This is a genomic window from Streptomyces sp. NPDC058880 (genome assembly GCF_042742535.1).
Classification (GTDB): domain Bacteria; phylum Actinomycetota; class Actinomycetes; order Streptomycetales; family Streptomycetaceae; genus Streptomyces.
Genome location: NZ_JBHYMC010000041.1, coordinates 1 through 57671 on the forward strand (window position 1 = coordinate 1; position 57671 = coordinate 57671).

The following is a 57671-nucleotide window of genomic DNA, read 5'->3' on the forward strand; positions in this document are numbered from 1 at the left end:
CGTCCAGGGTGCGGGGCCTTCCGCGTGTCGGCACGGGTGTCGGCGCCCGTACGGCCGTGCCTGCCCGGTGGGCTCCGCGGAATGCGCGTACGGCAAAGGCCCCCGCGTCGTGGACGCGGGGGCCGGCCGGATACGGCTGCCGCCTACCGCAGACGTGCCATGAGGGCGTGCTCGACGAGCGTGATCAGCGCGCTCTTGGCGTCCGCGCGGTGGCGGGCGTCGGTGGTGATGATCGGGGCGTCCGGGCCGATCTGCAGGGCCTCGCGGACTTCCTCCGGCGTGTAGGGCTGGTGTCCGTCGAAGCCGTTGAGGGCGATGACGAAGGGCAGGCCGCTGTTCTCGAAGTAGTCGACCGCGGGGAAGCAGTCGGCGAGGCGGCGCGTGTCGACGAGCACGACGGCCCCGATGGCGCCGCGGACGAGGTCGTCCCACATGAACCAGAAGCGGTCCTGGCCGGGCGTGCCGAACAGGTAGAGGATCAGGTCCTGGTCGAGCGTGATGCGGCCGAAGTCCATGGCGACCGTGGTGGTCGTCTTGTCACCGGTGTGGGTGAGGTCGTCGATGCCCGCGCTCGCGGACGTCATGACGGCTTCGGTGCGCAGCGGGTTGATCTCGGACACGGCTCCGACGAACGTGGTCTTGCCCACGCCGAAGCCGCCCGCCACCACGATCTTCGCGGAGGTGGTGGAGCGGGGAGCCGCTCCGCCGTTAGAGCTTGCGAAGTCCACTGAGCACCCTTTCGAGCAGTGTCACGTCTGGCTGGCCACCGGCAGACTCGTCGCCGCCGGGCTGGTGAATGGCGACTAGGCCCGCCTCCGCCAGGTCGGCTACGAGAATGCGGGCGACACCAAGAGGAATAGAGAGGAGTGCCGAGATCTCCGCGACGGATTTGATCTCCTGGCACAGGCGGCAGATGCGCTGGTGCTCGGGCAACTGCCCTTGCAGACGAGCGGGATCCGCCGTGGTACTAACCAGCGCCTCGATGGCGAGCTGGTAGCGCGGCCGAGTACGGCCGCCGGTCATCGCGTACGGACGCACCAGCGGGTTGTGGGCCTTCGGGGCCGGCTGCCGCGCGGCACGCGGAGGCACCTGACCGGGCATCTGGGGCTGCTGGGGCTGTCCGTACTGCTGGTAGTGGTTCTGCTCCGGCACGGGCCGGCTTGGCGCGGAGGGGAAGTTGAAGCGGTTCTGGTCGTGCCCACCCTGCGGCTGCTGCGAGCCGCCATAAGGATGTCCTCCGGGTGTTGTCACGTCTCCTCCTCCGACTCCAAGAACGCAGTACTCCCTGTGGAGCCGCGCCACCGCACCCTACGGTGCGATGGCGCGAAACGCACTGCTTGTTTGCTAGTTGAGAAGGCTCCCCTGCAGTTCGGCGCGCAGGTCCGGGGTGAGGACACTGCCCGCGCGATCGACCAGAAGGGCCATCTCGTAGCCCACGAGGCCGATGTCGCACTCCGGGTGCGCCAGCACCGCGAGGGACGATCCGTCGGAGACGGACATGAGGAACAGGAATCCCCGGTCCATCTCGACCACGGTCTGGTTGACGGCGCCGCCCTCGAAGATGCGGGAGGCACCGGCGGTCAGCGAGGTCAGACCGGAGGCCACGGCCGCCAGCTGATCGGCGCGATCGCGGGGGAAACCCTCGGACATGGCCAGAAGGAGGCCGTCGGCGGAGACCACCACCGTGTGCGACACCCCGGGGGTGTTGTCCACGAAGTTGGTGATCAACCAGTTCAGGTTCTGTGCCGCCTGGCTCATCGGGCTCACACTAACGCTCCTGGTCATAGCTGTTACTTGACTGCTCAGTACCCGCGCTGCGTCCCTGCTGGACACCCCGCCGCAGGTTGCTCAACCTGCCGCGGACGTCCTCCGGAGCGCGGGAGACCTGGGGGCCGCCCTGCGGGGTCGTCTCCGCTGCACCCTCGACCAGGTTGGCCTTGGGCACTCGCCGAGGGAGGCCGGACGAGGTGACCCCGCCCGCCTTCGGCTCACGGAGTTTGGCGGCCTGCTGCCAGCGCTCGTCGTTACCCGAGCGCCACGGCGTGCCACCGTCCTGGTCCTGCTCCGCCGCCGCGGCCTGGCGCTGACGCGGCGACCGCTGCTCGAAGAGGGACCCGGAGGACTCCGCTTCCTGCTGTGCCGACTGCCACTGCTGCTGGCTGCCGCGTCGCGGCAGGCCCGCCCCGGTCATTTCGTGACCGGTGTCGGCAGCGGCGCCCGGACGGTCGAAGCCTACGCGCTCTGCGGCCGGTTCGGGGACGGCCTGGGATTCCGATTCAGTCCCGTAATCCTGCTGGTAGGCAGCCGGATACGTGTTCTGTTCGGGCCACTCGGCTTGCCCCGACTGGGCTTCGTAGCTTCCGTCGTAGCTCTGCGTGCTCGCCTGCTGGTCCGGGTAGCCGTCTTCCGTATAGGCGTAGTCCTGCTGCGGGTACGCCTCGTACCCAGGCTGCGCACCCTGTCCGTCGTACGCGGGTTCGTATCCCTGCTCGGACTGCTGCTCGTAACCCTGGTACGGCTGGTACCCGTGCTCGGGCTGAGGTTCCGGATAGTCCTGGCCGCCCTGGTCGGCGTAGCCCTGCTGCTCCTGCGGGAAGCCGACCTGGGCCTCCAGCGCGGCCCGCCGCTCCTCGCGGCCGAGCGAACGCCCGACCGGGTCGAGGCCGTGCGGCTCGCCGCCCTGCTCGTAGCGCGAGTCGTCGAAGCCGAGCTCCGCGGCCGTGCGCATCGGAGCGGCCTGCTGGGCCTTCTGCTCCGGAATGATCTGGGAGACCGTGAAGTCGTCGTCCGGGATGCCCTCGCCACCGCCACCGTGCGTGATCGCGTCGGGAAGCATGATCAGCGAAGTGGTGCCCGCGGCCTCGCCCGAGGGACGCAGCTGGACGCGGATGTTGTGGCGGTCCGCCAGCCGGCCGACCACGAACAGACCCATGCGCTGCGAGATGGCGGCGTCCACGGTCGGCGGGTTGGCGAGCTTGTGGTTGATGTCCGCGAAGTCCTCGGCGGTGAGGCCGATGCCCTTGTCGTGGATCTCGACCATCACGCGGCCGTCGGGCAGACGCGTGGCGTTGACGCGGACCTTGGTCTGCGGGGAGGAGAAGGTGGTGGCGTTCTCCAGCAGCTCGGCGAGCAGGTGCACGAGGTCGGTCACGGCCTGGCCGTGGATCTCGGCCTCGGAGACACCGGAGAGCTCGATGCGCTCGTACTGCTCCACCTCGGAGGAGGCGGCGCGGAGCACGTCGACGAGGGGCACCGGCTGGTCCCAGCGGCGGCCCGGCTCCTCGCCCGCGAGGATGAGGAGGTTCTCGCCGTTGCGGCGCATGCGGGTGGCCAGGTGGTCCAGGCGGAAGAGGTTCTCCAGCTGGTCCGGGTCGGCCTCGTTGTTCTCCAGGTCGGTGATCAGGGTCAGCTGGCCCTCGATCAACGACTGGTTGCGGATGGAGAGGTTCGTGAAGATCGCGTTGACGTTGCCCCGCAGCAGCGCCTGCTCCGCGGCGAGCCGCACCGCTTCGCGGTGGACCTGGTCGAAGGCGCGGGCAACCTCACCGATCTCGTCCTGCGAGTCGATCGGGATCGGCAGTACGCGGGTGTCGACCTTGCCCGGATCGGCGCGCGAGAGCTGGTCGACGAGCGACGGCAGGCGCTGCTCGGCGACGTCGAAGGCGGCGGTGCGCAGGGTGCCCATGGCACGGCCCATCTGGCGGGCCATCATGCCGGCCAGGATGAAGGCCGCCAGCAGGGCCACGACGACGATGGCGCCGTTGGTGATGGCGTCGGCGCGGGCGTCGTCGGAGACCGCCACGGCGTCGTTGACGGCCTTCTCGAGGAGTTCCTTCTCGATCTCGTCGTAGCCGTCGAACTTGGAGGTGGCGGCGAACTGCCACGCCGCAGGCGTGGTGCCACCCTCGATGATCTTCTTCTTGGGCTCGCCGCTGGCGATCGCCTCGGTCATGCCGGTCAGGATCGACTTGTTGACCGGCGAGACGGGCGGGGTCTTGAAGGGGGTGCCGGCCTGCTCGGCGGCGGCCTTGGCCTCGGCGAGCTTGGCGGCGCCCTCTTCGGACTTCTTCGCCATAACCGTCTTCAGACGGTTCACGTCCTCCTCGGTACCCGCCGCGACGTACTCGCCGATGGCGATGTCCTCGAGGTAGGCGTACGAGGAGAAGGCTACGAGCTGGGCCTTGCGGGTGTTCTCGTCGGTGCTCGGGCGCACCAGCAGGTGCGTGCCGACGGAGCGCTGGAGCGAGTTCGCCGCCTTGGCCAGCTGGATCGCGTAGACCATGCGGCCGTACGAGGTCACGTTCCCGGTGCCGAGACCGAGCTCGTTGGCGAACTGCATGAGGTAGTGCTGGACGGTGACGTAGCCCTCTTCGGTCGGAATCGGGCCGAACGAAGAAGGCGGGTTCTTCTTGGGGCTCTCGATACCGGCCTGGTAGGCCGTCTGGCGGACGTCTGTCAGCTTGGGCTCCTCCGCGCGGAAGAGCTCCAGGCGCCGCTCCATACCCTGGTTTTCGGGCAGGTTCTTGACGGCCTCGTCGAACTTCTCCTTGGCCGCGCCGGTCGCCGCGTAGGCCTTGCTGACCCTGGCGTCGTTGGTCTGGCCGTTCAGGAGCGGCTCGGCAGTGAGGTCACGCTCGTTGAGCAGTGCCTGGCTGTACTCCGAGGCGGCCTGGACGACCCGGGCTATCTGCTCGGCATCCTTGGCCTCGTTCCAGGTGTCGACGGAGCCCTTCACCTGGAAGCCGCCCATGACCAGGCCCACGAGGGCCGGCACGAGCAGGATGGCGTTCAGGCGGGTCGGCACGCGCCAGTTGCGGGGAGAGAACCTGCTGGTGCTCCCGCTCTTCACCGGCGGTTCCACGGGCACGTCGGCGGGCGACGCGGCCGCTCGCGGCGGCGGGGTGAAGTTGCCGCGCGCGGATTCATCCGCGGGGCTTGCGTTGCTTCGCCTCACTCGACCAACAACCTCTCGGCGGTACTACTAGCTAGTTCGTTGAATTCCAGCACGGTTGACGGCCCTGTTCCAAACAGTTGAAATCTGTGAGTCCTGGAGACCTATGCCTCACATAAACCGGACATAAAGAGCGTCCCGCTGCAAATGTCGGGTGAGTTGTGAGCACAGCGGTACCAGACGAACGCATCCCGTTGCCAACCGGCTTCAATTCTCTGTCGAAACGTTATGAACGACAGGGGCGGGCCGTGTCATAGGACACAGCCCGCCCCTGTCGTACGGCAGTTGGCGCCGCACCGCCGCCCGGGCCCGTTACTTCAGACGCGCCATGAGGGCGTGCTCGACGAGCGTGATCAGCGCGCTCTTGGCGTCCGCGCGGTGGCGGGCGTCGGTGGTGATGATCGGCGCGCCGGGCCCGATCTGCAGGGCCTCGCGGACTTCCTCCGGCGTGTAGGGCTGGTGCCCCTCGAAGCCGTTGAGAGCCACGACGAAGGGCAGGCCGCTGTTCTCGAAGTAGTCGACCGCGGGGAAGCAGTCGGCGAGGCGGCGCGTGTCGACGAGCACGATCGCCCCGATGGCGCCGCGGACGAGGTCGTCCCACATGAACCAGAAGCGGTCCTGGCCGGGCGTGCCGAACAGGTAGAGGATCAGGTCCTGGTCGAGCGTGATGCGGCCGAAGTCCATGGCGACCGTGGTGGTCGTCTTGTCACCGGTGTGGGTGAGGTCGTCGATGCCCGCGCTCGCGGACGTCATGACGGCTTCGGTGCGCAGCGGGTTGATCTCGGACACGGCTCCGACGAACGTGGTCTTGCCCACGCCGAAGCCGCCCGCCACCACGATCTTCGCGGAGGTGGTGGAGCGGGGAGCCGCTCCGCTAGATGTTCCGAAGGCCACTGAGCACCCTTTCGAGCAGCGTTACATCCGGCGTGCCGCCGGCCTCTCCATTGCCTGGCTGGTGGATGGCCACCATGCCGGCCTCGGCCAGGTCGGCCACGAGGATGCGCGCCACACCGAGTGGCATGGACAGCAGCGCGGAGACCTCGGCGACCGACTTGACCTCGCGGCACAGGGTGCAGATGCGCTGGTGCTCGGGGAGCAGGCCGGACAGGTGCATCGGATCGGCGGTGGTGCTGACCAGCGCCTCGATGGCGAGCTGGTAGCGGGGCCGGGTCCGGCCGCCGGTCATCGCGTAGGGACGCACCAACGGCTGATCGCCTTCCGAGTACGAATCTCCGTACGCATCGGGGTAGGCGGGGGGCGGGGTCATGGATCCTCCGGGCTGGACAGCAGTGGTCAGCGTGCCGTCTGACGGGGCGGCCGGTGGGGGGAGCGGTATGACGGCCTGGCGGTGGTACTGGATTCCGGGGCGTGGGCCCCGGTCCCCCGGCCGGTAGTACCGTCCGGCCGGGAGAGGGGAAGTCAGCCGAGCAGGCTTCCCTGCAGTTCGGCGCGCAGGTCCGGGGTGAGGACACTGCCCGCGCGATCCACCAGAAGAGCCATCTCGTAGCCCACGAGGCCGATGTCGCACTCCGGGTGCGCCAGCACGGCCAGCGAGGACCCGTCGGAGACGGACATGAGGAACAGGAATCCCCGGTCCATCTCGACCACGGTCTGGTTGACGGCGCCGCCCTCGAAGATGCGGGAGGCACCGGCGGTCAGCGAGGTCAGACCGGAGGCCACGGCCGCCAGCTGATCGGCGCGATCGCGGGGGAAACCCTCGGACATGGCCAGAAGGAGGCCGTCGGCGGAGACCACCACCGTGTGCGACACCCCGGGGGTGTTGTCCACGAAGTTGGTGATCAACCAGTTCAGGTTCTGTGCCGCCTGGCTCATCGAACTCAACTATCGCTCCTGCTGGTAAGTGGGGTCGATGTGGTAACTGCCGGTCGTCTGGCTGTTGTTGCCAGCCTGACGGCCCTGCTGGATACCGCGTCGGAGGTTGGTCAGACGGCCGCGGACGTCGTCCGGCGCCCGCGAGACCTGCGGACCCGCCTGCGCGTCGGCCTGCTGCTGCGCGGTGCCGGCCACGAGGTTCGCCCGCGGGACCCGGCGGGGCAGCCCCGACGTCGTGATGCCGCCCGCGGCGGGCTGGCGCACGCGCTCGGCCTGCCGCATCAGCTCGTCGTTCGGGGAGGACTTCCAACTTACGGTCGGCATGCTGCCGGTCGTCGTCTGGGCCTGGTCGGCCGCGTGCTCCTGGCCGCGCTGCGGCAGCTGGTGCTGCTGCGGGGCCGTCGGTGCGGACTGCTGCGGCTGGTGGGGTACGGCCGGGACCTGCGCGGGGGGCTGCTGCCCCTCCTCGCGGAACCAGTTCGACTCCAGGGTGTCGAAGATCGGGCTGCGGGCCTCGCCGGAGCTCTGGGCCGGCGGCAGTGCCTCGGGCCGCTGCGGCTGGGGCAGTCGCGGGGCCTCGGGCTGGGCAGGCGCGTACTCGCCACCGGGCCGCTGGGCCTGGGGCTGGCGGGCGAACCCGCCGACACCGGGGCCGCCGGGCCGCTGGGGCTGGTAGCCCGGCCGCTCGAACTGGCCGGTGGTGGACGGGTCGACGGGGCCCCGCACGTCCGGACGCTCGAACTGCCCGGTGGTGCTGCCCGCGCCGTCGCCCTGAGGCATCGGAGCGTTGAAGTCCGGGCGCGCGAACTCCGACGTCGAGCCGGGGCCCGAGAGCTCGTCGTGGCCGCGGGCCTGGTCGGAGCCCCAACTGGTGGCCTGCGGGCCGGGCAGCTCCGGACGGGCGCCGCCGCGCGGCGGCAGTTGACCGCCCGGGGCCTGGGCCGCGGGACCGGTCGGCTGCTGCTGAGCCTGCTGCGGCTGGTGCTGCTGCGGACGCTCGAAGCCGCTGCCCTGCTGGAAGCCGGAGCCGCCGGGGGAGGCCGGACGGCCCTGCGGGCCGCCGCCGTAGCCGACGCTGGGCACCGGGCCGCGCGTCGGCAGCGGGCCGGAACCGAAGGCACCCTGGCCCTGTCCCGCGGTGGTCTGGCCCGGCTGCGGACGGACGCCGGGAGCACCCGGACCGCCCTGCTGCGGGGGCCGGCCCCCCTGGGGACGCTGCGGGCCGGGAGCGCCGTCCCGACCGGGCAGGGCGGCGCGCTGGCCACCTCCGCCGACCTGGCCGCGCTGCGGGCCCGCGCCCACGGTGGGACGTGCGCCCGGACCGGGCACGGAAGCCTGGCCGGCAGAACCGCCCTGGGTACCGGGTCCGCCCTGGGCACCGCCCTGGCCCGGCGTCGGGCCAGGCTTCTTGCCGCCCTGGGCGACGTCGACCGGGAGCATGACGAGGGCCGTCGTACCACCCGAGTCGGAGGGACGCAGCTGGATGCGGATGCCGTGTCGCAGGGACAGGCGGCCGACCACGAACAGACCCATGCGGCGGGAGACGGAGACGTCCACGGTGGGCGGCGACGCGAGCCGCTCGTTGATCGCGGCGAGGTCCTCGGGGGAGAGGCCGATACCGGTGTCGTGGATCTCGACGAGCACGCGGCCGTCGGGCAGCGCGTGGCCGGTGACCTTGACCTTGGTCTGCGGGGAGGAGAACGAGGTGGCGTTCTCCAGCAGCTCTGCGAGCACGTGCACGAGGTCGTTGACGACGCGGCCGGCGACATCGGTGCCGGGCACCGAGGCCAGCTCGACGCGCTCGTACTGCTCCACCTCGGACGCGGCGGCGCGGAGCACGTCGACGAGCGGGACGGGGCGGGTCCACCGGCGGCCCGGCTCCTCGCCCGCGAGGACGAGGAGGTTCTCGCCGTTACGGCGCATGCGGGTCGCGAGGTGGTCGAGCTTGAAGAGGGAGGACAGCTGGTCCGGGTCGGCCTCGCGTGACTCCAGCTCGGAGATGAGCGAGAGCTGACGCTGGATGAGGCCCTGCGAGCGGCGCGAGAGGTTGGTGAACATCGCGTTGACGTTGCCTCGCAGAAGTGCCTGCTCGGCAGCGAGGCGGACGGCCTCGCGGTGCACGTCGTCGAACGCCGCGGCCACCTGGCCGATCTCGTCGCGGGTGTGCACGCCGACCGACTCCACCGAGGTGTCCACGTCCTGCGGGTCGGACTCGGAGAGCTGCTTGACGAGCTCGGGCAGACGGTCCTGGGCGACCCGGGTCGCGGTGTCCTGCAGGCGGCGCAGCGAGCGGATCATCGAGCGGGCCATGACGAAGGCGCCGACGATGGAGACACCGAGGACGAGGAGGATCAGCGCACCGTTGATGATGGCGTCCTGCTGGGCCTCGTTCTTCAGCTCGCGGGCCTTCTGCTCCATCTCCTCCAGGAGGGTCAGCTCGATGACCTTCATCGCCTGGAGCTTGGTGCCGTCGGCGTCGTACCAGTCCAGCCAGGACCGGTTCTTCTCGCGGAGGAAGGCGTCCTGGCTGGCCAGCACGCGGCGGGCGTAGTGGTCCGCGCCGGAGATCTCGGAGTTGCTGTCGCCCAGGCCCGCGAGGAGCTCCTCGGTGCGGCCCTGGTAGACGAGCTCGAAGGTGGTCTTCGCCTGCTGCTCGCCCTTCTGGGCGGAGAGGGCGTAGAGACGGTCGTTCTCCTCGAGCTTGCCCTGCTTGTCCGAGGTCTCGGGCAGCGAGGCGGCGATGATCGCGCGCTGGATGGAGGCGTATTCCTTGGCGGCGGAGAACGCGGCCAGGGCACGGGTACGCTTGATCATCTCCGGGTTGGAGGTGGCCTGCGCCATGTCCTGGGAGAGCGAGAGCAGCGAGACGATCATCGCGTTGTACTCGCTGACGGTCTGCTGGGCGCCGTTGACGTACGCCTTGTCGCGGATCGTCTTGAGGTTGGCGACCTGACGGCCGATCTGCAGCACGTTGTTGCGGATCGACTTGAGGGTGTCGTCCCGCTCCCCCGTGCTGTCGATCCGGTCGGTCGCGGCGGCGAAGGCTTCGACGGCGGTGTCGGTCTGCGTGCGCGCACCGTCGACACTGCTGTTGGTCTTGCCCTGCGACAGCGACAGCGGACCCGCGGAGAGGTCGCGCTCCTCCTGGAGCATGGCGGCCAGGTTGGTGGCCTGACGCGTCATGGTCGTCAGCAGCTGCATGTGCTCCAGCTGCGCGATCTCGTTGAGCGAGTCGTTGATACGGAAGCCACCGAGCGTGGTGGCGGCGACGACCGGCAGGGTCAGCAGCGACACGAGTCGCGTGCTGATGCGCCAGTTCTGCATGGCGAGGCGAGAACCGGGCCCGCTGGGGGCCTTGGGTATCGCCGCGTCATGCTCGGCCGCACCGGCCTTGTCCTTGGCCTTCAAGGCCTTGACGGACTTCACGCGGCCCTTGGCCTTCACCGCAGCGGCAGCGTCGGGGCCTGCGCCTTCGACGGCCGGCCCGCGGTTCTGGGCGTGCTGGGGCGAGGAGCCACGGTCGGTCCCGCCGCGCGGCTCCTGCTCCGCCGCAGCTTCCCCACGGCCCTGGCGGGCCTGGGGAGACCCCTTGCCATCCCTCTTGAATCGTCCCTGCACTAGCGTCGCAACCTCTGGACCAGGCGCCCCGCCGGGTGAACGGCGGAACGGTGTCGAGTCGTGGGGCGCTTTCGGCCCCATGGTGGTCGTCGGTGACCGGCGCGTCTCCCTTTCTTTCCGCCGCTCGGCGCTGAGTCGCGCCACCTGCGCGCCGGACTGAGTCCCGCGGCGGTCCCGCGAATTCCAGCACAGTGGCGGATCTCCAACAAGGTGCGCGTGCTCCCCCGGAGAGTCGGTCACGGCTTGTGACGCTCGCGCTACAGGATGTGTGACCACATTCGGTTGAAAACGGACTTACGTCATCCAAACAACGCGGCTGTCAAGGTGTCCCAGTCGCGATGATCAGGAGCGGAATGACGCATTCAGTGGCGCAATGTCCGTTTCTCCGCCCCTTATTGACTATCCTTTATGGGGGTAATGTCCGGTCGCGGGTGAGCAAACTCACATAGCCGTGGCCATTACTTCCCGGTTCGCCGGGGGATTCAGATGTTTAGCCTTGCCCCTTGAAGGGTTGGCGTCAGGGCCGGTCTCTCGCGCCCGCCGACATCCACAGGACCGAACCGAGGACCCCGAACTCCGATGAAGACCACGACGATGTTCCGCAACATAGCCAACCCCCGCCGCACCACCCTCGCGCACCTCAAGGACGCTGAGGAGCTGCAGGCGGCACCGGCCTCCCCGGAGCACGCCGTCGAGCTGCCGACGCAGACCGCCAACCCCCGGCGCACCGTCCTGATGGACGCGCCGGTCGCCGCCGCGCAGTAAGCCGTCCCGCACGGAACGTGAGGCGCTGCCGCCTGCCGCGTTAGCCTGGGGAACGCAGACTCCAGCCAGCGGAAATACAGAGGGGCAGACGCAACACGTGCGCATCGCCAGGTTCTCGATCGACGGCAATGTCGCGTTCGGCGCGGTCGAGGGCGACGCCGCCCCCGGCAACGAAGCGTCGCTCGTGCTCGACATCATCAAGGGCATCCCGTTCGCGGACTTCGGGCTCTCGGGCACCAAGGTCCCGCTGAGCAAGGTCCGGCTCCTGCCGCCCGTGCTCCCGAACAAGGTCGTGGCCATCGGCCGCAACTACGCGGAGCACGCGGCAGAGCTCGGCAACGAGGTCCCGGACGCCCCCATCACCTTCTTCAAGCCGTCCACCTCGGTGGTCGGCCCGGGTGACCCGATCACCTACCCCTCCTTCTCCCAGGACCTGCACCACGAGGCGGAGCTCGCCGTGGTCATCGGCCGCATGTGCCGAGAGGTCCCCAAGGAGCGCGTCAAGGACGTCATCCTCGGCTACACCTGCGCCAACGACGTCACGGCGCGCGACGTCCAGCAGCGGGAGAAGCAGTGGGCCCGGGCCAAGGGCTTCGACAGCTCCTGCCCCCTCGGCCCGTGGATCGAGACCGACCTCGACCCGAGCGACCTGGCCATCCAGTGCACGGTCAACGGCCGGCAGCGCCAGCTGGGCCGCACCAGTGACATGGTCCGTTCCATCGAGGACCTGGTCGTCCACATCACCGAGGCCATGACGCTGCTCCCCGGCGACGTCATCCTCACGGGGACCCCGGCCGGAGTCGGCCCCCTCAACGTCGGCGACGAGGTCGCCGTCACCATCGAAGGCATCGGCACTCTCACCAACAAGGTGATCAAGCGTGGTTAACGGACCAGTCCGCGTACGTTTCTGTCCCTCCCCGACCGGCAACCCCCATGTGGGCCTGGTCCGCACCGCCCTTTTCAACTGGGCGTTCGCGCGCCACCACGGCGGTACGTTCGTCTTCCGCATCGAGGACACCGACGCGGCCCGCGACTCCGAGGAGTCCTACGACCAGCTGCTCGACTCGCTGCGCTGGCTCGGCTTCACGTGGGACGAGGGCCCCGAGGTCGGCGGCCCGCACGCCCCGTACCGCCAGTCCGAGCGCATGGACATCTACCGGGACGTCGCGCAGAAGCTGCTGGACGGCGGCTATGCCTACCACTGCTACTGCAGCACCGAGGAGCTCGACGCGCGCCGCGCCGCCGCCCGCGCGGCCGGCAGGCCCTCCGGCTACGACGGCCACTGCCGCGAGCTCAGCACCGTCCAGATCGAGGCGTACCAGGGCGAGCACCGCCCCGCGATCGTCCGCTTCCGGATGCCCGACGAGCCCATCACCTTCACCGACCTGGTCCGCGGCGAGCTGACCTTCACCCCGGAGAACGTGCCGGACTTCGGCATCGTCCGGGCCAACGGCGCCCCGCTCTACACCCTGGTCAACCCCGTGGACGACGCGCTGATGGAGATCACGCACGTCCTGCGCGGCGAGGACCTCCTCTCCTCGACCCCGCGCCAGATCGCCCTCTACGCGGCGCTGATCGAGCTGGGCGTCGCCAAGGGCACCCCCGCCTTCGGACACCTGCCGTACGTGATGGGCGAGGGCAACAAGAAGCTGTCCAAGCGCGACCCCGAGGCCTCGCTCAACCTGTACCGCGAGCGCGGCTTCCTCCCCGAGGGCCTGCTGAACTACCTCTCGCTCCTCGGCTGGTCCTTCTCCAAGGACCAGGACGTCTTCTCGATCGAGGAGATGGTCCAGAAGTTCGACATCGACGGCGTGAACGCCAACCCGGCGCGCTTCGACCTCAAGAAGGCCGAGTCGATCAACGGCGACCACATCCGCCTGCTCGACCCGAAGGTGTTCGCGGACCGCTGCGCCCCGTGGCTGCAGGCTCCGCACGCCAACTGGGAGCCCGAGGACTTCGACACGGAGGCCTGGGAGCGCATCGCGCCGTACGCCCAGACGCGGGTGGGCGTGCTGTCGGAGATCACCGCCAACGTCGACTTCCTGTTCCGCAAGGAGCCCGTCGAGGACCAGGCCTCCTGGGACAAGGCGATGAAGGGCGAGCCGGCGGCCCTGCTGACCACCGCCCGCGAGAAGCTGGCCGGCGCCGACTGGTCTGACCCCGAGTCCCTCAAGCAGGCCGTCCTGACCGCCGGTGAGGCCCACGGCCTCAAGCTCGGCAAGGCCCAGGCCCCCGTCCGCGTGGCCGTCACCGGCCGCACGGTCGGCCTGCCGCTCTTCGAGTCCCTGGAGATCCTGGGCAAGGAGCGCTCGCTGGCCCGCATCGACGCGGCCCTGGCCAAGCTGGCCGGCTGAGCCGCGCGCGTCCCCGTACGTCCCGCAGGGGGCGGCGTCCGTACCCCGGCCGCCGCCCCCTGCGGCGTTCCGCCCGCGGTGCGCAGAGCCTGCCCGGCAGCGGACCGGCGGTGCCGCGGAAACGGCCGCCACGCGCCCGCGGGGCCGTGCCGCGCACCCCGTCCCGTGACGGACTTCCCCGTCGCGGCCCCCGCGCGGGTGCCCGCGGCGTAGGCTCGGGCACATGCCGATCCGCGCCGTGCTGTGGGACATCGACGACACCCTCTTCGACTACACGGGGGCCGACGCGACCGGGCTCGCCGCACAGCTGGGGGCCGTCCGACCGGCCGGGTGGCACGGGACGCCCGCACGGGCACTCGCCCGCTGGCGGGAGATCACCGACCGTCACTGGGCGCGCTTCGCGGCGGGGGTGGGCACCTTCCAGGGGCAGCGGCAGGAGCGGGTGCGGGAGTTCCTCGACGAGCCCGGGATGACCGAGGCCGAGGCCGACGCCTGGTTCGACAGTTACGTCGAGCACTACAAGGCCGCCTGGACGGTCTTCCCGGACGTGGTTCCGGCGCTCGACGCCCTCGCGGCCGGGTACCGGCACGGGGTGCTCTCCAACTCCTCCGCCGCCAACCAGGACCCCAAGCTGCGCCACCTGGGGCTGCGCGAGCGCTTCGAGGTGCTGGTCTGCGCCGTCGAACTCGGTGTGAGCAAGCCCGAGGCGGAGGCGTTCCTGGCCGCGTGCGAGGCGCTCGGACTGCCGCCGGGGGAGGTGGCGTACGTGGGGGACCAACCCGAGATCGACGCGCGCGGAGCCCGTGACGCGGGGCTGCTGGCCGTCTGGATCGACCGGGCCGGCGGCCGGGGGCCGGGACCCGAGGGGGCGCACCGCATCGAAGGCCTTGACCGACTGCCGGAGCTGCTGGCACGGGATACCCGTTTTGGAGCACGGTCAGGCATCCGGTAATGTTCTTTCTGCGCCGCCGGAGCGGGCCGAAAGGCCGGACGGAGGCGCCACTCGAAACAAAAGCCCCAAGGGCTTGACTTTCGGTGGGGTATAGTGTAATTGGCAACACGAGGGTTTCTGGTTCCCTTATTCTAGGTTCGAGTCCTGGTACCCCAGCGCAGTGCAGAAGTAACGCAGTGCTTTGCCCCCGTTGTGTAGCGGCCTAGCACGCCGCCCTCTCAAGGCGGTAGCGCCGGTTCGAATCCGGTCGGGGGTACAGATCCTTCCCGCAAGATCTCCTTTGGGTAGCTCCCGGACGTCTTGATGCAGGATCGCTAGGGCCCCCGTTGTGTAGCGGCCTAGCACGCCGCCCTCTCAAGGCGGTAGCGCCGGTTCGAATCCGGTCGGGGGTACTGGTCTGGTATAGACCACATTGGGCTATGGTGTAATTGGCAACACGAAGGTTTCTGGTTCCTTTGTTCTAGGTTCGAGTCCTGGTAGCCCAGCGCAGTACAAGCAAGCCCCCGTTGTGTAGCGGCCTAGCACGCCGCCCTCTCAAGGCGGTAGCGCCGGTTCGAATCCGGTCGGGGGTACGCATGGAAGAGGCCCTCCGCGTTCACCGCGGAGGGCCTCTTCGCTGTGTTCCGTCGGGCCGGCGCGGACGCAAGTGCGGGCCCGGCGGCGCGTGTTCGGACGTGTGCGGCGTCGTACGCGCCCCCGGGCCCGGGGGTGAAGGGATGGGGGACCGGCGTCAGCCGGAGCGGCGCAGCGCCTCCGTCAGCCGTGCAGCCGCGTCGATGACGGCCTGGGCGTGCATGCGGCCCGGGTGGCGGGTCAGCCGCTCGATCGGCCCGGACACCGACACCGAGGCCACCACGCGGTTCGACGGCCCGCGCACCGGCGCCGAGACGGATGCCACACCGGGCTCCCGCTCGCCGATCGACTGCGCCCAGCCGCGGCGCCGTACGCCCGAGAGAGCCGTCGCCGTGAAGCGCGCGCCCTGCAGGCCGCGGTGGAGGCGCTCGGGCTCCTCCCAGGCCATCAGGATCTGGGCGGCCGAGCCGGCCTTCATCGGCAGCGTGGAGCCGACCGGGACGGTGTCCCGAAGGCCCGACAGCCGTTCCGCCGCCGCCACGCAGATACGCATGTCTCCCTGGCGACGGTAGAGCTGTGCGCTCTCGCCCGTCACATCACGGAGGTGGGTGAGTACCGGTCCCGCCGTGGCCAGCAGTCGGTCCTCGCCGGCCGCGGCGGCGAGCTCCGCCAGCCGCGGGCCGAGGATGAACCGGCCTTGCATGTCCCTCGCCACCATCCGGTGGTGTTCCAGTGCCACGGCAAGGCGATGTGCCGTGGGTCGTGCGAGCCCTGTCGCCGCGACCAGCCCGGCGAGGGTGGCCGGACCGGACTCCAGTGCGCTCAATACCAGAGCTGCCTTGTCGAGAACGCCGACGCCGCTAGAGTTGTCCATGAAACGATATTCACGTCTCACACTGTGAAACGCAAGTTCAATTTTTCCAAGAACCAGCGAGTCTGTATGTGCGGGTCCACGAACCACTGGGTCCGAGCCGTCGTCCGGGACGTGGGGTACGGGCGTCTGGCGGCACGAGATCTCTATGAAGCGCCGGCACAACCCGCCGGCCGGAGGGAAAGCGATGGGTAGGACACTCGCGGAGAAGGTCTGGGACGACCATGTCGTCCGGCGCGCCGAGGGCGAGCCCGACCTCCTCTTCATCGATCTGCACCTGCTGCACGAGGTGACCAGCCCGCAGGCCTTCGAGGGGCTGCGCCAGGCCGGCCGCAAGGTCCGGCGCCTCGACCTCACCATCGCGACCGAGGACCACAACACCCCCACCCTCGACATCGACAAGCCGATCGCGGACCCGGTCTCCCGGGCGCAGCTGGAGACGCTGCGCAGGAACTGCGCCGAGTTCGGTGTGCGCCTGCATCCGCTGGGCGACGTCGAGCAGGGCGTGGTCCACGTCGTGGGGCCGCAGCTGGGCTTGACCCAGCCGGGCATGACGGTGGTCTGCGGTGACTCGCACACCTCCACGCACGGTGCCTTCGGTGCGCTGGCCTTCGGTATCGGCACGAGTCAGGTCGAGCACGTGCTGGCCACCCAGACCCTGCCGCTGGCCCGTCCGAAGACCATGGCGATCACGGTCACCGGCGAGCTGGCCGACGGGGTCACCGCGAAGGACCTGATCCTGGCGATCATCGCGAGGATCGGCACCGGCGGTGGCCAGGGCTACATCCTGGAGTACCGCGGCGAGGCCGTCGAGAAGCTCTCGATGGAAGCCCGCATGACCATCTGCAACATGTCGATCGAGGCCGGCGCCCGGGCGGGCATGATCGCCCCCGATCAGACCACCTTCGACTACCTCCGGGGCCGCGACCACGCCCCCGTGGGCGAGGACTGGGACGCGGCCGTCGCGTACTGGAAGACCCTGCGCACCGACGAGGACGCGGTCTTCGACGCCGAGGTCGTCATCGACGGCTCCGCGCTGTCCCCGTTCGTCACCTGGGGCACCAACCCGGGCCAGGGCGCGCCGCTGTCGGCCAGCGTCCCCGACCCGGCTTCGTACGAGGACGCTTCGGAGCGCCTCGCCGCCGAAAAGGCCCTGGAGTACATGGGGTTGACCGCCGGGCAGCCGCTGCGCGACATCACGGTCGACACCGTCTTCGTAGGTTCCTGCACCAACGGCCGCATCGAGGACCTGCGCGCCGTGGCCGGGATCATCGAGGGCCGCAAAGTCGCCGACGGGGTACGGATGCTCGTCGTTCCGGGGTCGGTCCGCGTGGCCCTCCAGGCCGTGGAAGAGGGCCTGGACAAGGTCTTCAAGGAGGCCGGGGCCGAGTGGCGGCACGCGGGCTGTTCGATGTGCCTGGGCATGAACCCCGACCAACTGGCGCCCGGTGAACGCTCCGCGTCCACCTCCAACCGCAACTTCGAGGGCCGGCAGGGCAAGGGCGGGCGTACCCACCTGGTGTCCCCGCAGGTGGCCGCCGCCACAGCGGTGCTGGGCCATCTGGCCTCACCCGCCGACCTGTCCGCCGCCGACGCGACCGCCGGAGTCTGAACCATGGAAGCCTTCACCGTCCACACCGGCCGGGCCGTCCCGCTGCGCCGCAGCAACGTCGACACCGACCAGATCATCCCGGCCCACTGGCTCAAGAAGATCACCCGCGACGGCTTCGAGGACGGGCTCTTCGAGGCCTGGCGCAAGGACCCGGAGTTCGTCACGAACCGTCCGGAGCGCGCCGGTGCGACCGTGCTCGTCGCCGGCCCCGACTTCGGCACCGGATCCTCGCGCGAGCACGCCGTCTGGGCCCTGCAGAACTTCGGCTTCAAGGCGGTCATCTCCTCCCGCTTCGCCGACATCTTCCGCGGGAACTCGCTGAAGAACGGCCTGCTGACCGTGGTCCTGCCGCAGGAGACCGTCGAGCGTCTGTGGAAGCTGACGGAAGCCGACCCCACCGCCGAGATCACCGTCGACCTCGTCGACCGCCAGGTGCGCGCCGAAGGCGTCGTGGCCGAGTTCGAACTCGACGACAACGCCCGCTGGCGCCTCCTCGAAGGCCTGGACGACATCTCGCTCACCCTTCAGAACGAAGCGGACATCGCCACCTACGAAAGCACCCGCCCGGCCTTCAAGCCGCGCACGATTCAGGCCTGATTCCTGCCTGATCAGCGCTTATTCAGCCCCGGCTGATCGCGTCGACAACACCGTGCCCCCCGCCCTCCGGCGGGGGGCACAGTCGTTTGTTGAGGCCCCGTGAGGCGACAACTCGCCCCAGATGGCACAATCTGTGCATGGAACGCGACAGTCAACTCGAGCTCTACGAACTCGTCGCGGACCGGCTGAAAGAAGCACACACACGGGTGCGCTCACTGCAAGTCCCGGAGGGCGTAAGGATGGCGCTGTCCCGGAAGCTGTTGGTCGTCACGGCCGCGGCGAAGCACGATCTCGCCGATGCGGCAAGGCGCCTGGACAGGTTGATGAAGGACCTCGACGAGGGTCGATTCCCTGAAGGCGACTGATGCGAAGGAACTCCGTAACCGCCTCCGGCGTTGCGGCACTAGGGTGATTAGCCCGTTTCGTGTTTGATTTGCGGTATATATCCGCCTAACGTGCGAAATAAGCTTGAACACATTCGTTCTGGCGAAGTCTCCGAAGGGGAAGACGTGAACAAGGCGCAGCTCGTAGAAGCGATTGCCGACAAGCTGGGCGGCCGCCAGCAGGCCGCGGACGCTGTCGACGCGGTACTGGACGCCATCGTCCGCGCTACCGTCGCGGGCGACCGGGTCTCGGTCACGGGCTTCGGCTCGTTCGAGAAGGTCGACCGTCCGGCCCGTTACGCCCGCAACCCGCAGACGGGTGAGCGCGTCCGGGTCAAGAAGACCTCGGTGCCCCGATTCCGAGCCGGCCAGGGCTTCAAGGACCTGGTCAGCGGCACCAAGAAGCTGCCCAAGGGCGGCGAGGTGTCGGTGAAGAAGGCGCCGAAGGGCAGCCTCACCGGCGGTGCCTCCGCGACGGTCAAGAAGGCCGCCGCGAAGAAGGCCACCACCGCCAAGAAGGCGGCGGCAAAGACCACGGTCGCAAAGAAGACCGCGGCGAAGAAGACCGCCGCGACCGCCAAGAAGACGGCGGCGAAGAGCACGGCCGCGGCGAAGAAGGCGACGGCGACCGCCAAGAAGACCACCACCGCCAAGAAGGCCACGGCCGCGGCGAAGAAGACCACCGCCGCCGCGAAGAAGACCGCCCCGGCGGCCAAGAAGGCCACCGCGGCGACGAAGGCGCCGGCCAAGAAGACGGCGACCCGCAAGGCCACCGCGAAGAAGACCACCGCCCGCAAGAAGTAGGGGCACGAGTCACACACGCCGGGCCGGCTTCCCTCCTCGGGGAAGCCGGCCCGCGGTGCGTTCCGGGGTCGCCGGGTGCCCCGCGGACGCCGTGGCGGACCGGTTCAGAAGGTCTGGAGCGTGATCAGCGTGATCCGCAGCTCCGCGCCCGCGCCGTCCGTCTCGATGCGGACCCGCTGTCCGGGACGCAACAGCCGCAGACCGCCCGCGTCGAACGCCGGGGCCTCGAAGGACACCGGGGTGCCGTCGTCCAGCAGCACACTGCCGCTGCGGGTCTGGGAGTCGTACGTGTACGCGGTCGCCTGCATAGCCGCACTGTATCGGGCCGTGTGACGCCCCACGCCCAGGGCGAGCGCCGTCCGCAGGTCCGCCGCGGTGTCCACATCCCTTCGCACGCTGTCGACGCCCGTCAGTGCGATTTCGACGGCCCCCGAGGCGGAATGCCTCGCCCGCGAAGGGCCCCCGAAGGAAGGGGCCAATTCCACGTCCGCCGCTGCGGAAAGCAGAGTCGTCCCGATTCCGGCCGCATCCGCCAGAAATGCGCGTGGAAATACCGAGGCGTTTTCGAGCACGCGTAGCAATTCCGGGGGCCGCAGTGCCGGCAGGTCGGCGTTCATCGCCGCGACCGCGGCGGCGGGCCGCCGTTCCCGCGCCGCCCGTGCACCGTGGGCCAGGGCCGCGTTGAGCCCGGCCGCCGGGACGTCCGGGACGATCCGCGCCCCCAACCTGGCCAGTTCCACCCCGGCCGCGGGATCGTCCGTGACCACCACCACGTCCGCGACCGCGGCGCAGGCCAGCGCCCCCGCGACGGTGTCCTGGGCGAAGGCCAGGGCCAGACCCGGGCGTGAGGCCCCCACCGCTGCCGCCAGACGGCTCTTGGCCACCGACAGGGGCTTCAACGGGACCACCAGACTCCAGACGGCGTTCGTGTCGGACCCCTTTCCTCCGGTGCGCGCCGCGCCCTCCCCGGGCCAAGGACAGGTCATGGCCGGGTCATGTGTCGGCCCATTGTCGCCTTTGCCCGGGCAGCCCGGGAGCCCGGCGGTGTGAGCGGGGCGTACCGTGTTCTCGACAGAGACCGGGCCCGGGGTGACACTTGTCCGGCCGACGACGAGGTGCCCCAGCCGCGCACCGGTCCTAGAGGAAGGTGTCCGAGTGTCCCGCCGCAGAATCGGCTTCTGGTACCGCCTGGCGGCGGTCATCGCAAAACCGCCGCTGGTAGTGCTCTTCAAGCGGGACTGGCGGGGAATGGAGCACATTCCGGCCGAGGGCGGCTTCATCACCGCCGTCAACCACAACTCGTACCTGGACCCGCTCTCCTACGCGCACTTCCAGTACAACACCGGCCGGGTGCCCCGACTGCTCGCCAAGGCCGCCCTCTTCAAGGTCCCCTTCGTCGGGGCGATCCTGCGCGGCAGCGGCCAGATCCCCGTCTACCGGGAGAGCACCAACGCCCTCGACGCGTTCCGGGCCGCCGTGGACGCGATCGAGCGCGGCGAATGCGTGGCCTTCTACCCGGAGGGCACCCTCACCCGCGATCCCGAGATGTGGCCGATGGCCGGCAAGACCGGCGTGGCCCGCGTCGCGCTGATGACCCGGGCCCCCGTCATCCCGGTGGCCCAGTGGGGAGCCAACCTGGTCATGCCTCCCTACGCCAAGGAGAACAAGGTCCGGCTGTTTCCGCGCAAGACCCTCCGGGTGCTCGCCGGACCGCCCGTCGACCTCTCCGCCTACTACGACCGGGAGCCGACTCCGGACGTCCTCAAGGAAGTCACCGAGGTGGTCATGGCGGCCATCACCGGCCTCCTGGAGGAGGTGCGCGGGGAGACCGCGCCCGCGCAGCCGTACGACCATCGCCACGCCAGGGCGGAACAGCGGCGCAAGGCCGCAGGGGAGGGCAAGAAGTGACACGTCCTACGAAGGCGACCGTCTTCGGCACGGGCTCCTGGGGCACGGCCTTCGCCATCGTGCTCGCCGACGCCGGCTGCGAGGTGACCCTGTGGGGCCGCCGCGGCGAGGTCGTCGACGCCATCAACACCGGCCGGACCAACCCGGACTACTTCCCCGACGTCGAACTCCCCGCGAACATCCGGGCCACCGGCGACCCGGCCGAGGCCGCCGCCGGCGCCGACTTCACCGTCCTGGCCGTCCCCTCCCAGACCCTGCGCGACAACCTGGCCGCCTGGGCGCCGCTGCTGGCCCCCGACACGGTCCTCGTTTCCCTCATGAAGGGCATCGAACTCGGCACCGCCAAGCGGATGAGCGAGGTCATCGAGGAGGTGGCCAAGGTCCCCGCCGAGCGCATCGCCGTCGTCACCGGCCCCAACCTGGCCGCCGAGATCGCCGCCCGCCAGCCCGCGGCCTCCGTCGTCGCCTGTGTGGACGAGGCCGTCGCCCAGCGCCTGCAGGCCGCTTGCCACACCGCCTACTTCCGCCCGTACACGAGCACCGACGTCATCGGCTGCGAGCTCGGCGGTGCCGTCAAGAACGTCATCGGCCTCGCCGTCGGCATCGCGGACGGCATGGGCCTCGGCGACAACACCAAGGGCTCGCTCATCACCCGCGGACTGGCCGAAGCGACCCGCCTGGGCGTGGCCATGGGGGCCGACCCGCTCACCTTCTCCGGCCTCGCGGGCCTCGGTGACCTGGTCGCCACCTGTTCCTCGCCCCTCTCCCGGAACCACACCTTCGGCACCAACCTCGGCCGCGGAATGACCCTGGAGGAGACCATCGCGGTCACCAAGCAGACCGCCGAGGGAGTCAAGTCCTGCCAGTCGGTGGCCGATCTGGCGGGCCGCCACGGGGTCGACATGCCGATCACCGAGACGGTCGTGGACATCGTCCATCACGGCAAGCCCACCCTCGTGGCCCTGAAGGAGCTGATGGGCCGCAGCGCCAAACCGGAACGTCGCTGACTCCTTCCCGGACGCATGAGCGGGTACTCTCATGCCGATATGAGCAGCGAGAACCTCCCCCAGACCCCTGAGCAGCAGGGCCGCAAGCCCCGCGTTGCCGTCGTGTTCGGCGGCCGCAGCTCGGAACACGCCATCTCGGTCGTCACGGCGGGCGCCGTGCTGCGCTCCATCGACCGGTCCAGGTATGAGGTGCTGCCCATCGGCATCACCACGGACGGCCGGTGGGCGCTGACCGCGGACGAGCCCGCGCGGATGGCCATCTCAGACCGCAGGCTCCCGAGCGTCGAGGAGCTCGCCGAGTCCGAGGACGGCGCCGTCGTGCTCTCGGTCGACCCGGCCAGCCGCCAGGTCGTCTACACCGAGCCCGGAGCCGTCCCGAAGGCCCTGGGCGAGGTCGACGTCGTCTTCCCCGTGCTGCACGGCCCCTACGGCGAGGACGGCACCCTCCAGGGCCTTCTGGAGCTCTCCGGCATCCCGTACGTCGGCTCGGGCGTCCTCGCGTCCGCCGTCGGGCAGGACAAGGACTACATGAAGCGGGTGTTCACGTCCTTCGGGCTGCGCGTCGGCCCCTACGTGACCATCCGCCCCCGCGAGTGGGAAGCCGACCGGGAGGCCGCCACGGCCAGGATCCTGGACTTCGCCGCCGAGCACGGCTGGCCGCTCTTCGTGAAGCCCGCCCGGGCCGGCTCCTCGATCGGCATCACCAAGGTCGACGACGCCTCCGGTCTGGAGGCCGCGGTCAGGGAGGCCCGCCGCCACGACCCGAAGATCATCGTGGAGGCGCTGCTGCGCGGCCGCGAGATCGAGTGCGGCGTCCTGGAGTTCGAGGACGGGCCGCGCGCGAGCGTGCCCGCCGAGATCCCGCCGGTGTCCAGCCACGACTTCTACGACTTCGAGGCGAAGTACATCGACTCCGCCTCCGGGATCGTGCCCGCCCCGCTCACCCCGGAGCAGACGGCCGAGGTGCAGCGGCTCGCGGTCGAGGCCTTCGAGGCGGCGTCCTGCGAGGGCCTCGTGCGGGCCGACTTCTTCCTCACCGAGGACGGCGAATTCGTCATCAACGAGATCAACACCATGCCCGGTTTCACGCCGATCTCGATGTACCCGCTGATGTGGGAGAAGTCCGGCGTGGCGTACCCCGAGCTGGTGGACCGCCTGATCCAGGCCGCCCTGCGCCGCTCCACGGGGCTGCGCTAGCACCGCGTACCGCCGCCCGCCGGCCGCCTTGCACGAGGGCGGGCGGCGGGCGGCGGCGTGCCGGAGCTCAGTAGGAGGCGATGCCCTCGGGCACGGTCGCGGCGATGGCCGTGGACAGACCGACGAGCATCCCCGCGTCCGTGGCATGCTCCTCGTCGACCCGGACCTCCGTGTAGGCCAGCCGCAGCCCGGTGGTGAAACGGAAACCGCCGTCGCCGAGCTTCTCCAGCAGCCAGGCCACGTCGTTCACATGGACGCCCTCCTGCTTCGGATCCAGCATCTTGGGAGGCTTGGCGATCCCGCACCGCAGTACGATCGCCGAGCCGCCCCACGAGGCGGTCAGGTCGGACTCCGGTTCGGTCCGGGTCCGGGCCAGGCCGGCCACCGTCTCCGGGAGCTCCTTGTGCAGTGCCGCACAGAACCCCGCGACGTCGGCCGGCGGTGCGGGTGGCGGTTCCACCCGGGCCTCGGTGTCGCCCGGGGTACATGCGGCCAGGGCGGACAGGACCAGGGCGACGGGCATGGCCAGGACACGGACGGGCCGGCGGTGGAGGGACATCACCGGCCAAGAGTAGACGGGGGCTACAGATGGACCACCGGACAGGTCAGGGTGCGGGTGATGCCCTCCACCTGCTGGACCTTGGCCACGACCATGCGGCCGAGCTCGTCCACGGTGTCGGCCTGGGCGCGCACGATCACGTCGTACGGACCTGTCACGTCCTCGGCCTGGATCACCCCCGGGATCTGGCCGATGGACTCGGCGACGAACGACGCCTTGCCCACTTCGGTCTGGATGAGGATGTACGCCTGTACCACGGAACCTCCAGGGCGGCCACGAGGATCATTTCCCCTAATCTTCGGGTGGACCCCACACGATGGACAGGGCCGGGGGAAGAAGGGACGCCACGGTACCGCGTCGCCGTGCGCCACGGGGAGACCTGCGGGCCCGGCGCCACGCACAGCGGGGCGTACGGAGAGCACAAGTTGACGTATCTGTTGACGGTACCCAGAGCTGTGACGGCTCGCGACCGCAAGCGGACTGGGCAAGAAGGGGCACAGCGATGAAGGGCACTGTCGGCGAGCTGGGGGAGTTCGGGCTGATCAGGGAGCTCACCTCACGGCTCACCACCACCCCGGCGGTCCGGCTCGGACCGGGCGACGACGCCGCCGTGGTGTCGGCCCCCGACCGGCGCGTCGTGGCGAGCACCGACATCCTGCTGGAGGGCCGGCACTTCCGGCGCGACTGGTCCACGGCCTACGACGTCGGCCGCAAGGCCGCCGCGCAGAACCTGGCGGACATCGCGGCCATGGGCGCGGTGCCGACCGCGCTGCTGCTCGGCCTCGTCGTGCCCGCCGAACTCCCGGTCACCTGGCCCACCGAGCTCATGGACGGCATCCGCGACGAGTGCCAGGTCGCCGGCGCCGCCGTGGTCGGCGGGGACGTGGTCCGCGGGGACACCATCACCGTCTCCATCACCGCTCTCGGCGACCTGCGCAACCACGAGCCGGTCCTGCGCTCCGGCGCCCAGCCCGGCGACGTCGTCGCCGTCACCGGCTGGCTCGGCTGGTCCGCGGCCGGCTTCGCCGTGCTCTCGCGCGGCTTCCGCTCCCCGCGGGCGTTCGTGGAGGCCCACCGGCGTCCCGAACCGCCGTACCACGCCGGTCCCGCAGCCGCCGGGCTCGGCGCCAGTGCCATGACCGACGTCAGCGACGGCCTGATCGCCGACCTCGGGCACATCGCCGAGGCCAGCAAGGTACGCATCGACCTGCGCTCGGCCGCCGTCGACATCCCGACGCAGATGCACGACATCGGCCAGGCCGTCGGCGTGGACCCGCTGCAGTGGGTGCTCACCGGGGGAGAGGACCACGCGATCGTGGCGACCTTCCCGCCCGACGTGAAGCTCCCCGCGCGCTGGAAGGTCATCGGCGAGGTCCTCAACCGCTCGGCCCTGCCCCAGGTGACCGTCGACGGCGCGCCCTGGACCAGCACCGGCGGCTGGGACCACTTCGGAGCCGACCCGGTCGCCCAGGACGGCACGACGTGAACACGGCACCGCCGCTGTGCCTGACCGTCGCCGGATCGGACTCCGGCGGCGGCGCGGGCATCCAGGCCGACCTCAAGACCATGCTGGCGCTCGGCGTGCACGGCATGAGCGTGGTGACCGCCGTGACCGCGCAGAACTCACTCGGGGTACGGGGAGCCTGGGAGCTGCCCGCCGAGGCCGTCACGGCCCAGTACCGGGCCGTCGTGGACGACATCGGCGTGGACGCCGTGAAGACCGGCATGCTCTCCTCCAGCCTGCTCGTCGAGACGGTGGCCGCGTTGTTGGCCGACACCGCGGCCCCGGCCGTCGTCGACCCCGTCGGCGTCTCCAAGCACGGGGACGCCCTGCTCGCCGCCTCAGCGCTGGACGCCGTACGCACGGAGCTGCTGCCGCGGGCCACCGTGGCCACGCCCAACCTGGACGAGGTCGCCCAGCTCACCGGCATCGTGGTGGAGAGCGAGGACGACATGCGCCGTGCCGCCGACGCGATCCTCGGCCACGGACCCCGCTGGGCGCTGATCAAGGGCGGGCACCTCGCGGCGCACGGCGACGAGGCCGTGGACCTGCTCACCGACGGCGCCACGGAACGGTGGCTGCGCGCTCCTCGGCACTCCAACCGGCACACCCACGGGACGGGCTGCACCCTCGCCAGCGCCATCGCGGCCGGCCTGGCCAAGGGCCTGTCGGTCCCGGAAGCCGTCACGGCCGCCAAGGAGTACGTGACGGGCGGCATCGCCGGCGGCTTCGCACTCGGCGGGGGCATCGGCCCGGTGGATCACGCCTGGCGATTGCGGTGATCCTGCCCCGGCCCCCGGGATTGCGGCCTCCGGAACCCCCCGGACAAGGCAAAAGGCCGGCTCACCAGAGGTGAACCGGCCTTCTTGGCAACCGGAAGGGGCTGCGCTACGACGGGCGTCAGCGCGAGACCTTGCCGGCCTTGATGCACGAGGTGCAGGCGTTGAGGCGCTTCGGCGTCCCATTGACCACGGCACGAACGCGCTGGATGTTCGGGTTCCAGCGACGCGAGGTGCGGCGGTGCGAGTGGGAGATGTTGTTGCCGAAGCTCGGCCCCTTGGCGCAAACGTCGCAGTTGGCAGCCACAGGTCACTCCAAAGACTTCAGATGCAATTACAGTGAATCCGGCGCACCGGATCAGAGGTCTGAAGTGGTTTGCCGGGGAAAGACCCGACTCTCATCGGGCAACCGGAGCAGCATACAACGACTGCGCCCGTCCAAGAAAACTACCATGGCGGCCGGCAACCCCGCCCCGCGGTCCCGGCCCCGGGAGCGCGGTCCTTCGTTACCCTGCGGTGAACCCTGGCCCGCACAAGGAGGAACGCCCGGTGCCGCACGAGCCGCAGCCGCAGCCCGCAGACGAGCTCGACGCCGAGGCAGTGCGCAACTGGAGCTCGCTCGCCCTGGCCGCGCTGGGGCGGGCCCGCGAGGACATCGACGCGATCAACGTCTACCCGGTCGCCGACGCGGACACCGGCACCAACCTCTACCTCACCGCCGAGTCCGCCGACCGCGCGCTGGCGGACACCTTCGGGGACGCGGCCGGCCGGACCGTGGCGCCGACCACCCTGTCCGAGGCCGTACGGGCCTGGGCGCACGGCGCGCTCGTCGGTGCCCGGGGGAACTCCGGGACGATCCTCGCGCAGCTGCTGCGCGGAGTGGCCGACGTGCTCGGCGCCGAGCCCGAGGCCGAGCCCGGAGACGGGCGGACCGGCCCCGGCGGGCTGCTCGCCCGCGCACTCAGCCGGGCCGCGGAAGAGGCGTACGCGGCCGTCGCCCATCCGGTGGAGGGCACCATGCTCACCGTCGCGGGCGCCGCCGCCCGGGCCGGCGAAGCGGCCTCGGAGGCCGCCGGTACCGCGGCCGACGTGGCCCGCGCCGCCTATGACGGCGCCCGCGCCGCACTCGCCGAGACCCCCGGGCAGCTCGCCGCGCTGGGCCGGGCCGGGGTGGTCGACGCCGGAGGCTGCGGACTGGTCGCCGTGCTCGGCGCCCTCTGGCAGGCCCTGTCCGGCCAGGAGCCGGCCGCCGAACCGGCGGCCGGCCGGCCCGCGGTGTCCGGCCCGCGGCCGACCGACCCCTGCGAACAGCACGAGGACGGGCCCGCGTACGAGGTGATCTACCTGCTGGAGGCCTCGGACGCGGCGGTCGCGGAACTGCGCGCACAGCTCGACGGCCTCGGCGACTCTCTGGTCGTCGTCGGCGGCGACGGGCTGTGGAACGTCCACGTCCACGTCGACGACCCCGGTGCGGCCGTGGAGGCCGGGGTCGTCGCCGGACGGCCCTACCGGATCCGGATCACGCACTTCGGCGACGAGCGCCGCCGCGGCCGCGGCGAGCGCGCCCAGCGCGCCGTGGTTGCCCTGGTCCCCGGCGAGGGACTGGTGGACCTGTGCGCCGGGGCCGGCGCGACCACCGTGCTCGTGCGCCCCGGCGAGGTCCCGGCCGCTGCCGAGCTCCTCGACGCCGTACGCCGCGCCCACGCCCGCGAGGTGGTGCTCCTGCCGGGCCGCGCGGAACTGCGCGCGGCCGCGGCCACCGCCGCCGAACAGGCCCGTGCCGAGGGCGTGCGCGTCGCGGTGATCCCCACCCGCTCCGCCGTCCAGGGCCTGGCCGCGCTCGCCGTGCACGACCCGCAGGGCAGCTTCGACGAGGACGTGGTCGCCATGACCGCGGCCGCCGGCGCCACCCGCTACGGGGAACTGGCCGTCGCCGAACGCCAGTCCTTCACCTCGGCCGGTATCTGCCAGGCCGGAGACGTGCTCGGTCTGATCGACGGCGACGTCGCCGTGATCGGAGCGGGCCTGGCCGAGACCGCCGTGGCGGTGCTGGACCGGATGCTCGGCTCCGGCGGCGAACTCGTCACCCTGGTCCTCGGTCCGGAGGTGCCGGACGCCGTCGCCGAACACCTCCAGGCCCACGTGCAGTCCGGGCACCTGGCGGTGGACACCGTCACCTACCGGGGCGGTCGGTACTCGGCGCCGCTCCTCATCGGGGTGGAATAGCGGGCTTGTCAGCGCCATGGTGTGCAATGGAACACGTGCCCGCGCTCGACGAAGACCTCAAGAAGACACTCGGTCCCGCCACCGCCAAGGTGCTGGCCGAGCAGCTCGGCCTGCACACGGCCCTGGACCTGCTCCACCACTACCCGAGGCGGTACGCCGAGCGCGGCGAGCTGACCCCGCTGGCCGAGCTCGCCGGCCAGATCGACGAGCACGTGACCGTTGTCGCGCAGGTCGCCGACGCCCGCGTCCTGACCTTCAACGGGGGCCGGGGCAAGCGGCTGGAGGTGACCATCACCGACGGCAGCGGCCGGCTCCAGCTGGTCTTCTTCGGCGCCGGCGTCCACAAGCCGCACAAGGAACTGCTCCCGGGCAGCCGCGCGATGTTCGCCGGCAAGGTCTCCCTGTTCAACCGCAAGCTCCAACTCGCGCACCCGGCGTACGAACCGCTCGGCGCGGACGCCTCCGACCGGGACGCCGCCACCGCCTTCGCCAACCAGCTGATCCCGATCTACCCGGCCTGCGCGAAGCTGGAATCCTGGAAGATCGCCAAATGCGTGGACGCCGTGCTGCCCAGCGCCAGGGAGGTCGTCGACCCGCTGCCGCCCGCCCTGCGCGAGGGCCGCGGGCTGCTCCCGCTCCCCGAAGCCCTGCTGAAGATTCACCGGCCGGCCGCCAAGGCCGACATCGAGGACGCCCGGCAGCGACTGAAGTGGGACGAGGCCTTCGTCCTCCAGGTCGCCCTGGCCCGCCGCCGCCACGCCGACGCCCAGCTCCCGGCCGTACCGCGCCGCCCCGCCCCCGGCGGCCTGCTCGACGCCTTCGACGCCACCCTGCCCTTCACCCTCACCGAGGGCCAGCAGAAGGTCTCGAAGGAGATCTTCGACGACCTCGCCACCAGCCACCCCATGCACCGCCTCCTCCAGGGCGAGGTCGGCTCGGGCAAGGCCCAGCCCCTCGATTCACTGGTGCTCACCCCCACGGGTTTCCGGCCGATGGGAGACATCGGGGTGGGGGACGAGGTGGTGGTGCCATCCGGTGAGACCGCCCGCGTGGGGGCAGTCTTCCCGCAGGGGGAGCGCGAGGTGTGGCGGGTGGTGCTCTCGGACGGGAGCACTGTCGAGTGCGACGACGAACACCTGTGGATCGTCGGCACGAGCCGCGGATGGCGCCGCGGCCAGGAACCCGCGGTGCTGACCACGAGGGAGATCAGGGCGGACCTCCACGAGGCCGACGGTTCTGCCAGGTGGTACCTGCCGGTGGCCGTTCCCGTGGATCTCGGGAACGGTGACCGCCGGCCCCTCGATCCCTACCTGACGGGCGTGCTCCTCGGAGCCGGCTCCTTCCGGCACGACCTGGACCTGTCCACCGCGGACCGGGAGATCCTGGCGGCGGCCGAGGCCGCGCTCGCCCCGCACCACGAGGCGGCCGCCGGGCCCGGTCCGGTCGGCCGGGCGGTACGGGACCTGGGGCTGCGGGGCGTGGCCCCGCACGACATCTTCGTTCCGGACGTCTACAAGAACGCACCGGTCAAGGACCGCCTTGCGGTCGTGCAAGGCCTCATGGACGCGGACGGGACGGTACAAGCGGACGGAGCGGGCATCTCGTTCCGCTCCGCCTCCCTCCGGTTGGCACAGGACGTGGCCTGGCTCGTGCGCTCCCTCGGCGGAGATGCCCGGGTGCTGCCCGGTGAGGCGGTGTCCGGCGTCTCCGTGGCGCTGCCCGACGAGTTCGAGCCGTTCCGGCTGCGACGCGAGGTGGCCCGCATGCGGCCGCGGCCGGAGTCCGGCATTCGGCGGCGCGCCATCCGGGCCGTGGAGCACGTGGGCCCCAAGCCGGTGCAGTGCATCCGGGTCGAGCATCCGAGCCACGCGTACGTGACGGACCACTTCACCGTGACGCACAACACGATGGTGGCCCTGCGGGCGATGCTGGCCGTCGTGGACTCCGGCGGGCAGGCGGCGATGCTCGCGCCCACCGAGGTGCTCGCCCAGCAGCACCACCGCTCCATCGTCGAGATGATGGGCGGACTGGCCGAAGGCGGCATGCTCGGCGGCTGCGAACAGAGCACCAAGGTCGTGCTGCTCACCGGGTCGATGGGGATGCCGGCACGCCGGCAGGCCCTGCTCGACCTGGTCACCAAGGAGGCCGGGATCGTCATCGGCACGCACGCGCTGATCGAGGACAAAGTGCGGTTCGACGACCTCGGCCTGGTCGTCGTGGACGAGCAGCACCGCTTCGGCGTGGAGCAGCGCGACGCGCTGCGCTCCAAGGGCAAGCAGCCACCGCACCTGCTGGTGATGACCGCCACCCCGATCCCGCGCACCGTCGCCATGACCGTCTTCGGCGACCTGGAGACCTCCGTCCTCGACCAGTTGCCCGCCGGGCGCTCGCCGATCGCCACCCATGTGGTGCCGGCCAAGGACAAGCCGCACTTCCTCGCCCGGGCCTGGGAGCGGGTCCGCGAGGAGGTGGAGAAGGGCCACCAGGCGTACGTGGTCTGCCCGCGCATCGGGGACGGGGAGGACGACCCCAGGAAGAAGCAGGCCGCGGACGACGCCGACCGGAGGCCGCCGCTCGCCGTCCTGGAGATCGCCGAGCAGCTCGGCCAGGGCCCGCTGGCCGGCCTGAGCGTCGAGGTGCTGCACGGCCGGATGGACCCCGCCGACAAGGACGACGTCATGCGCCGGTTCACGGCCGGCGAGGTGAAGGTGCTGGTCGCCACCACCGTCATCGAGGTCGGCGTGAACGTCCCCAACGCCACCGTCATGGTGATCATGGACGCGGACCGGTTCGGCGTCTCCCAGCTCCACCAGCTGCGCGGTCGCGTCGGACGCGGCTCCGCCCCCGGCCTGTGCCTGCTGGTCAGCGAGATGCACGAGGCGAGCCCCGCCCGGGCCAGGCTGGCCGCTGTCGCCGCCACCCTCGACGGCTTCGAGCTCTCCCGGATCGACCTCGAACAGCGCCGCGAGGGCGACGTCCTGGGCCAGGCCCAGTCGGGGGTTCGCTCCTCGCTGCGCATGCTCGCCGTCATCGACGACGAGGAGGTCATCGCCCAGGCCCGGGACGAAGCCACCCGGGTGGTGGCCGCGGACCCCGCTCTGGAGCGGCTGCCGGGCCTGCGGACCGCGCTGGACGCCCTCCTCGACACCGAGCGCGAGCGGTACCTGGAGAAGGGCTGAGCGGTACGACCTATCGTTGGAGTGCCGCGGCGGACCGCCCGGCTGCCCCTGCCGCCGTACCGAAGGACCCCAGATGACCCGCGTGATCGCCGGCAGCGCCGGCGGGCGACGGCTGGCCGTGCCCCCCGGCACCGGCACCCGGCCGACCTCGGACCGGATGCGCGAAGGCCTCTTCTCCACCTGGGAGTCGCTGCACGGAGTCGAAGGGGCACGGGTGCTCGACCTGTACGGCGGCTCCGGCGCCGTCGGCCTGGAAGCCCTCTCCCGAGGCGCGGACCACGCCTTCCTGGTCGAGTCGGACCCGAAGGCCGCCAAGGCGATCCGCGACAACATCAGGACGCTGGGCCTGCCCGGGGCCGAGTTCCGGGCCGGCAGGGCCGAGCAGATCGTGGCCGCTCGCGCGGGCGGGGACCCGTACGACGTCGTCTTCCTGGACCCGCCGTACGCGGTGGACAGCGCGGACCTGCGGGAGATCCTGCTCACACTCCGGTCCAATGGCTGGATCACGGACGGCGCGCTCGTCACCGTGGAGCGCAGCACGAGGAGCGGCGCCTTTCCGTGGCCCGAGGGCTTCGAGCCGCTCCGGTCGCGGACGTACGGCGAGGGCACCCTGTGGTACGGCCGCGCCGCCTTCACCCGCGAAGACTCATGAACGAGGGAGTTCAGTTGCGCCGCGCCGTCTGTCCGGGGTCCTTCGACCCCATCCACAACGGACACCTCGACATCATCGGACGCGCCTCCAGGCTGTACGACGTCGTGCACGTCGCCGTGGGGATCAACGAGTCGAAGAAGGGCCTGTTCACGGTCGAGGAGCGGATCGAGCTGATCCGCGAGGCGACGGTGGACTACGGAAACGTCCAGGTGGAGGCCTTCCGGGGACTGCTCGTCGACTTCTGCAAGCAGCGGGACATCCCGGCCATCGTCAAGGGCCTGCGCGCGGTCAGCGACTTCGACTACGAGCTCCAGATGGCCCAGATGAACCTGGGGCTGTCGGGCGTCGAGACACTGTTCGTCCCGACCATTCCCTCCTACAGCTTCCTGTCCTCCTCGCTGGTTAAGGAAGTGGCGGCCTGGGGTGGAGACGTCGCCCACCTGCTGCCGGCACACGTGCACGCGGCGCTCCTGGAGCGGCTGCGCGAGCGCTGATCTGCTGACGAAGCGTCAGCCGGTGTCGGGGGCCCGCCCGCTGGCCTTACAGTCGACCCGTCCGTCTCGGGAACCGCCTGAGGCCGAGAGAGTGCGAGCCCCCATGGACGTGCAGAAGAAGCTCGACGAGATCGTCGCAGCCGTCGGCGGCGCCCGGTCCATGCCGATGTCCGCCTCCTGCGTGATCAACCGCGCCGAGCTGCTCGCCCAGCTCGAAGAGGTGCGCCAGGCGCTCCCCGGCTCGCTCGCGCAGGCCCAGGAGCTGCTCGGCGGCCGGGAGCAGATGGTGGAGGAGGCCCGCCGGGAGGCGGAGCGGATCATCGACGCGGCCCACGACCAGCGCGGATCGCTGATCGCCGACACCGAGATCGCGCGGCGCTCGCAGGCCGAGGCCGACCGCATCGTGGAGGAGGCCCGCCGGGAGGCCGAGGAGATCCGGGCTGAAGCCGACGACTACGTCGACAGCAAGCTCGCGAACTTCGAGGTCGTGCTGACCAAGACGATCGGCTCGGTGGACCGGGGCCGGGAGAAGCTGCTGGGCCGCGGCCCGGGTCTGGACGAGGACGGCTACCCGGACGCGGACGCCCCCGAGCGCAGCCACGACCCCGAGACGCAGCGGCAGCAGGCGGACGCGTACGTGGACACCAAGCTGGCGACCTTCGAAGCGGTGCTCTCCAAGACCCTGGAGGCCGTGGGCCGCGGCCGCCAGAAGCTGCTCGGCCGGGTCCCGACGGACGACCTGGGCGTGCACATGGCGGCCCAGGACGCGGCCGCGGGCCAGCCGTCCCGCTCGGCGAGCGACTCCGACTTCCTGGCGGGCCTCGCGGAGCCGGAGCCCGCTCACGTGCAGCCGCCCGTACCGGCCCAGCCGGAGTCCCCCTACGACGCGTACGGCTACCAGCAGCCCGCCGCCCAGCAGCAGGACGCCTACCCTGGTGCGGGCACCGGCTCCACCGCGGCGGCCTATGCCGCGCCCTACCCGGACCCGTACGCGGGCTACCAGCAGCAGCCGGACCCGTACGCCGCCTACCAGCAGCAGCCCGACCCGTACGCCGCCTATCACCAGCCGCAGCACCAGCAGCACCAGCAGGCCGAGCAGCAGGCCCAGCAGCCCTCGCTCGATGAGACCAGCTTCTTCGACACGAGCATGATCAACCTGGATCAGCTGCGCCAGTACGAACAGGGCCGCTGACACCGGATTGGGCGCACGGCCCCGGTCCGGGTATCCTGGCTGTTCGGTCGCGCGTATGCGTCGCGATCCATGCTGCCCTTGAGCGGCGGAATCTTTGATCTTCAGCGATCTGTGAAAGCAGGAACGGCCCTGAATACCCGCCTCGACCACCGCAACCCCCTCGTGTTCGACACGCACGAGCTGGGTCGGCGTCCTGGTGCCATGCAGCGGCTGTCCCGTGAGATCGACGCACCGGCGGACCTTGGTCTGGCCGGCGTGATCGGAGTGCCGGAAGGCGCTCCGGTGAAGCTCAGCCTCCGCCTTGAGTCGGTCATGGAAGGGGTGCTTGTCACAGGCACCGTCCGTGCATCGGCGACGGGGGAGTGCGTAAGGTGTCTGGAGGCCGTCGGGCGCGAGCTCAAGGCGGACTTCCAGGAGATGTTCTCGTACCCTGACGCCGACGACCGGGGCCGCGCCAAAGCGGAGCCGGCCGACGACGCCGAGGACGACGAGGACACGCTCTTCCTCGAGGACGGATTGTTCGACCTCGAACCCGTGCTGCGTGATGCGGTGGTGCTCGCACTGCCGATGCAGCCGGTGTGCCGGGAGGACTGTCTGGGACTGTGCCCCGATTGCGGGCTCAGCCTCAACGACGACCCGGACCACCACCACGACGCCGTCGACATCCGTTGGGCGGCTTTGCAGGAACTCGTCGTTACCGATCAGGACGGCGAGAAGGACAACATGAGCGGCACTGCATCTGACGACGTTCAGAGCGCCGCCGAGAAGCAGGAGAAGTAGCCGTGGCTGTTCCGAAGCGGAAGATGTCGCGCAGCAACACGCGCCACCGCCGGTCGCAGTGGAAGGCTGCGGTCCCCACCCTGGTTTCGTGTGAGCGTTGCCAGGAGCCGAAGCTCCAGCACATCGCGTGCCCGAGCTGCGGCACCTACAACAAGCGCCAGGTCCTCGAGGTCTGAGCGGCTGGTGAGAGGCGCAATGTCTGAGCTGTCCAAAGCTGAGAAGCAGGCAGACAGTAACAACGCGGCCTCGTCCCACACGCTTCTGGAAGGGCGGCTCGGGTACCGACTCGAGTCCGCCCTTCTGGTGCGTGCACTGACCCACCGCTCGTACGCGTACGAGAACGGCGGCCTGCCCACCAACGAACGCCTGGAGTTCCTCGGGGACTCCGTGCTGGGCCTGGTGGTCACGGACACGCTGTACACGACCCACCCGGACCTCCCCGAAGGCCAGCTGGCCAAGCTTCGGGCCGCGGTGGTCAACTCGCGCGCACTGGCGGAAGTCGGGCGCGGCCTCGACCTCGGCTCCTTCATCCGGCTCGGCCGGGGCGAAGAGGGCACGGGCGGCCGGGACAAGGCCTCCATCCTCGCCGACACCCTTGAAGCGGTCATCGGCGCGGTCTACCTCGACCAGGGTCTCGACGCGGCCTCGGAGCTGGTCCACCGGCTCTTCGACCCGCTCATCGAGAAGTCCTCGAACCTCGGGGCCGGCCTGGACTGGAAGACCAGCCTCCAGGAGCTCACGGCGGCCGAAGGTCTTGGCGTGCCGGAGTACCTGGTCACCGAGACCGGTCCGGACCACGAGAAGACCTTCACTGCTGCCGCCCGCGTCGGTGGTGTCTCGTACGGCACCGGCACCGGCCGCAGCAAGAAGGAAGCGGAACAGCAGGCCGCGGAGTCCGCATGGCGCGGGATCCGCGCTGCGGCGGACGAGCGGGCCGCGGCGGCAGCGGCCGCCGCTCCGGCACAGGGCCCGGCTCCGGCCGAGGCCGCGGACGGCGGAGCGCCGACGCCCGCCGATCCGGCGCCGGACGCCTGACCTTCCTTCGGGCATCTCCTCGCCCGCCCCTGCGCTGCAGGGGCGGGCGTTGCCGTTCCCGGACGGCCGGTACGCTCGCGGCAGCGCCCAGATCCGCATCCACCGGAGGTTCCCCGTGCCTGAGCTGCCCGAAGTCGAAGTCGTACGGCGGGGGCTGGAGCGCTGGGTCGCCGGACGGACCGTCGAGGCCGTCGAGGTCCTGCACCCGCGTGCGGTGAGGCGCCATCCGGGCGGCGGTGCCGACTTCGCGGCCCGCCTGAGGGGGGAGACCCTCGGGGTGCCGCAGCGGCGCGGGAAGTACCTGTGGCTGCCGCTGGCGGGGCGCGACCTGTCGGTGCTCGGGCATCTGGGCATGAGCGGCCAGTTGCTCGTCCAGCCCGAGGACGCTCCCGACGAGAAGCACCTGCGGATCCGGCTGCGCTTCGGGGACGACGCCGGGACGGAGCTGCGCTTCGTGGACCAGCGGACCTTCGGCGGTCTGTCGCTGCACGAGACCGTCGCCGACAGCGCCGAGGGTCTGCCCGACGTCATCGCGCACATCGCGCGCGATCCCCTGGACCCGCTGTTCGACGAGGCGGCCTACCACCTCGCGCTGCGCGCCAGGCGGACCACCGTCAAGCGGGCGCTGCTGGACCAGTCGCTGATCAGTGGGGTCGGCAACATCTACGCGGACGAGGCGCTGTGGCGCTCGAAGCTGCACTACGAGCGCCCGACGGCGAACCTCACGCGCCCCCGGAGCACGGAACTCCTCGGGCACGTCCGCGACGTCATGAACGCGGCCCTCGCCGTGGGAGGCACGAGTTTCGACAGCCTGTACGTCAACGTGAACGGGCAGTCGGGGTACTTCGATCGGTCGCTCGACGCCTACGGACGCGAGGACGAACCCTGCCGCCGCTGTGGCACCCCGATGCGGCGCAGGCCCTGGATGAACAGGTCGAGCTACTTCTGCCCGCGCTGTCAGCGCCCGCCGCGAGCCGCGTCGTAGGAGTCGCGGGCGGACAGCACCGCCGGCATGCTCCCCTCCAGGTGGTGGATGAGGGCCAGGAGGCGGTCGGCCACCTCGACGCCGAGGGGGGTCAGTTCGTAGTCCACGCGCGGCGGGTTGGTCGGCTGGGCCTCGCGGTGGACGATTCCGTCGCGCTCCAGCGCGTGCAGGGTCTGCGACAGCATCTTCTCGCTCACGCCCTCCACCCGGCGGCGCAGCTCGTTGAAGCGGACCGGTCCCTCGCGCAGGGCGCCCACGGTGAGGCTGCCCCAGCGGCCGGTGACGTGTTCCAGCGTCTCGCGGGACGGGCAGGAGCGGGCGAACACGTCGAACGGCAGGTCGCCGTGCTCGGCTTCGGTACAGACAGGGGTCTCCATGGGACAAGCGTACCCGCAGCCAGCGCTAACTGGCAGGTTGCGCTTTCTGAAAGTTAGTGATTCTCTTCTTCCGTCGCGGCACGTCCCGTGCTGCGGCGGACGCCTTTCCGAAGGAGAGATCAGCCTTGTCCGGTACCACGCACACCCCCGTCGTCGCGATCGCCTACCACTCCGGCTACGGCCACACCGCCGTCGTCGCCGAGGCGGTCCGCAACGGCGCCGTCGAGGCCGGGGCGACCGTCCACCTGATCAAGGTCGACGAGATCGACGACGCGCAGTGGGAGCTGCTCGACGCCTCCGACGCGATCGTCTTCGGTTCCCCGACGTACATGGGCACCGCTTCGGGTGCCTTCCACGTCTTCGCCGAGGCCTCCTCGAAGCGCTGGTTCGGTGACGCCTGGCAGGACAAGCTCGCGGCGGGCTTCACCAACTCCGCCTCGAAGAGCGGCGACAAGCTGCACACGCTGCAGTTCTTCCAGGTGCTGGCCGCACAGCACGGCATGAACTGGGTCAACCTGGGTCTGAAGCCGGGCTGGAACGCCAGCACGGCCTCCGAGAACGACCTCAACCGCCTGGGCTTCTTCTCCGGCGCGGCCGCCCAGTCCAACTCCGACGAGGGTGCGGACGCCGTCCACAAGGCCGACATCGCGACCGCGGAGCACCTGGGCCGCCGGGTGGCCGAGCACACCCGCGTCGTCGTCGCGGGCCGCGCGGCCCTGGCCGCCGCGTCCGTCTGATCCCCCCGGAGGCCTGATCCCCCCGGAGCCGGCCGCCCCGCCGTCCCGCCTCGCAGGGTCGGGTCAGAGGCCGAAGTCCTGGGTCCACCAAGGCCCGCCGGCGGCGAAGTGGGCGCCGACACCCAGCGTGCGGAACTCGCAGTTGAGGATGTTCGCCCTGTGCTCCGGGCTGTTCATCCAGGCGTTCATCACGGACTCCGCGTCGCCCTGGCCGCGGGCTATGTTCTCGCCGCCGAGGCCCGAGAGGCCTGCCGCGGTGGCGCGGTCCCAGGGGGTGTCGCCGTCGGGGTCCTCGTGGCCGAAGAAGCCGCGGTTGGCCATGTCCTGGCTAAAGGCGCCGGCCAGGGCCGCCAGTGGTGGGTTGGCGCGGACCGGGCCGCAGCCCGCCCGGGCGCGCTCCTCGTTCACCAGGGTCACCACGGCCGCCTCCTCGGCGGAGTGGGTGTCGAGGCTCGGCCGGGTCGCGGTGGCTGCGGGCGCCGGCGCCGTGGGTGCCTGCGCGGTCGCCGTCGGGGTGGGGGTCGGGGTCGGCGCGGCGGGTGCCGGCGCCTGGGTCCGCTCCGGGGCGGGCGTCGGTGCGGCCGGGGTCCGGCCTGTGGTGCTCGGCGAGGCGGACGGCGGGGTGGCGCCGGAGGAGGCCTTCGGCGGAGCAGGCTCGGAGCGGGTCGGCGGTGCCGAAACCGAGGGTGAGTCTGAAGGGGAGGGCGAGGCCGGTGCGGAGGATGGGGCAGCCGGGGTCGCGGGGGCGGTGGGTGCGCCGCTGGTCGCCGCGCCGCGGCCGGACAGGCTCGCGAGGCCGCCCTGCCGGTCGATCACGGAAGGGGCGTCGGGGTCCGGCGCGGCCTGGGCCGCGCCGGACTTCGCGGCGGTGGCTTCCGTACCGCTGACACCCACATAGGGGAACGAGGCGCCGACCGGCACCATGCCGGTGGTGACGGCCGCGGTGCCGAGGGCGACGGCCACCGAGACCCCCAGCAGGCCGGTGCGCAGGGCGGTGCCGTGCTTGCCGCCGCGGCGCGGCGCGGCGTGGAGTCCGTGACGTCCCATCGGTGTCGTGCCCTTCCTGGCCGGATCAAGATCGTCCCTTACCCACCCAAATGGGTGAGTTCATTGGTGCGCGACTGTACGCCATGGGGCCCTGGGGGCGATGTGACCGGAAAGTTCGCGCCCGGTTAGCGTTCACGCATGAATGAAGACGTCCGCCTGACCGCCTGGGTGCGCGGCCGGGTGCAGGGAGTGGGATTCCGCTGGTTCACCAGGGAGAACGCCATGGAGATCGGCGGGATGGTCGGCTTCGCCCTCAACCTCGACGACGGGCGGGTGCAGGTGGTGGCCGAAGGTCAACGTGAGAATTGCCACCGGCTGCTGGACTGGCTGCGCTCCCCCGACACGCCCGGCCGGGTGGACGGGGTGACAGAGATCTGGGGCACACCGCGCGGTGGCTACGACGGGTTCGGGATGCGGTGAGGGATCGACTGATCATGAACTCATCACATCTCTGATCGCCCGGACCCGGTCGGAACTGGGCATTCGCCGTCGACGCGTTGCCGGCGGCGGCGATCCATGGAAGGCTCGGAGACAAGGATGATCTCCACGCCCCTTGCGAGGGCCGGGCTGCCCGCCGATACGGGGCGTGATCGTGTTGACCGTCAAACTTTTTGGTGAGACGCTGGAAGCCCCGCGCACCTGAGCTGTTTGGCAGTGCTGGCAGTAGTAAGCGCAGTGACTGACCGTCGCTGCCGGACATCCGCGGGTGCGATTCCCTCACGACCCACACCGCTTCGGTCGGTCACTCAGTGTGGAGGACCATCCATCATGGCAAAGGCGCTTCTCGGTTACGTCGGCGGTTCCGACCCGCGACTCCTCGCCGAGATGCGACGGCTTCAGCAGCGCGTCCAGGACCTCGAGTCCGAGCTCGTACGGATTCAGTCCGAAAATGACGCGCTGAACGCGGCCGCCGCTCAGCACGACGGAGACTCGCTGCTGGACAGCATCGACATCGACGTACCCCAGGCGGAGCCTGCGCTCACCTGATCCGCGCTCACTCGTCGCTCGAATCCAGCCCGGCATGATCTGCAAGGGACGCTTCGGCGTCCCTTCTTCCTTTGGGCTCCGCATCAGGGACCACAGGGCCGGGCGGGGGGCCTGATGCCTTCGACGTCAGCCGTGCCCCGCACCTTCACGGGTGAAACCGAACGTGAAAGGTAGAGTCCGGCGGCGTGCACCTCAAGTCCCTGACCCTGCGTGGCTTCAAGTCCTTCGCCTCGGCCACCACCCTGCGCTTCGAACCCGGCATCACCTGCGTCGTGGGTCCGAACGGCTCGGGCAAGTCCAACGTCGTCGACGCGCTGTCCTGGGTCATGGGCGAACAGGGGGCCAAGTCCCTGCGCGGCGGGAAGATGGAGGACGTCATCTTCGCCGGGACCACCGGCCGCCCGCCGCTCGGGCGTGCCGAGGTCTCTCTGACGATCGACAACTCCGACGGCGCGCTGCCCATCGACTACGCCGAAGTCACCATCACCCGGATCATGTTCCGCGGCGGCAGCAGCGAGTACCAGATCAACGGTGACACCTGCCGACTGCTCGACATCCAGGAGCTGCTCTCCGACTCCGGTATCGGCCGCGAGATGCACGTCATCGTCGGCCAGGGCCAGCTGGACTCCGTCCTGCACGCCGACCCCATGGGCCGCCGCGCCTTCATCGAGGAGGCGGCGGGCGTACTGAAGCACCGCAAGCGCAAGGAGAAGGCGCTGCGGAAGCTCGATGCGATGCAGGCCAACCTCGCCCGTGTGCAGGACCTCGGCGACGAACTGCGCAGGCAGCTCAAGCCCCTGGGGCGGCAGGCGGCGGTCGCCCGACGGGCGGCCGTGATCCAGGCCGACCTGCGCGACGCGCGGCTGCGCCTGCTCGCCGACGACCTGGTCGCCCTGCGGCGGGCGCTCGCAGCGGAGATCGCGGACGAAGCGGCACTGAAGGAGCGCAAGGAGGCCGCCGAAGCCCGCCTCGCGGACGCACTGCGGCGCGAGGCCGAACTGGAGCAGGCGGTCAGGGAACTCGCGCCGCGGCTCCAGCGGGCGCAGCAGACCTGGTACGAGCTGTCGCAGCTCGCCGAACGGGTACGGGGCACCGCGTCCCTCGCCGACGCGCGGATCAAGAGCGCGACGGCGCCCGTGGAGGAGGAGCGCCGGGGCCGCGACCCCGAGGACCTGGAGCGGGAGGCCGAGCGGATCCGCGAGCAGGAGGCGGAGCTGACGGCCGCTCTGGAGGCGGCCTCGCGGGCCCTGGAGGACACCACCGGGCACCGTGCCGAGCTGGAGCGGGAGCTGGCCGAGGAGGAGCGCAGACTGCGGGACGCCGCGCGGGCCATCGCCGACCGGCGCGAGGGGCTGGCCCGGTTGACCGGGCGGCTCGGCGCGGCCCGTTCGCGGGCCGGGGCGGCCCAGGCGGAGATCGACCGGCTCGCCCTGGCCCGGGACGAGGCGCAGCGCCGGGCCGAAGCCGCGCAGGCCGAGTACGAGGCACTGGCGGAGGAGGTCGGCGGGCTCGACGACCCGTCGGCGGAGACGGACCACGAGGCGGCGCGGGCAGAGCTGAAGGAGGCCGAAGCCGCGCTCGGCGCCGCGCGCGAGGCGCTGGCGGCGGCGGAGCGGTCCCGGGCGGCGGTGTCGGCCCGGCGGGACGCGCTGGCCCTGGGGCTGCGTCGCAAGGACGGCACCGGAGCGCTGCTCGCGGCCCGGGAGCGGCTGGCCGGCGTGCTCGGGCCGGCCGCGCAGCGGCTGACGGTGACCCCGGGGTACGAAGCCGCCGTGGCCGCCGCGCTGGGCTCGGCGGCGGACGCGCTGGCCGTGGCCTCCCCGTCGGCGGCGGCCGGGGCCATCCGCCACCTGCGCGACGCGGACGCGGGGCGTGCCACGCTCCTGATCGCCCCACCGGCCGTCCTACCGGGCGGGACCGAGGGTCCCGGAGTGCCGGACGGTGCTGCCCTCCCGGGTGCGGGCGGTGCCGCCCTCCGGCCGGGCCGGGGCGGCGGGCTCGGCGCTGCCGGCGCCGACGGGGGCCGTCCCGGACCGGGCGCACGGGTGACGCCGACGGCTGCGGCGGAGGCCGTCGACGAGGAGTGCGGCCCGGGGCCCGTCCCCGCGGCCCGCGCGGGCGGGGGCGGCGGGCACGCGTCCGTGCCGGACGGGGCGGGGGTGCCCCACCAGGCCCCCGCTTCGGACGCGGTGACCGCGCCCGTACCGGTCGCCGCGCTGGTGTCCGGGGACGCCGAGGTGCAGCGGGCGCTGGCATGGGTGCTGCGCGACCACGTCGTCGTCGACACGCTCGACGAGGCCGAGGCGCTGGTCGCGCGGCGCCCCGACGCGGTGGCCGTGACCGTCGGGGGCGACCTCCTCGGTGCGCACCTCGCGCAGGGCGGATCCGCCGGAGCGCCCAGCCTGATCGAGGTGCAGGCCGCCGTCGACGAGGCTGCGGCGGAGCTGGCCGTACTGGGCGGGCGGTGCACGGAGCTTGCCGCCGCGCAGGCCGCCGCGCAGTCCCGGCGGCAGGACGCGGCCGCCCTGGTCGAGGAACTCGCCGAGCGGCGGCGGGCCGCGGAGCAGGCCCGTGCCGGGGTGGCTCAGCAGCTCGGGCGGCTCGCCGGGCAGGCGAAGGGCGCGGCCGGCGAGGCCGAGCGGGGCGCCGCCGCCGCGGCCAAGGCCCAGGACGCCCTGGAGCAGGCGCTGACCGAGGTCGAGGAGTGCGCGGAGCGGCTCGCCGTGGCCGAGGAGATGCCGGTGGAGGAGGAGCCCGACGGTTCCCGCCGGGACCGGCTCGCCGCCGACGGGGCCAACGCCCGCCAGACCGAGATGGAGGCCCGGCTCCAGCTGCGCACCCACGAGGAGCGGGTCAAGGGACTCGCCGGCCGGGCCGATTCCCTCGACCGGGCGGCCCGCGCCGAACGCGAGGCCCGGGCCCGCGCCGAGCGCCGCCGGGCCCGTCGGCGCCACGAGGCGGATGTGGCCCGCGCGGTGGCCGAGGGGGCCCGCCAGCTCCTCGCCCATGTGGAGGTCTCGCTGGGCAGGGCCGATGAGGAGCGGGCCCTGGCCGAGCGGGCCAAGGGGCTGCGTGAGCGCGAGCTCACCGACGCGCGCAACGACGGCCGCGACCTGAAGGGCGAGCTCGACAAACTCACCGACTCCGTTCACCGCGGGGAAGTCCTCGGCGCCGAGCAGCGGCTGCGCATCGAGGCCCTGGAGGCCAAGGCACTGGAGGAGTTCGGCATGGAGTCCCGTGCGCTCGTGGCCGAGTACGGTCCGGACCAGCCGGTGCCCCCGTCCCCGCCGGCGGACGGCGAGGAGCTCCCGCAGGACCCCGAGCACCCCCGCAACCGGCCGGGACCCTTCGTCCGGGCGCAGCAGGAGAAGCGGTTCAAGGCGGCCGAACGGGCGTACCAGCAGCTCGGCAAGGTCAATCCGCTGGCCCTGGAGGAGTTCGCGGCGCTGGAAGAGCGCCACGCGTTCCTCAGCGAGCAGTTGGAGGATCTCCGTAAGACACGGGCCGATCTCCTTCACGTGGTGAAGGAGGTCGACGAGCGCGTCGAGCAGGTGTTCACCGAGGCCTACCGGGACACCGCCCGAGAATTCGAGGGGGTCTTCGCGCGCTTGTTCCCGGGCGGCGAGGGCAGGTTGGTGCTGACCGACCCGGACAACATGCTCACGACGGGGGTGGACGTGGAGGCCCGCCCGCCGGGCAAGAAGGTCAAGCGCCTGTCGTTGCTCTCCGGCGGCGAGCGTTCGCTGACGGCCGTGGCCATGCTGGTGTCGATCTTCAAGGCGCGCCCCAGCCCGTTCTACGTCATGGACGAGGTCGAGGCCGCCCTCGACGACACCAACCTGCAGCGGTTGATCCGGATCATGGAGGAACTCCAGGAGAGCTCACAGCTGATCGTGATCACCCACCAGAAGCGGACGATGGAGGTCGCGGACGCGCTCTACGGCGTATCGATGCAGGGCGACGGCGTCTCCAAGGTCATCAGCCAGCGGCTCCGCTGACGAGCGTTTAGTTCAAGAAGTGAATTCTTGATGGCCGCTCTGTGCTTCCTGTGCGCTTCATCCCTGGCCTTGACTTCAGAAATTGAACGAATAGGCTCGCTCCGCTGTCCCCCGACTTCGGGTGGTGCCCGATCTTGAACTGTGCGCCACTGTAAGGACGGACGAAACCCCCACGGAGCACACCTTGACCAGCAGTACTGCGCAGTCCCCGGCGTCCGGCGGCGGATCCTCGCCCCAGCCCGACCACCTCGGCCACGTCATCTTCATCACCGCGGCCGCTGCCATGGGCGGCTTCCTCTTCGGGTACGACAGCTCCGTCATCAACGGCGCCGTCGTCGCCATCCGGGAACGCTTCGACGTCGGCTCGGAGGCGCTCGCCCAGGTGATCGCCGCCGCGCTGATCGGCTGTGCCATCGGCGCCGCCACCGCGGGGCGACTCGCCGACCGGATCGGCCGAATCCGCTGCATGCAGATCGCGGCCGTCCTCTTCACCGCCAGCGCCATCGGCTCGGCCCTGCCGTTCGCCCTCTGGGACCTCGCCATGTGGCGGGTGATCGGCGGCTTCGGCATCGGCATGGCCTCCGTCATCGGTCCCGCCTACATCGCCGAGGTCTCCCCGCCCGCCTACCGCGGCCGGCTCGCCTCCTTCCAGCAGGCCGCCATCGTCATCGGCATCGCCATCTCCCAGCTCGTCAACTGGGGCATCCTCAACCTCGCCGACGGCAACCAGCGCGGCGACATCGGCGGCCTGGAGGCGTGGCAGTGGATGCTGGGCGTCATGGTCGTCCCGGCCGTCCTCTACGGGCTGCTGTCCTTCGTCATCCCGGAGTCCCCGCGCTTCCTGGTCTCCGTCGGCCGCACCGCCGACGCCAGGAAGGTGCTGGCCGAGGTCGAGGGTTCCGGGGCCGACTTGGACGGGCGCGTCCGCGAGATCGAGCACGCGATGCACTCCGAGCACAAGTCCACCTTCAAGGACCTGCTCGGCGGCCGCTTCGGCTTCCTGCCCATCGTCTGGATCGGCATCGGCCTCTCGCTCTTCCAGCAGCTCGTCGGCATCAACGTGATCTTCTACTACAGCTCCTCGCTGTGGCAGTCGGTCGGCATCGACCCGACCAGCTCGTTCCTCTACTCCTTTACCACGTCGATCATCAACATCGTCGGCACGGTGATCGCGATGATCTTCGTGGACCGGATCGGCCGCAAGCCGCTCGCCCTCATCGGCTCGGCGGGCATGGCCGTCTCCCTCGGCCTGTGCGCGTGGGCGTTCTCCTTCACCACCGGCACCGGGGACGACATCACCCTCCCCGACGCCCAGGCCACGGTGGCCCTGGTTGCCGCACACGCCTTCGTGCTCTTCTTCGCTCTGTCCTGGGGCGTGGTCGTCTGGGTGCTGCTCGGCGAGATGTTCCCGAACCGCATCCGTGCCGCGGCGCTCGGCGTCGCCGCCTCGGCCCAGTGGATCGCCAACTGGGTCATCACCGTCTCGTTCCCGTCCCTCTCGGACTGGAACCTGTCCGGTGCCTACGTGATCTACACCGTCTTCGCATTGCTCTCGATCCCGTTCGTCCTCAAATGGGTGCCGGAGACCAAGGGCAAGGCGCTGGAGGAGATGGGGTAACCATCCCCGCCACCACCCCGTCTCCTCGGTACTGCCCCGGCTCAGCCCCTGAGCCGGGGCAGTACCTGTTCGCACAGCAGGTGCAGGCTGCGCCAGCCCTCGTCCAGCGGCATCCCCCCGCACAGCGGGTGCAGCACCAGGTTGCCCGCCGCGCCGGCGCTCCGGCCGTATGCGACCGCCTCGTCCGGGGTCAGCACCCGGTAGACGCCCTCCGCGCGCAGCTCCGCCACCGAGCGGGCGGACGACCGCACGGCGCTGCGGATGTCCTTCGACTGCCAGGACGCGTACGTCCCGGCCTCGTGCAGGAAGTGTTCACCGTGCTCGGCCCACACCCGGTCCGGGTCCTGCGCGACGTGCAGCAGCGGGGTCTCGGCCGCGGGCATCATGCAGAAGCCCTCCGTGCCGTACTCCGCCAGCCGCGCCGTGTAGTACGCCTCCAGCTCCGGCAGGTGCGCGCTGGGGAAGAAGGGCAGCCCGAGCCGGGCGGCGCGGCGCGCGGCCGCCTCCGAACTGCCACCCACCAGCAGCAGCGGGTGCGGCCGGGTGAGGGGAGTCGGGGTGACCCGTACCGTGCGGCCGCGGAACTCGAACGGCCGGCCGGTCCACGCCTTCAGCAGGGTCTCCAGCAGCTCGTCCTGGAGCCTGCCGCGCCGGCCCCACTCCACGCCGTGCTGCTCGTATTCCTCGGGCCGGTAGCCGATCCCCGCGACGGTCACCAGGCGCCCGCCGCTCAGCAGGTCCAGTACGGCGATGTCCTCGGCGACCTTCAACGGGTCGTGCAGCGGGCCGATGACCGCCGACACGGTGACGGTGATCCGACGGGTCGCGCCGAAGACCGCGCCCGCGAAGGCGAAGGGGGAGGGAAGCCAGTTGTTGTCCGTGCCGTGGTGCTCCTCGGTCTGGACGGTGTCCATTCCGCGGTCGTCCGCGTAGCGCGCCATCTCCAGCGCGGCCCTGTAGCGGGCCGAGAGGGACTCGGGGGTGCCGTTCGGGTCGACCAGATTGAACCGGGCCACGGTGATGGGCATGGCGGAGTCCCCCTTCGCCGGACGGGGTGGAGCGGTGGAGAGGACGTTAGCTGACGAGTTGTCAGTTGGACAGGTGTCCCGCGAGCGGCCCCCGGCTCCGGGGCCGGGGCCGGACCGGCGCAGCCGCCCTCGCGCCGGGAACGGTTCCGGCGGCCCGGCCGGCACTCGCGCGGCTGCTCCCCGAGGGGGTGCGGGCAGGGCCACCCGTCGGCGCGGCCGCGGAGCCGAAACCGCAGACAGGGCTTGTCCCCGGCCCGCGAGCCCGGGTTCCCGGCTCCGCGGTGGCCGTGGCCGATACTGGGGGGGTTATGGACATCCTCATCCTTGCTGTAGTCATCGCCCTGGTCGCGGTCGGCGTGATCAGCGGGCTCGTGGTCAGCAGCCGCAAGAAGAAGCAGCTGCCGCCCCCGGCACCGCAGAGCACGCCGACCATTACTGCCCCGCCCGCCGAGCCGCAGGTGGGGGAGGACGCCGTAGAGACGGCGGAAGAGCCGCGCCGCACGATCGAGGAGGTCGGGCTCCCGGGAGCCGGGGCTCCCGTCGAAGCGCCGGCCGCCGAGCCGGAGGCGGTCCCGGCCGCGCCCGAGATCGAGGTGCCCGAGCCCGCCGCCGGCCGCCTGGTCCGGCTCCGCGCGCGTCTCGCCCGTTCGCAGAACTCCCTCGGCAAGGGACTGCTCACGCTGCTCTCGCGCGAGCACCTCGACGAGGACACCTGGGAGGAGATCGAGGAGACCCTCCTCGTCGCCGACGTCGGCGTCGTGCCCACCCAGGAGCTCGTCGAGCGGCTCCGTGAGCGGGTCAAGGTCCTCGGCACCCGCACTCCGGCCGATCTGCGCGCCCTGCTCAAGGAAGAGCTGCTGACCCTGGTCGGCACCGACTTCGACCGGGCCGTGAAGACGGAGAGCGGCGAGGACACCCCCGGCGTGATCATGGTCGTCGGCGTCAACGGCACCGGCAAGACCACCACCACCGGCAAGCTGGCCCGGGTGCTCGTCGCGGACGGCCGCAGCGTGGTGCTCGGCGCGGCCGACACCTTCCGCGCCGCGGCCGCCGACCAGCTGCAGACCTGGGGCGAGCGCGTCGGCGCCCGTACCGTCCGCGGCCCCGAGGGCGGCGACCCGGCCTCGATCGCCTACGACGCGGTCAAGGAGGGCATCGCCGAGGGTGCCGACGTCGTGCTCATCGACACCGCCGGCCGACTGCACACCAAGACCGGCCTCATGGACGAGCTCGGCAAGGTCAAGCGCGTCGTCGAGAAGCACGGCCCGCTGGACGAGATCCTGCTGGTCCTGGACGCCACCACGGGGCAGAACGGCCTGACCCAGGCGCGTGTCTTCGCCGAGGTCGTCGACATCACCGGCATCGTGCTCACCAAGCTCGACGGCACGGCCAAGGGCGGCATCGTCGTCGCCGTCCAGCGCGAACTGGGCGTCCCGGTCAAGCTCGTCGGTCTCGGCGAGGGTGCGGACGACCTGGCTCCGTTCGAGCCCGAGGCGTTCGTGGACGCCCTGATCGGCGACTGAGCACCGCCCGCGCAGACACCGGTGCCCCCGCCTTCCGTGAGGAACGCGGGGGCACCGGCGCGTACGGGGCCTCTCAGCGGCGGAACCGGTGGCAGATGTACGCCAGGGTGCCCAGCAGCAGCCGTGCCTGCGGCGGGCCGCCCGCCGAGTCGAGGGCGGGCGGCCGCAGCCAGCGGGCCCGGCCGAGCCCGCCCCGGTCCGATGGCGGGGCCGTCACGAAGGCCCCCGGGCCCAGGGCGTGCAGGTCCAGGTCGGCGTCGTCCCAGCCCATCCGGTACAGCAGCTGCGGCAGCTCCGCCGCCGCCCCGGGAGCGACGAAGAACTGCGCGCGGCCGTCCGCGGTGGCGATGACCGGGCCGAGCGGCAGGCCCATACGCTCCAGCCGCACCAGCGCGCGCCGCCCGGCCTCCTCGGAGACCTCGATGACGTCGAAGGCGCGGCCCACCGGGAGCATGACCGCCGCGCCGGGACAGTCGCCCCAGGCCTCGGTGACCTCGTCCAGAGTGGCGCCGGCCGGGACCGTGGGGGCGAAGGCCAGCGGATGCGCTCCGGGTGCGGCGCACCGGCCGTCCCCGCAGGAGCAGTCGCGGGAGGGCGCCGCCGCGCGCGCCCCGGGGACCACGTCCCAGCCCCACAGCCCGGTGTACTCCGCCACCGTCGTGCACTCCGAGGTCCGGCCGCGGCGCCGGGTACCGGAACGGAACTCCTTGGTGCCGCGGCTGCTGCCGATCGTGAAGCCCATGCCCATGCCCATGCCCCCTCCAACGGGTCGGACGCGTCGGTGGTTACGACGCCTGCGGTGAGGGAGCCGGGGAGCCCGCCGCGCCGCCCCGCGGACCTCCGCCGCAGGGCGGCGGGGGAGTGCCCGGTGCTGCCCGCCCGGCGCACTCCTCGCCACGCGCGCCCCGAGCGCACTCCAGTCCAACCGGTCCGTTTCGCCTTCCTGTCAAGTGAATCGCGCCTGGCCGGTGGCGCGTTCATTCGAAGGGGTGGCGAATGGTGGCGTTTCCGCGAACGGCCTCGCCGCAGGGGTGATCGTAGGATTACTTTCGGTGCACGAACCCCGAGGCGGGCCCACACGTGGGTATGCCGGAGGCAATGGGTGAAGGACCTGTGAAGGTCTGTGGTGACGCCCGGCTTCCCGGCCAGGGTTTCGTAGGGAGAAGACTGAGCAGATGGGGGCGTTCCAGTGAGCGGCAACGGCGCAAGCGGAACGATCGACGATGCTGCTGCGCGCAACGAACAGCTGACCTCGTGGTTCGTCCGCAGCGGCTGGTCGAAGGGCGAGCTCGCCCGGCAGGTCAACCGCCGGGCCCGGCAGATGGGCGCCCACCACATCAGCACGGACACCTCCCGGGTGCGCCGCTGGCTGGACGGTGAGCAGCCCCGCGAGCCCGTGCCGAGGATCCTGTCCGAGCTGTTCTCCGAGCGCTTCGGCTCCGTCGTCGCCATCGAACAGCTCGGGCTGCGCACCGCGCACCAGACCCCCTCCGTCTCCGGGGTCGACCTGCCCTGGGCCGGCCCGCAGACCGTCGAACTGCTCGGCGAGTTCTCCCGCAGCGACCTGATGCTGGCCCGCCGCGGCTTCCTCGGGCCCTCCCTCGCGCTCTCCGCGGGCCCCGCCCTCATCGAGCCCATGCAGCGCTGGCTCGTACCGGCCCCGGCCGCCGACCCGGGACCGCGCGGGGCGGGGCCGACGGGAGCCCTCGGCGGCCACCGCCCGCCCCGGCTCTCCGAACCCGAGCTCGACCTCCTCGACGCCACCACCGTCATGTTCCGGCAGTGGGACGCCCAGTGCGGCGGCGGGCTGCGCCGCAAGGCCGTCGTGGGCCAGCTCCACGAGGTCACCGACCTGCTCCAGGAGAACCACCCCGCCCCGGTCATGAAGCGGCTCTTCAAGGTCGCCGCGGAACTCGCCGAGCTGGCCGGCTGGATGAGCTACGACATCGGCCTGCACCCCACCGCGCAGAAGTACTTCGTCCTCGCGCTGCACGCCGCGAAGGAGGCCGGGGACAAGCCGCTCGGCTCGTACATCCTCTCCGGGATGAGCCGCCAGATGATCCACCTCGGCCGCCCCGAGGACGCGCTCGAACTCATCCACCTCGCGCAGTACGGCAGCCGCGACTGCGCCGGCCCCCGCACCCAGGCCATGCTGTATGCGATGGAGGCCCGCGCGTACGCCAACATGGGCCAGCCCAGCCGCTGCAAGCGGGCCGTCCGGATGGCCGAGGACACCTTCGGCGACGTCGGCTTCGCGGACGAGCCGGAGCCCGACTGGATCCGCTTCTTCTCCGAGGCCGAGCTGAACGGCGAAAACTCCCACTCGTACCGGGACCTGGCCTACGTCGCCGGACGCAGCCCCATGTACGCCTCCCTCGCCGAGCCCGTCATGGAGCGGGCCGTCGAGCTCTTCGGGAAGGACCAGGAACACCAGCGGTCCTACGCCCTCAACCTCATCGGCATGGCCACCGTCCACCTGCTCCAGCGCGAGCCGGAGCAGGCCGCCGTCTTCGTCGACCGGGCCCTCGACGTGGCGGGAAAGGTGCGCTCGGAGCGGGTGAACACCCGCCTGCGCAAGACCGTCGACAGCGCCGCCCGTGCATACGGCGACGTCGCAGAGGTGGTCCGGCTCACCGACCACCTCGCCTCACGGCTCCCCGAGGCCGCGGAGGCCGTCTGACGGCCCCCGGGCCGCCCCCAGGCTCCGGCCGCGGCAGTCACCCCGTGAAGCCCGATCAGGCTCCCCCAGCCAGGACGTCCGGGTCACTGCCGCGGCCGGTCGCAGCACTCCTCCCGCGATCCGGCCGCCGCCCCTCAGGCGGAGGCGGACGCCCTTCGCCGTGGTCCGCCCGTGCGCGATCCCGGTCGTTCATGGCGCCGTAACACGGCAGACCTCTTCGTCATCGGAGCGAAACACCGAGCGGCGCCGCCGGAAACCGGCCTGCGCGAATCTCATGGCCAATAACCGGCCAGTTCCTGTTGCCGCCGCTCAGGTTCTCACGATCGCCCGCACGCGAACGTACCGACGACGAGGAGACGCCGATGGCATCAGCCATCACGACCCTCGCGGCAGACGCCCCGACGCTCTCTGCCGCGAACACCGGGTTCATGCTCATCTGCTCCGCCCTGGTCATGCTGATGACTCCGGGACTCGCCTTCTTCTACGGAGGCATGGTCCGCGTCAAGAGCAGCCTCAACATGCTGATGATGAGCTTCATCAGCCTGGGGATCGTCACGATCCTATGGGTGCTCTACGGCTTCAGCCTCGCCTTCGGCACCGATGCCGGATCCCTCATCGGCTGGAACTCCGACTACGTGGGCCTGAGCGGCATCGGGATCACCGAGCTCTGGGACGGCTACACCATCCCGGTGTACGTCTTCGCCGTCTTCCAGCTGATGTTCGCCGTCATCACCCCGGCCCTGATCAGCGGCGCCCTCGCGGACCGCGTGAAGTTCAGCGCCTGGGTCCTGTTCACCGCGCTGTGGGTCACCGTCGTGTACTTCCCCGTCGCCCACTGGGTCTGGGGCGCCGGCGGCTGGCTCTTCGAGATGGGCGTCATCGACTTCGCCGGCGGCACCGCCGTCCACATCAACGCCGGTGCCGCGGCCCTGGGCGTGATCCTGGTCATCGGCAAGCGCGTCGGCTTCAAGAAGGACCCGATGCGCCCGCACAGCCTCCCCCTCGTGATGCTGGGCGCCGGCCTCCTCTGGTTCGGCTGGTTCGGCTTCAACGCGGGTTCCTGGCTCGGCAACGACGACGGCGTCGGCGCGGTCATGTTCGTCAACACCCAGGTCGCCACCGCCGCCGCCATGCTGGCCTGGCTCGCCTACGAGAAGCTGCGCCACGGCTCCTTCACCACCCTCGGCGCCGCCTCCGGCGCGGTCGCCGGCCTCGTCGCCATCACCCCCGCGGGCGGCGCCGTCAGCCCGCTCGGAGCGATCGCGGTCGGTGCCATCGCCGGTGTGCTCTGCGCCATGGCGGTGGGCCTGAAGTACAAGTTCGGCTACGACGACTCCCTGGACGTCGTCGGCGTCCACCTCGTCGGCGGTGTCGCCGGCTCCCTGCTCGTCGGCCTCTTCGCCACCGGCGGGGTCCAGTCCGACGTGGCCGGCCTCTTCTACGGCGGCGGCCTGGAGCAGCTCGGCAAGCAGGCCGTCGGAGTCTTCTCCGTCCTCGCCTACTCTCTGGTGGCATCCGCAGTGCTCGCCCTCCTCCTCGACAAGACCATCGGGATGCGGGTCTCCGAGGACGACGAGGTCGCCGGCATCGACCAGATCGAACACGCCGAGACCGCATACGACTTCAGCGGAGCCGGTGGCGGAGCCGCCGCGCGGAGCACCGCCGCCCCCACCACCTCCGCCGCGAGCAAGAAGGTTGACGCATGAAGCTGATCACCGCGATCGTCAAGCCGCACAAGCTGGACGAGATCAAGGAGGCACTCCAGGCCTTCGGAGTGCAGGGCCTCACGGTCAGCGAGGCCAGCGGCTACGGCCGGCAGCGCGGCCACACCGAGGTCTACCGGGGCGCCGAGTACCAGGTCGACCTCGTCCCCAAGATCCGCATCGAGGTGCTGGTCGACGACTCCGACGCCGAAGAGCTCATCCGGGTCGTCGTGAGCGCGGCGTCCACCGGCAAGATCGGTGACGGCAAGGTGTGGAGCGTCCCCGTGGACTCGGTCGTCCGGGTCCGCACCGGCGAGCGCGGCGCGGACGCGCTCTAACAACGGGAGCTCCTGGGTGACGAGCGTCGAAGACACCACCGACCACACGGCCGACTCGGGACCCAGCGGATACGCCGCGGCCCGGCTGCGACTCCTCCAGGAGGAGTCGCAGTCCGGGCCCTCGCGGCGTTCCGCCCTGGCCGGGCTGACCGACGAATGGCTGAACGCCCTCTTCGCCACCGCCGCACGCGAGACCGGCGTCCGCGGCGCCACCCTCGTGGCCGTCGGCGGCTACGGCAGGGCCGAACTCTCCCCCCGCAGCGACCTCGACCTGCTGCTGCTGCACGACGGCAAGGCCGAGCCCCGGGCGCTCGGCACACTGGCCGACCGCCTCTGGTACCCGGTGTGGGACCTCGGCGTCGCCCTCGACCACTCGGTACGCACCCCCGCCGAGGCCCGCAGGACGGCCGCCGAGGACCTGAAGGTGCACCTCGGCCTGCTGGACGCCCGGACGGTCGCGGGCGACGCCGGGCTCCTGGCCGGCCTGCGGACCTCCGTACTGGCCGACTGGCGCAACCAGGCGCCGAAACGGCTCCCGGAGCTGCACTCCCTGTGCCGCGAGCGGGCCGAGCGGGCCGGGGAACTCCGCTTCCTGCTCGAACCCGATCTCAAGGAGGCCCGCGGCGGGCTCCGGGACGCCACCGCGCTGCGTGCGGTCGCCGCCTCCTGGCTGGCGGACGCCCCCCGCGAAGGCCTCGCCGAGGCCCGCCGGCGCCTCCTGGACGCCCGCGACGCCCTCCACCTGGTCACGGGCCGGGCCACCGACCGGCTCTCGCTCCAGGAACAGGACCAGGTCGCCGCGCAGCTCGGGCTCCTCGACGCCGACGCCCTGCTGCGCGAGGTGTACGAGGCCGCGCGCGTGGTCGCGTACGCCGGCGACGTGACCTGGCGGGAGGTCGGCCGGGTGCTGCGGGCCCGCGCCGCCCGGCCCCGGCTGCGCGGACTGCTGCCCGGCCGCAGCGCCCCCGCCGCCACCCGGGCGCCCCTGGCCGAAGGCGTCGTGGAGTCCGACGGCGAGGCCGTCCTGGCCCTGGCCGCCCGCCCGGACCGGGACCCCGTACTGCCCCTGCGGCTGGCCGCGGCCGCCGCGCAGGCGGGGCTCCCGGTGTCACCGCACGCCGTACGCCGCCTCGCGCAGCAGGGGAAGGCGCTGCCGGTGCCCTGGCCGGCCGAGGCCCGGGAGCAACTGCTCACGCTCCTGGGCGCGGGGGAGCCGACCGTGGCCGTCTGGGAAGCCATGGAGGCGGAAGGGCTGATCACCCGGCTGCTGCCCGACTGGGAGCGGGTGCGCTGCCGCCCGCAGCGCAACCCCGTCCACACCTGGACCGTGGACCGGCACCTGATCGAGACGGCGGTGCAGGCTGCGGCCCTCACCCGCCGGGTGGGCCGCCCCGACCTGCTGCTGACGGCCGCCCTCCTGCACGACATCGGCAAGGGCTGGCCGGGCGACCACTCGCTGGCCGGCGAGACCATCGCCCGGGACGTCGCCGCACGGGTGGGCTTCGACGCCCAGGACGTCGCCGTGCTGGGCGCCCTCGTACGCCACCACCTGCTGCTGATCGACACCGCCACGCGCCGCGACCTGGACGACCCCGCCACCGTCCGCTCCGTCGCCGAGGCCGTCGGCTCGGTGGGCACGCTGGAGATACTGCACGCCCTGACCGAGGCGGACGCCCTGGCCACCGGCCCGGCCGCGTGGAGCGCCTGGCGCGGCTCGCTCGTGGCGGACCTCGTCGCACGCGTCGCCGCCGTGCTGCGCGGCGCGCCGCCCGCCGAGCGGGAGGCGGAGATCCCGAGCGCCGAGCAGGAACGGCTGGCGGTGGAGGCCCTGCGCACCCGCGAGCCGGTGCTGGCGCTCCACGCCCGCCAGGAGGAGGATGCGGTCGGCGTCGAGCTCGTGGTGGCGGTGCCCGACCAGCCGGGCGTCCTGCCCGCCGCGGCGGGGGTGCTGGCCCTGCACCGGCTCACCGTACGGGCCGCGGACCTGCGCTCGGTGGAACTCCCGGACCGGCTCGGCGAGGTCCTCGTGCTGCGGTGGCGGGTGGCGGCCGAGTACGGGGCGCTGCCCGAGGCGGCCCGGCTGCGCACCGACCTGCTGCGCGCGCTGGACGGCTCGCTGGACGTCCCGGCGAAACTGGCCGACCGCGAGGCGGCCTACCCGCGCCGGCGCGGGGTCGTCCCGCCGCCGCCCCGGGTCACGGTGGTCCCGGACGTCTCCTCGCTGGCCACGGTGCTGGAGGTGCGCGCGCCGGACGCCGTCGGCCTGCTGCACCGGATCGGCCGGGCCCTGGAAGCGGCGGGTGTCCGGGTGCGCAGTGCCCATGTCTCCACGCTGGGCGCCAATGCGGTGGACACGCTGTACGTGACCACCCCCGAGGGCAAGCCCCTCGACCCCGCGGCGGCGACCGCCCTGGCGGCCGCCGTGACGTCCGCCCTCTCCTGACGCGGCGCGGGTCCGGGAGGCATCCCGGACCCCCGCCCCGGAGGGAAACCCGCCCGCCGGGCCGGACGGACGGCGCGGGCGGATACCCTGGGGGACGACCACAACGCCCCCGACCCGAGGAATCGCGACCACCGTGTTCGATACGCTCTCCGACCGCTTGGCGAATACCTTCAAGGGCCTGCGCGGCAAAGGCCGGCTGTCCGAGGCTGACATCGACGCAGCGGCCCGGGAAATCCGTATCGCCCTCCTTGAGGCCGACGTCGCCCTCCCGGTCGTCCGCTCCTTCATCGCGAACGTCAAGGAACGCGCGCGCGGCGAAGAGGTCAGCAAGGCCCTGAACCCGGGCCAGCAGGTCCTGAAGATCGTCAACGACGAGCTCATCACCATCCTCGGCGGCGAGACCCGGCGGCTGCGCTTCGCCAAGACCGCCCCCACCGTGATCATGCTCGCCGGCCTCCAGGGCGCCGGTAAGACCACCCTCGCCGGAAAGCTCGGCCTCTGGCTCAAGGGGCAGGGCCACACCCCGCTCCTCGTCGCGTGCGACCTCCAGCGCCCGAACGCGGTCAACCAGCTCTCCGTCGTCGCCGACCGCGCGGGCGTGGCCTTCTACGGCCCTCAGCCGGGCAACGGCGTCGGCGACCCGGTCCAGGTCGCGAAGGACTCCGTCGAGTACGCGCGGACCAAGCAGTTCGACATCGTCATCGTCGACACCGCCGGCCGCCTCGGCATCGACCAGGAGCTGATGCAGCAGGCCGCGGACATCCGCGACGCCGTCAGTCCCGACGAGATCCTCTTCGTCGTCGACGCCATGATCGGCCAGGACGCGGTCAACACCGCCGAGGCCTTCCGCGACGGCGTCGGCTTCGACGGCGTGGTGCTCTCCAAGCTCGACGGCGACGCCCGCGGTGGTGCCGCGCTCTCCATCGCGCACGTCACCGGCAAGCAGATCATGTTCGCCTCGAACGGCGAGAAGCTCGACGACTTCGATGCCTTCCACCCCGACCGCATGGCGGGTCGGATCCTCGACATGGGTGACATGCTCACCCTCATCGAGCAGGCCGAGAAGACCTTCTCGCAGGCCGAGGCCGAGAAGATGGCGGCCAAGCTCGCCAAGGGCCCCAAGGAGTTCACGCTCGACGACTTCCTGGCCCAGATGGAGCAGGTCCGCAAGATGGGCTCCATCTCCAAGCTGCTCGGCATGCTGCCCGGCATGGGGCAGATCAAGGACCAGATCAACAACATCGACGAGCGGGACGTGGACCGCACCGCGGCGATCATCAAGTCGATGACCCCGGCCGAGCGCCAGGACCCGACGATCATCAACGGCTCGCGCCGCGCCCGTATCGCCAAGGGCTCGGGCACCGAGGTCAGCGCCGTCAAGTCGCTGGTCGAGCGGTTCTTCGACGCCCGCAAGATGATGTCCCGCATGGCCCAGGGCGGCGGGATGCCCGGCATGCCGGGCATCCCCGGGATGGGCGGCGGCCCCGGCCGGCAGAAGAAGCAGGTCAAGCAGGCCAAGGGCAAGCGCAAGAGCGGCAACCCGATGAAGCGCAAGCAGGAGGAGGCTGCTGCCGCGGCCCGCCGCGAGCAGGGCGCGCAGGCGATCGACCCGGCCGCCGCGTCCAACCCCTTCGGCCTTCCCGCCGGCGGTCAGGATGGTCAGGACTTCGACCTTCCGGACGAGTTCAAGAAGTTCATGAAGTAGGTGCGCGCAGCAGGCGGCAGCAGGCGCAGCCGGCCGCCGACCACCGCGACGAGGGCCCCGGCCGGGGTACGGGCAGCCGCCCGCACGGCCGGGGCCCTTCCGTCTCCATCGGGCAGGAGGGCGGGGCGTCCCTGCCGCCGGCCGGCCCTCAGGCCACCCGGGCGATCACGTACCGGAAGATGTTCGGCAGCCACACGGTGCCGTCGGATCGCTCGAACGGGTGAAGCACTTCGGCGAGCTCCTTCTCGACGAGCGCCGCGTCGGACGCCCCGTCGTAGAGCCCGGTCGACAACAGCCCGCGCACCGCGCTGTCCACGTCCGCGTAGCCGAAGGGGCAGAACACCCGCCCCGACCCGTCCGGCCGCAGCCCGGCGCGCTCCACGACCGCGTCCAGGTCCCCGGGCGCCGGACCGCCTCCCAGTACCGAGGGCACCGTGCAACGCTCGGCCGGACCCCAGTCGGCCAGCACCACGGCGCCGCCGCGTCTGACGGCCGGCAGTGCCGAGGCCAGGGCCGCCGGGTCCGGGGAAAAGGCCAGCAGGGCGTCGTAGGGGCGGGATACCGAGGACGCCGACGGCGGGGCCGCAAGCACCTCCAGAAGCCGCTCACGGGCCAGCGCCCGCCGGGCCGGATCCGCCTCCACGCCCGTGGCCGCGGCTCCCCTCGCGGACGCCAGCAGC

At 71.5% G+C, this 57671-nt stretch carries 51 protein-coding genes and 5 tRNA genes (1 of these 56 running past the window's edge); 38 read left to right on the plus strand and 18 right to left on the minus strand.

From position 1 onward, the window contains the following. Positions 1-143 precede the first annotated feature (143 nt). The 8 genes from ACFW2G_RS21920 to ACFW2G_RS21955 form a co-directional block, all read right to left on the minus strand. Entirely contained in the window at positions 144-728 is a 585-nt protein-coding gene (locus ACFW2G_RS21920) for an ATP/GTP-binding protein (RefSeq protein ID WP_007266770.1), read from the minus strand. Then, positions 709-1251, minus strand: a complete 543-nt coding sequence (locus ACFW2G_RS21925; protein WP_037928231.1) for a DUF742 domain-containing protein — start codon at positions 1249-1251, stop codon at positions 709-711. Before ACFW2G_RS21925 ends, ACFW2G_RS21920 begins: the two co-directional genes overlap by 20 nt. 93 nt (positions 1252-1344) lie before the next feature. Continuing rightward, positions 1345-1758, minus strand: coding sequence for a roadblock/LC7 domain-containing protein (locus tag ACFW2G_RS21930; RefSeq protein ID WP_319722215.1), 414 nt, complete (start codon positions 1756-1758; stop codon positions 1345-1347). A 10-nt stretch (positions 1759-1768) separates the two neighbouring features. Next, positions 1769-4954 carry a nitrate- and nitrite sensing domain-containing protein gene (locus tag ACFW2G_RS21935; RefSeq protein WP_037928233.1) on the minus strand — a complete coding sequence of 1062 codons (3186 nt, stop codon included), beginning with the start codon at positions 4952-4954 and terminating at the stop codon, positions 1769-1771. A 309-nt stretch (positions 4955-5263) separates the two neighbouring features. Beyond that, positions 5264-5845: an ATP/GTP-binding protein gene (locus tag ACFW2G_RS21940; protein WP_046776286.1), complete on the minus strand. Its 582-nt coding sequence runs from the start codon at positions 5843-5845 to the stop codon at positions 5264-5266. Further along, entirely contained in the window at positions 5826-6218 is a 393-nt protein-coding gene (locus ACFW2G_RS21945; RefSeq protein ID WP_030037344.1) for a DUF742 domain-containing protein, read from the minus strand. Before ACFW2G_RS21945 ends, ACFW2G_RS21940 begins: the two co-directional genes overlap by 20 nt. A gap of 152 nt (positions 6219-6370) precedes the next feature. Further along, positions 6371-6784 (minus strand): roadblock/LC7 domain-containing protein, encoded by a 414-nt coding sequence (locus ACFW2G_RS21950; protein WP_030708442.1) that lies wholly within the window; start codon positions 6782-6784, stop codon positions 6371-6373. A gap of 9 nt (positions 6785-6793) precedes the next feature. Beyond that, positions 6794-10402, minus strand: coding sequence for a nitrate- and nitrite sensing domain-containing protein (locus ACFW2G_RS21955; RefSeq protein ID WP_384582359.1), 3609 nt, complete (start codon positions 10400-10402; stop codon positions 6794-6796). Positions 10403-10981: 579 nt separating this feature from the next. On the opposite strand from ACFW2G_RS21955, the gene ACFW2G_RS21960 reads away from it, so the two are divergent. From ACFW2G_RS21960 to ACFW2G_RS22000, 9 genes are all read left to right on the plus strand, one after another. Then, the gene (locus ACFW2G_RS21960; protein ID WP_037928238.1) at positions 10982-11167 is read left to right on the plus strand and encodes a hypothetical protein; all 186 of its coding nucleotides are present in this window, start codon (positions 10982-10984) and stop codon (positions 11165-11167) included. Positions 11168-11264: 97 nt separating this feature from the next. Then, entirely contained in the window at positions 11265-12053 is a 789-nt protein-coding gene (locus tag ACFW2G_RS21965; protein WP_384582361.1) for a fumarylacetoacetate hydrolase family protein, read from the plus strand. After that, entirely contained in the window at positions 12046-13521 is a 1476-nt protein-coding gene (gltX, locus tag ACFW2G_RS21970) for a glutamate--tRNA ligase (protein ID WP_384450458.1), read from the plus strand. The genes ACFW2G_RS21965 and gltX overlap by 8 nt, the downstream gene beginning before the upstream one ends. Before the next feature lie 223 nt (positions 13522-13744). Further along, a complete protein-coding gene (locus ACFW2G_RS21975; protein ID WP_384582363.1) occupies positions 13745-14473 on the plus strand; it encodes an HAD family hydrolase in 729 nt (242 codons plus the stop codon). An 84-nt stretch (positions 14474-14557) separates the two neighbouring features. After that, positions 14558-14629 (plus strand) — tRNA-Gln (locus tag ACFW2G_RS21980). 27 nt (positions 14630-14656) lie between these two features. Beyond that, a tRNA-Glu gene (locus ACFW2G_RS21985) sits at positions 14657-14729 on the plus strand. A gap of 63 nt (positions 14730-14792) precedes the next feature. After that, a tRNA-Glu gene (locus tag ACFW2G_RS21990) sits at positions 14793-14865 on the plus strand. 21 nt (positions 14866-14886) lie between these two features. Further along, positions 14887-14958, plus strand: a tRNA-Gln gene (locus ACFW2G_RS21995). Positions 14959-14972: 14 nt separating this feature from the next. Beyond that, a tRNA-Glu gene (locus ACFW2G_RS22000) sits at positions 14973-15045 on the plus strand. Positions 15046-15203: 158 nt separating this feature from the next. On the opposite strand, the gene ndgR is transcribed toward ACFW2G_RS22000, so the two are convergent. Continuing rightward, positions 15204-15920 (minus strand): IclR family transcriptional regulator NdgR, encoded by a 717-nt coding sequence (gene ndgR / locus ACFW2G_RS22005; protein ID WP_007266782.1) that lies wholly within the window; start codon positions 15918-15920, stop codon positions 15204-15206. Between the two features lie 184 nt (positions 15921-16104). On the opposite strand from ndgR, the gene leuC reads away from it, so the two are divergent. The 4 genes from leuC (at position 16105) to ACFW2G_RS22025 (ending at position 19313) form a co-directional block, all read left to right on the plus strand. Further along, the gene (gene leuC, locus ACFW2G_RS22010) at positions 16105-17529 is read left to right on the plus strand and encodes a 3-isopropylmalate dehydratase large subunit (protein WP_037931113.1); all 1425 of its coding nucleotides are present in this window, start codon (positions 16105-16107) and stop codon (positions 17527-17529) included. A 3-nt stretch (positions 17530-17532) separates the two neighbouring features. Beyond that, positions 17533-18126 carry a 3-isopropylmalate dehydratase small subunit gene (leuD, locus tag ACFW2G_RS22015; RefSeq protein WP_384450462.1) on the plus strand — a complete coding sequence of 198 codons (594 nt, stop codon included), beginning with the start codon at positions 17533-17535 and terminating at the stop codon, positions 18124-18126. A gap of 137 nt (positions 18127-18263) precedes the next feature. After that, positions 18264-18491 (plus strand): hypothetical protein, encoded by a 228-nt coding sequence (locus ACFW2G_RS22020; RefSeq protein ID WP_030009267.1) that lies wholly within the window; start codon positions 18264-18266, stop codon positions 18489-18491. A gap of 144 nt (positions 18492-18635) precedes the next feature. After that, positions 18636-19313 (plus strand): HU family DNA-binding protein, encoded by a 678-nt coding sequence (locus tag ACFW2G_RS22025; RefSeq protein WP_384450465.1) that lies wholly within the window; start codon positions 18636-18638, stop codon positions 19311-19313. Positions 19314-19417: 104 nt separating this feature from the next. On the opposite strand, the gene cofC is transcribed toward ACFW2G_RS22025, so the two are convergent. Then, positions 19418-20299, minus strand: a complete 882-nt coding sequence (cofC, locus tag ACFW2G_RS22030; RefSeq protein WP_384582365.1) for a 2-phospho-L-lactate guanylyltransferase — start codon at positions 20297-20299, stop codon at positions 19418-19420. Between the two features lie 169 nt (positions 20300-20468). Here cofC and ACFW2G_RS22035 point away from each other — a divergent pair, with 169 nt between their 5' ends. From ACFW2G_RS22035 to ACFW2G_RS22045, 3 genes are read left to right on the plus strand one after another with little or no spacing between them, the layout of a single operon-like run. Further along, entirely contained in the window at positions 20469-21221 is a 753-nt protein-coding gene (locus tag ACFW2G_RS22035) for a 1-acyl-sn-glycerol-3-phosphate acyltransferase (protein ID WP_037928255.1), read from the plus strand. Continuing rightward, the gene (locus tag ACFW2G_RS22040; RefSeq protein ID WP_037928258.1) at positions 21218-22228 is read left to right on the plus strand and encodes an NAD(P)H-dependent glycerol-3-phosphate dehydrogenase; all 1011 of its coding nucleotides are present in this window, start codon (positions 21218-21220) and stop codon (positions 22226-22228) included. The genes ACFW2G_RS22035 and ACFW2G_RS22040 overlap by 4 nt, the downstream gene beginning before the upstream one ends. A 39-nt stretch (positions 22229-22267) precedes the next feature. Then, a complete protein-coding gene (locus ACFW2G_RS22045; RefSeq protein WP_037928262.1) occupies positions 22268-23425 on the plus strand; it encodes a D-alanine--D-alanine ligase family protein in 1158 nt (385 codons plus the stop codon). Between the two features lie 67 nt (positions 23426-23492). Here ACFW2G_RS22045 and ACFW2G_RS22050 read toward each other — a convergent pair whose 3' ends face one another. Continuing rightward, positions 23493-23984: a DUF3515 family protein gene (locus ACFW2G_RS22050; protein ID WP_384450473.1), complete on the minus strand. Its 492-nt coding sequence runs from the start codon at positions 23982-23984 to the stop codon at positions 23493-23495. A 23-nt stretch (positions 23985-24007) separates the two neighbouring features. Further along, entirely contained in the window at positions 24008-24241 is a 234-nt protein-coding gene (locus tag ACFW2G_RS22055; RefSeq protein WP_030028650.1) for an Lrp/AsnC family transcriptional regulator, read from the minus strand. A gap of 245 nt (positions 24242-24486) precedes the next feature. Between ACFW2G_RS22055 and ACFW2G_RS22060 the strand changes: the two genes are divergently transcribed. Beyond that, positions 24487-25470: a thiamine-phosphate kinase gene (locus ACFW2G_RS22060; protein WP_037928267.1), complete on the plus strand. Its 984-nt coding sequence runs from the start codon at positions 24487-24489 to the stop codon at positions 25468-25470. Beyond that, positions 25467-26267: a bifunctional hydroxymethylpyrimidine kinase/phosphomethylpyrimidine kinase gene (gene thiD / locus ACFW2G_RS22065; protein WP_384582367.1), complete on the plus strand. Its 801-nt coding sequence runs from the start codon at positions 25467-25469 to the stop codon at positions 26265-26267. Before ACFW2G_RS22060 ends, thiD begins: the two co-directional genes overlap by 4 nt. A 118-nt stretch (positions 26268-26385) precedes the next feature. On the opposite strand, the gene rpmB is transcribed toward thiD, so the two are convergent. After that, entirely contained in the window at positions 26386-26571 is a 186-nt protein-coding gene (rpmB, locus tag ACFW2G_RS22070; RefSeq protein ID WP_007266795.1) for a 50S ribosomal protein L28, read from the minus strand. Between the two features lie 242 nt (positions 26572-26813). Between rpmB and ACFW2G_RS22075 the strand changes: the two genes are divergently transcribed. From ACFW2G_RS22075 to mutM, 9 genes are all read left to right on the plus strand, one after another. Further along, the gene (locus ACFW2G_RS22075) at positions 26814-28490 is read left to right on the plus strand and encodes a DAK2 domain-containing protein (protein WP_384582368.1); all 1677 of its coding nucleotides are present in this window, start codon (positions 26814-26816) and stop codon (positions 28488-28490) included. 26 nt (positions 28491-28516) lie between these two features. Then, entirely contained in the window at positions 28517-31669 is a 3153-nt protein-coding gene (locus tag ACFW2G_RS22080; RefSeq protein WP_384582370.1) for a helicase-related protein, read from the plus strand. A 73-nt stretch (positions 31670-31742) separates the two neighbouring features. Next, positions 31743-32321 (plus strand): 16S rRNA (guanine(966)-N(2))-methyltransferase RsmD, encoded by a 579-nt coding sequence (gene rsmD, locus ACFW2G_RS22085; RefSeq protein WP_037928281.1) that lies wholly within the window; start codon positions 31743-31745, stop codon positions 32319-32321. Positions 32322-32335: 14 nt separating this feature from the next. After that, positions 32336-32815, plus strand: coding sequence for a pantetheine-phosphate adenylyltransferase (gene coaD / locus ACFW2G_RS22090; protein WP_201773417.1), 480 nt, complete (start codon positions 32336-32338; stop codon positions 32813-32815). Positions 32816-32918: 103 nt separating this feature from the next. Continuing rightward, positions 32919-34007, plus strand: coding sequence for a cell division initiation protein (locus ACFW2G_RS22095; RefSeq protein ID WP_384582372.1), 1089 nt, complete (start codon positions 32919-32921; stop codon positions 34005-34007). A gap of 69 nt (positions 34008-34076) precedes the next feature. Next, positions 34077-34787, plus strand: a complete 711-nt coding sequence (locus ACFW2G_RS22100) for a DUF177 domain-containing protein (RefSeq protein ID WP_052031266.1) — start codon at positions 34077-34079, stop codon at positions 34785-34787. A gap of 2 nt (positions 34788-34789) precedes the next feature. Continuing rightward, the gene (gene rpmF / locus ACFW2G_RS22105) at positions 34790-34963 is read left to right on the plus strand and encodes a 50S ribosomal protein L32 (RefSeq protein ID WP_003965982.1); all 174 of its coding nucleotides are present in this window, start codon (positions 34790-34792) and stop codon (positions 34961-34963) included. 19 nt (positions 34964-34982) lie between these two features. Further along, complete coding sequence (gene rnc, locus ACFW2G_RS22110; protein ID WP_384450494.1) at positions 34983-35822, plus strand: ribonuclease III; 840 nt, start codon at positions 34983-34985, stop codon at positions 35820-35822. 115 nt (positions 35823-35937) lie between these two features. Continuing rightward, positions 35938-36807, plus strand: a complete 870-nt coding sequence (mutM, locus tag ACFW2G_RS22115) for a bifunctional DNA-formamidopyrimidine glycosylase/DNA-(apurinic or apyrimidinic site) lyase (RefSeq protein ID WP_384582374.1) — start codon at positions 35938-35940, stop codon at positions 36805-36807. On the opposite strand, the gene ACFW2G_RS22120 is transcribed toward mutM, so the two are convergent. Then, a complete protein-coding gene (locus ACFW2G_RS22120; RefSeq protein ID WP_384450498.1) occupies positions 36780-37184 on the minus strand; it encodes a winged helix-turn-helix transcriptional regulator in 405 nt (134 codons plus the stop codon). The genes mutM and ACFW2G_RS22120 overlap by 28 nt on opposite strands. A gap of 125 nt (positions 37185-37309) precedes the next feature. Between ACFW2G_RS22120 and ACFW2G_RS22125 the strand changes: the two genes are divergently transcribed. After that, positions 37310-37921: a flavodoxin family protein gene (locus tag ACFW2G_RS22125; protein ID WP_384582376.1), complete on the plus strand. Its 612-nt coding sequence runs from the start codon at positions 37310-37312 to the stop codon at positions 37919-37921. Positions 37922-37984: 63 nt separating this feature from the next. Here ACFW2G_RS22125 and ACFW2G_RS22130 read toward each other — a convergent pair whose 3' ends face one another. Continuing rightward, on the minus strand, positions 37985-38968 hold the full coding sequence (locus ACFW2G_RS22130; protein ID WP_384582378.1) for a CAP domain-containing protein: 984 nt from the start codon (positions 38966-38968) through the stop codon (positions 37985-37987). A gap of 138 nt (positions 38969-39106) precedes the next feature. Between ACFW2G_RS22130 and ACFW2G_RS22135 the strand changes: the two genes are divergently transcribed. The 4 genes from ACFW2G_RS22135 (at position 39107) to ACFW2G_RS22150 (ending at position 45571) form a co-directional block, all read left to right on the plus strand. After that, positions 39107-39388: an acylphosphatase gene (locus ACFW2G_RS22135; RefSeq protein WP_037928303.1), complete on the plus strand. Its 282-nt coding sequence runs from the start codon at positions 39107-39109 to the stop codon at positions 39386-39388. 348 nt (positions 39389-39736) lie between these two features. Continuing rightward, positions 39737-39955, plus strand: coding sequence for a hypothetical protein (locus tag ACFW2G_RS22140; protein ID WP_030032603.1), 219 nt, complete (start codon positions 39737-39739; stop codon positions 39953-39955). Between the two features lie 185 nt (positions 39956-40140). After that, complete coding sequence (locus ACFW2G_RS22145; RefSeq protein WP_384450508.1) at positions 40141-43953, plus strand: AAA family ATPase; 3813 nt, start codon at positions 40141-40143, stop codon at positions 43951-43953. Between the two features lie 184 nt (positions 43954-44137). Then, positions 44138-45571 (plus strand): sugar porter family MFS transporter, encoded by a 1434-nt coding sequence (locus ACFW2G_RS22150; protein ID WP_384582380.1) that lies wholly within the window; start codon positions 44138-44140, stop codon positions 45569-45571. 41 nt (positions 45572-45612) lie between these two features. Here ACFW2G_RS22150 and ACFW2G_RS22155 read toward each other — a convergent pair whose 3' ends face one another. Beyond that, positions 45613-46599, minus strand: coding sequence for an LLM class flavin-dependent oxidoreductase (locus ACFW2G_RS22155; protein WP_037928313.1), 987 nt, complete (start codon positions 46597-46599; stop codon positions 45613-45615). A 308-nt stretch (positions 46600-46907) separates the two neighbouring features. On the opposite strand from ACFW2G_RS22155, the gene ftsY reads away from it, so the two are divergent. Beyond that, positions 46908-48122 (plus strand): signal recognition particle-docking protein FtsY, encoded by a 1215-nt coding sequence (gene ftsY, locus ACFW2G_RS22160; RefSeq protein WP_037928316.1) that lies wholly within the window; start codon positions 46908-46910, stop codon positions 48120-48122. Positions 48123-48195: 73 nt separating this feature from the next. Here the strand turns inward: ftsY and ACFW2G_RS22165 are convergent, their stop codons facing one another. Continuing rightward, entirely contained in the window at positions 48196-48864 is a 669-nt protein-coding gene (locus tag ACFW2G_RS22165) for a bifunctional DNA primase/polymerase (protein WP_384450522.1), read from the minus strand. 447 nt (positions 48865-49311) lie between these two features. Here ACFW2G_RS22165 and ACFW2G_RS22170 point away from each other — a divergent pair, with 447 nt between their 5' ends. From ACFW2G_RS22170 to ffh, 5 genes are all read left to right on the plus strand, one after another. Then, positions 49312-50802 (plus strand): hypothetical protein, encoded by a 1491-nt coding sequence (locus ACFW2G_RS22170; protein ID WP_037928321.1) that lies wholly within the window; start codon positions 49312-49314, stop codon positions 50800-50802. Positions 50803-51164: 362 nt separating this feature from the next. Further along, a complete protein-coding gene (locus ACFW2G_RS22175) occupies positions 51165-52508 on the plus strand; it encodes an ammonium transporter (RefSeq protein WP_384450513.1) in 1344 nt (447 codons plus the stop codon). After that, positions 52505-52843, plus strand: coding sequence for a P-II family nitrogen regulator (locus tag ACFW2G_RS22180; protein ID WP_037928327.1), 339 nt, complete (start codon positions 52505-52507; stop codon positions 52841-52843). Before ACFW2G_RS22175 ends, ACFW2G_RS22180 begins: the two co-directional genes overlap by 4 nt. A gap of 16 nt (positions 52844-52859) precedes the next feature. Further along, positions 52860-55286, plus strand: a complete 2427-nt coding sequence (locus ACFW2G_RS22185) for a [protein-PII] uridylyltransferase (RefSeq protein ID WP_384582382.1) — start codon at positions 52860-52862, stop codon at positions 55284-55286. Between the two features lie 133 nt (positions 55287-55419). Continuing rightward, the gene (gene ffh / locus ACFW2G_RS22190; protein WP_037928333.1) at positions 55420-56991 is read left to right on the plus strand and encodes a signal recognition particle protein; all 1572 of its coding nucleotides are present in this window, start codon (positions 55420-55422) and stop codon (positions 56989-56991) included. Positions 56992-57139: 148 nt separating this feature from the next. Here ffh and ACFW2G_RS22195 read toward each other — a convergent pair whose 3' ends face one another. Next, positions 57140-57671, minus strand: partial view of a methyltransferase type 11 gene (locus ACFW2G_RS22195; protein WP_384582384.1) — the 3' portion only. 155 nt of this gene lie beyond the right edge of the window; only the last 532 of its 687 coding nucleotides appear in the window; its start codon lies beyond the right edge, outside the window; it ends in the stop codon at positions 57140-57142.

Coding starts and splice junctions, on each gene's coding strand:
- ACFW2G_RS21930 (WP_319722215.1), bottom strand. CDS start 1,758: ATGAGCCAGGCGGCACAGAACCTGAACTGGTTGATCACCAACTTCGTG.
- ACFW2G_RS21945 (WP_030037344.1), bottom strand. CDS start 6,218: ATGACCCCGCCCCCCGCCTACCCCGATGCGTACGGAGATTCGTACTCG.
- ACFW2G_RS21950 (WP_030708442.1), bottom strand. CDS start 6,784: ATGAGCCAGGCGGCACAGAACCTGAACTGGTTGATCACCAACTTCGTG.
- ACFW2G_RS21960 (WP_037928238.1), top strand. CDS start 10,982: ATGAAGACCACGACGATGTTCCGCAACATAGCCAACCCCCGCCGCACC.
- ACFW2G_RS21975 (WP_384582363.1), top strand. CDS start 13,745: ATGCCGATCCGCGCCGTGCTGTGGGACATCGACGACACCCTCTTCGAC.
- ndgR (WP_007266782.1), bottom strand. CDS start 15,920: ATGGACAACTCTAGCGGCGTCGGCGTTCTCGACAAGGCAGCTCTGGTA.
- leuC (WP_037931113.1), top strand. CDS start 16,105: ATGGGTAGGACACTCGCGGAGAAGGTCTGGGACGACCATGTCGTCCGG.
- leuD (WP_384450462.1), top strand. CDS start 17,533: ATGGAAGCCTTCACCGTCCACACCGGCCGGGCCGTCCCGCTGCGCCGC.
- ACFW2G_RS22020 (WP_030009267.1), top strand. CDS start 18,264: ATGGAACGCGACAGTCAACTCGAGCTCTACGAACTCGTCGCGGACCGG.
- cofC (WP_384582365.1), bottom strand. CDS start 20,299: ATGACCTGTCCTTGGCCCGGGGAGGGCGCGGCGCGCACCGGAGGAAAG.
- ACFW2G_RS22045 (WP_037928262.1), top strand. CDS start 22,268: ATGAGCAGCGAGAACCTCCCCCAGACCCCTGAGCAGCAGGGCCGCAAG.
- ACFW2G_RS22050 (WP_384450473.1), bottom strand. CDS start 23,984: ATGTCCCTCCACCGCCGGCCCGTCCGTGTCCTGGCCATGCCCGTCGCC.
- ACFW2G_RS22060 (WP_037928267.1), top strand. CDS start 24,487: ATGAAGGGCACTGTCGGCGAGCTGGGGGAGTTCGGGCTGATCAGGGAG.
- ACFW2G_RS22080 (WP_384582370.1), top strand. CDS start 28,517: ATGGAACACGTGCCCGCGCTCGACGAAGACCTCAAGAAGACACTCGGT.
- rsmD (WP_037928281.1), top strand. CDS start 31,743: ATGACCCGCGTGATCGCCGGCAGCGCCGGCGGGCGACGGCTGGCCGTG.
- ACFW2G_RS22095 (WP_384582372.1), top strand. CDS start 32,919: ATGGACGTGCAGAAGAAGCTCGACGAGATCGTCGCAGCCGTCGGCGGC.
- ACFW2G_RS22100 (WP_052031266.1), top strand. CDS start 34,077: ATGCTGCCCTTGAGCGGCGGAATCTTTGATCTTCAGCGATCTGTGAAA.
- rnc (WP_384450494.1), top strand. CDS start 34,983: ATGTCTGAGCTGTCCAAAGCTGAGAAGCAGGCAGACAGTAACAACGCG.
- ACFW2G_RS22120 (WP_384450498.1), bottom strand. CDS start 37,184: ATGGAGACCCCTGTCTGTACCGAAGCCGAGCACGGCGACCTGCCGTTC.
- ACFW2G_RS22130 (WP_384582378.1), bottom strand. CDS start 38,968: ATGGGACGTCACGGACTCCACGCCGCGCCGCGCCGCGGCGGCAAGCAC.
- ACFW2G_RS22135 (WP_037928303.1), top strand. CDS start 39,107: ATGAATGAAGACGTCCGCCTGACCGCCTGGGTGCGCGGCCGGGTGCAG.
- ACFW2G_RS22140 (WP_030032603.1), top strand. CDS start 39,737: ATGGCAAAGGCGCTTCTCGGTTACGTCGGCGGTTCCGACCCGCGACTC.
- ACFW2G_RS22155 (WP_037928313.1), bottom strand. CDS start 46,599: ATGCCCATCACCGTGGCCCGGTTCAATCTGGTCGACCCGAACGGCACC.
- ftsY (WP_037928316.1), top strand. CDS start 46,908: ATGGACATCCTCATCCTTGCTGTAGTCATCGCCCTGGTCGCGGTCGGC.
- ACFW2G_RS22165 (WP_384450522.1), bottom strand. CDS start 48,864: ATGGGCTTCACGATCGGCAGCAGCCGCGGCACCAAGGAGTTCCGTTCC.
- ACFW2G_RS22175 (WP_384450513.1), top strand. CDS start 51,165: ATGGCATCAGCCATCACGACCCTCGCGGCAGACGCCCCGACGCTCTCT.
- ACFW2G_RS22180 (WP_037928327.1), top strand. CDS start 52,505: ATGAAGCTGATCACCGCGATCGTCAAGCCGCACAAGCTGGACGAGATC.